This window comes from Burkholderia savannae, from assembly GCF_001524445.2.
GTDB lineage: Bacteria > Pseudomonadota > Gammaproteobacteria > Burkholderiales > Burkholderiaceae > Burkholderia > Burkholderia savannae.
This window is the reverse complement of record NZ_CP013418.1, coordinates 2,299,226-2,356,896: the sequence shown is the minus strand read 5'-3', so window position 1 is coordinate 2,356,896 and position 57,671 is coordinate 2,299,226. Positions and strand designations below refer to the sequence as shown.

The following is a 57,671-nucleotide window of genomic DNA, read 5'->3' as shown; positions in this document are numbered from 1 at the left end:
GCCCTCCAGCGCGGCGAGCCGCTTGCCGGCATGCTTCGCCAGCGCGCCGTCGCGGGCCGCGCGCGCATCGATCGCATCGAACATCACGAGCTCCAGATACGACGTCTTCGCGGTCAGCAACTGCGGCCACTCGTGCGCGAGCTGCGACTGCATCGCCTCGATCTGGCCGACGCCCGCCTCCGGGTCCGCATCGACGCCGCTCAGGCGGCACACGATCGCCGCATGCGCGACGCGCACGTCGATGCCGAGCCGGTCGGCCCATGCTTCGAGCTCGGCGGACGCGGCCGTGCGCCTCAGAAGCTGGAGAACGAACTCTTCCCGATGGCGCGCGTTGCGGCGCAATTCGACCGTCAACTGCTCGCGCTCGAGGATCAATTCCGCCGTGACGCGCAGCAGCTCGCCGAAGCCGCGCACCGCGTCCGGCTCGCCGGTGACGCCGATCACGCCGCACACCTTGCCGCGCACGCTGAGCGGCAGATTGATGCCGGGCCGCACGCCGCTCAGGTTCGCGGCCATCGCGTCGTCGATCTCGACTGCGCGCGCGCGGGCCAGCGCGAGCTGCGCGCCCGCGTGGATCTCGCCCACGCGCGCCGCGTCGCTGCTCGCCAGGATCAGGCCGTGCGCGTCCATCACGTTCACGTCGAACGGCATCACTTCGACGGTGCGTGCGACGATTTCAGTCGCGAGCCGGGCATCGATCATCATGGCGGTCAGGTCGGGTTGCGGGAACGGCGGCAAAGCCGGCGGCCAGGCGGGCCGCGGGCCGGCGCCCGGCCCGACGCCTATTGTCGCGTCATTTCGGTCGGCCAGACGATGCGCATCAGGTTCGTCGAGCCGGGATGCCCGAACGGCACGCCCGCGGCGACGACGATCGGGCATTCGTCCGTCGGGAATCCTTCCGCGTGCGCGGCCTCGATCGCGATCTCGACGATGTTCTCGATGCCCGTCGCCTCGACCGCGACGCGCGAGCGCACGCCCCACGCGAGCGTGAGCCGCCGCGCGACGTCGGCGCGCGGCGTGAGGCTCAGGATCGCGGTGCTCGGCCGCAGGCGGGACAGGCGTATCGCGGTGGCGCCCGACGCCGTGTACGTGACGGCGGCGCCGAGCCGCAGTGTATCCGATACCACCTCGATCGCCGCGCCGATCGCGTCGGTGGCGTTCGGCGCGTGCGCGGTGACGATCGCCTTCATCAACTGCGGCTGGATCGGGTCCGCCTCGGTCGTCGCGATGATCTTGCGCATGAAGTCCACCGCCTCGACCGGATACTCGCCCGACGCCGATTCGGCCGACAGCATCACCGCGTCCGCGCCGTCGTAGACGGCCGCGGCGACGTCGGACGCCTCCGCGCGCGTCGGCGTCGGCGCGAGCGTCATCGATTCGAGCATCTGCGTCGCGACGATCACCGGCTTGCCCGCCGCGCGCGCGAGCCGGATGATCCGCTTCTGCACGCTCGGCACGTCCTCGAGCGACATCTCCACGCCGAGATCGCCGCGCGCGACCATCACCGCATCGGCGGCCTCGACGATGTCGACGATGTTCGTCACCGCCTGCGGCTTCTCGATCTTCGCGACGATCGCGGCGCGCGAGCCGATCAGCGCGCGCGCGTCGTGCACGTCCTGCGCGGTCTGCACGAACGACAGCGCGACCCAGTCGACGCCGAGCGACAGCCCGAATTCGAGATCGTCGCGATCCTTCGCGGACAGCGCCGGGATCGCGAGTGTCGCGTCGGGCACGCTGACGCCCTTGCGATCGGACACGATCCCGTCGAGCAGCGCGACCGCCTCGATGCGTCCCGCCGACACCGCCTCCACGCGAAACCGCAGCTTGCCGTCGTCGACGAGAAGCAGATGGCCCGGCCGGGCCGCGTCGAAAATCTCGGGGTGCGGCAGCGACACGCGCTGCGCGTCGCCGGGCGCGGGGTTCAGGTCGAACACGAACGGCTGGCCCTTCGCGATCCGCGCGCGAGCGCCCGCGAACTGCCCGACGCGCAGCTTCGGGCCCTGCAGATCGAGCAGGATGCCGATCGGATGCCCGATGCGCGCCTCGATCGCGCGCACGGCCGCGTGGCGCGACGCGTGATCGGCATGCGTGCCGTGGCTGAAATTCAGGCGGAAGACGTCGGCGCCCGCGCGCGCGAGCGCTTCGATCGTGGGCTCCGTGGAGCTCGACGGGCCGAGCGTCGCGACGATCTTCGTCGAACGGCGGCGCTCGCGGTCGGTGTGGCTTTCGTTTCGCATATCCGTGTGCAGAGCTGAGAAGTGGATCGGATGCATGCGGCCGGCCGGCGAACGGGCGGCCGATGCGGGTGCGCTACGCGGCGTGCCGCGCCGGCGCGCGCCGGCCGAGCTGCCAGCCGACGCGAATCGCCGCCGCGACGTTGCGCGCGGCGAAGCGCACGTTCGTCGCCGCGTCGCGAAGGGCCTCGTCGATCGTACACGCGCGCCTGACGGACGCGAAGAGCGCGTCGAAGCCGTGCCGGTACAGCGCGTCGGCCTGGCCCGTCACCGCGCCGCCGATCGCGACGACCGGCACCCCGCATTCCGCCGCGATCCGCGCGACGCCGATGGGCGCCTTGCCGCGCAGCGTCTGGCCGTCGATGCAGCCTTCGCCCGTCACGACGAGGCTCGCGCCGCGAATCGCGTCGCGCAGCCGCAGCGCGTCGGACACGATCTCGACGCCCGGGCGCAGCGTCGCGTTCAGGAACGCGGACATCGCCGCGCCGAGGCCGCCCGCCGCGCCGCCGCCCGGCAGCCGCGCGACGTCCGGGCCGACGTCGCGCGCGACGATCGCCGCGAAATGCGCGAGGTTGCGATCGAGATGCGCGATCATCTCGGGCGTCGCGCCCTTTTGCGGGCCGAACACCGCGGATGCGCCGTTCGGCCCGACGAGCGGATTGTCGACATCGCACGCCACTTCGAACGCGCACGCCGCGAGCCGGCCGTCGAGACCGGCGACGTCGATGCGCGCGAGCCGCTCGAGCGGCGCGCCGCCCGGGCCGATCGGCCGGCCGTCGGCGTCGGCGAGATGCGCGCCGAGCGCCTGCAGCATGCCCGCGCCGCCGTCGTTCGTCGCGCTGCCGCCGAGACCGACGATGAAACGGCGCGCGCCGGCGTCGAGCGCCGCGCGGATCAGCTCGCCCGTGCCCCGGCTCGACGTGACGCGCGGATCGCGCGACTCGGGCGGCACCCGATGCAGACCGCTCGCCTCGGCCATCTCGATGACCGCGGTGCCGCCGGGCAGGATGCCGAACGCGGCGCGCGCCGGCCGGCCGAGCGGATCGGCGACGATTGCCGCGCGACGCTCGCCGCCCGCCGCCGTGACGAGCGCGTCGACCGTGCCTTCGCCGCCGTCGGCGATCGGCAGGCACCGGTAGTCGGCGTCGGCGAACACTTCGCGGAACCCGGCCTCGATCTGCCGCGCCGTTTCGACCGCGCTCAGGCTTTCCTTGAACGAGTCGGGAGCAATCACGATCTTCATCAACGAACCTCTTCGGTGGCGCGCGCGGCTCGCGCGCGAATGCAGGAACGAAAGGCGCGGCGTGGCCCGCGTCAGCGGCCGGCGCGGCGCGCGTGCGTGCGCATCACGAGCACGATGCCGACCACCATCGTGCTCGACAGGATGTAGAGCGCGAAATCGGTGCGCTGCGTCGCGTCCTTGATCCAGCCGACGATGTAAGGGCTCACGAACCCGGCGATCTGCCCGAGCGAATTGATGAGCGCGACGCCGCCCGCCGCGGCGGTGCCCGTCAGCACGAGCGTCGGCAGCGGCCAGAACATCGCGAGCGCGGTGAGCGCGCCCGCCGTCGCGAGCACGAGGCCGATCATCGCCGGCACGATCGCGTTGCCGGCCTGCGCGGCCATCAGCAGCCCCGCGACGCCGACCGCCATCGGCACGCTCAGATGCCAGCGGCGCTCCTGGCGCGCATCGGCGGATTTGCCGACGGCGATCATCGCGATGCTCGCGAACAGATACGGGATCGCGCTCAGCCAGCCGATCGCGCCGCTGCCGCCGACGCCGAGCGAGCGGATGATCGACGGCAGCCAGAAGTTGATCGCGTACACCCCCATCTGGATGCAGAAATAGACGATGCCGAATTTCCAGACGGCGGCGTTCAGCAGGATGTCGCGCAACGTGTGCGGCTGGCCGGACGACGCGCGGGCGGCGTCGGCCGCCGTCGTCGCGATCGCGCGGTTGAGTGCGGCTTTCTCGTCGCCCGACAGCCAGCGTGCGTCTTCGATCCGGTCCTGCAGAAACACGAACACCGCGACGCCGAGCACGATCGTCGGCGCGCCCTGCAGCAGGAACAGCCACTGCCAGCCCGCGAGCCCGCCTTGGCCCGCCGAGAAGTGGTCGAGCATCCAGCCCGACAGCGGGCCGCCGATCACGCCGGAGATCGGGATCGCCGACATGAAGAGCGCGATCGCGCGGCCGCGATGCTCGGCGCTGAACCATTGCGTCAGATAGAGCACCATGCCGGGAAAGAACCCGGCTTCCGCGATGCCGGTGAAAAAGCGCAGCGTATAGAACGACGCCGGCGTCTTCACGAACAACAGCGCCGACGACAGCGCGCCCCACACGATCATGATGATCGCGATCCACACGCGCGCGCCTGCGCGCCGCAGGATCAGATTGCTCGGCACACCCGCGAGCACGTAGCCGACGAAGAAAATGCCCGCGCCGAGACCGTAGACGGTTTCGCTCATTTGCAGGTCGCTCAGCATCTGCAGCTTCGCGAAGCCGACGTTCACGCGATCGAGATAGTTGAACAGGTAGCAGACGAAGATCAGCGGGATCAGCCGGAACGCGACCTTGCGATAGCCGTCGTTCAGCGGGTCCGATGCGGGCCGCGCCGCGACGGAGGAGGGAGGGGTCATGCGCGTCTCCGGATCGTTTTATATCGTGTGAGCCGTATGGTAGGGACGTCGCGCCGGGGATTCATCGGGCGAATGCACTATAGACGTGACATTCAGGCGAGATTTATAGTGCAAATGTACATGCGGGGCGATCTGCCCATCCGCCTCTGTGCGCGCCGGCGTTGCCCGCGGTGTGCGCGAATCGCTCGTCCTCTGGTCCGGTCTTGCGTTTTTCCGCTTTTCCGCTTTTCCGCTTTTCGCTTCTCCGTTCATCGGAATGGACGACGCGTTGCTCCATGCCGAAAGTCTCGAGCGTCGGCGGCGCTGCTTTTGCGCGCGGCGCAGCCATTGCGTCGGCGTCGACGGTGGACGGCGCACACGTGCCCCGCTTCTCGTGCCGTTCGTTCAATCACCGCGACGCTTCCCCTCAGCGACCTCCGACGGCCAATGACCGCTATCGCGGCCCGCTCCGCCCACGATCCGCACATCGCGGAGCCTCCAAGCCGCTTGCGCCTCGTCGCGGCATTTTCGGCAAGTGGCCGCGGCCGGCCGGAATCAGCTCGGCGTTCCCGCTGCCGGCCGCACCACGAACATCATCGCCATTGCGCGACGCCCGAGGAAGGACGGAGGCCGGCGATTGAATTTCGGCAATCGCGATTTAAAGCGCCATTAATCCATACTTGTCCCATTACAAATGATCAATCTTTAAATTACCATCCAACAATATCGAGTTTATTCAACGGCATACCTCACCAATCGAATATCGTATTCGATCGAAAGAATTCAGGCATGAACAGTTATCAAGAGTACAAACAACACGTCAAATCGCTTCAGGCATCCCTGGACCGGGAACGCAAGGCGATTTCAGCCAAAGTGCTCCAGGAGATTCGCGAATGCGTCGCGGAATTCGGCTTTACGCCTCAAGAAGTATTTTCTTCGAAGAAGAAGCGCGAACCCAAGTACTACGACCCGGTCAGCGGCTCGACGTGGACCGGGCTCGGGCGAGAACCGGCATGGATACGCGGAAAGGACAGGAAGGTTTTCGAATTGTCGAGCCACCAGGACAACGATCATTTGGGATGAAATCGCGGCGCCGAACCGCGCGGTGCCGTCGAGCGTGATGGCCGGCACAAAGGCGCGATTGCGTCGCTCGGCGAATTCGGTCGGAGATTCCACCGGAGATTCGGCCGGAGTCGCGCGCCGATCCGGCTGCCGCTCTCCGGGCAGTTCGGCATCCGGCCAAGCCGAGCGTCGGCCAGCATTGCAGCCGTCGAAAAAAGAGGCACGCGGCGATACGTGACGAGGCGACGGAAACCGCCTTCCGGTTGAGCGGGTGCCGGTGATCGCGGGCCTGTCATGTTGCCGCGCACGCATTCGCGCACGGCTCGCAGCGCAAGGCGCAACATGGCTGCTCCATGCAAGCGCCGGCGCATTAAGCGATTCGTTGCCCGATAGCGCTTTGCTTACCCGAACCGCGCATGTTGCGTCGCGACCGCGAGCTCCGCGTGTCGTTGTGCGAAACAGGACGCCTGCCGCATGAGAATAGCGTGACGAGCGGAACGATCCGGCGTCGCGGCGAAGCGGCAATCAATACGCCGCCGCCTGCACCCCGACCGGAGCGCCGGACGGCACGCCGGCCGCCATGAGGCCGGTTTCATACGCAAAGCGGAACAGGCTCGCATCGCGTTCGATGCCGAGCTTTCGCATCGCATTCATCTTTTGCGTGCTGACCGCTTGCTTGCTGCGATGAAGATAGGCAGCGATTTCGTTGACGGAAAGCCCGGATACGTAAAGACGCACGATTTCCAATTCCCGGGCCGAGAGCTGCCGCTCGATCGACAGCGCTTGCCCGTCGTCGGCAATTCGCGACGACACGAATGCATCGACGTCCGCCGGAATGTACGTTGCTCCCGCGTAGACGGCCTGGACCGACGCAATCAGGTTGTCGATATGGTCCATCTTGTTCACGATCGCACGCACGCCCAGCCGTGCCATCGACGCGATGAGCGCGGGATTGTCGATCGCCGTGAATACGATGATCTTCAAATCGGGGTAATGGCGCCTCAGGAACGAAAGCAGCCCAAGGCCGTCACCGTGGCTGCCGCCAGGCATGGCGTAATCGGTAATCAGGATGTCGCATCGCTCGCACGCGAGCAGATCGACCAATTCAGTGGAATTGCTTGCCGTGCCTGCGACTCTGATCGCACTGGATCTGCTCAGCGCATGCTCTATTCCGGCTATCAGTGCGGGATGGTCGTCAGCGACAATCAAATCGATTTTCATTTCACCCCCAAATTTGTATCAACGTCATATCGACCACGCGCCTCATTCGATCCCGAATCAATCGATCAACTGTTCAGAACGAATAGGGTTTATATAACGTCGATCTCCATTTTTGCCGCTAGACAAGCAACGTGGCGCGCGGCAAACAATCTTCGCTCACCACTTCATTGAAAACTCAATAAGTTGATGCATTTTATAATTTTCAATTCACGACAACATGAATCTAGCGGCCTACTGCCTACATGTTTACATTATAATTACAAAACACTCGGCAATTTCATTACAAACAATATTTAACAATTACTGCGCGCCGCGTAAGTTTTACCTGTCTCGTCGAATTGATTAAGCTCGATGTGGCGCCGCGCAAGAACAGTCGAATTGACCGATCGTCCTGCTGCACTATGCACAAGAGGCGCACACGGCTGCGAGCCACGTCCAAACAGCATCCGGATACAGCCCACCAGGATCGTGTATCGACGCATCCATTCCGAAATTACCCGACCGAAATCACGCTCCGGAATCGCCCCCTATAGCGTGAGTCACACCCACATTAAGGGTCACATAATAATTTCCATCGGCGCGCGGCGACCGTACAGACGCTTTTGGCACGCCTTCGAAGCGCTCTTCCGATTTACGGGGCTCGTGAGTTGAGTACGGCGTCCACGCTCGAACTAAGCGACGGGATCGCAAAGCGAGCGATGTTCGACGGTACGACGCTCTCACGCGCATGCATTGCCCTGCCTATCGCCTCCTTCTTGCAACGCTTGTGCGACAAGCATCCAAACGACAATCCCGGACGGCATGCACTGCAATCCCGCACCGGCAAAAGCTGCGTTCATGCCGCATGGCGGCTGCCGCTGCGATCCTCTCCGCTCGCTCTGCACTCCGTACAGTCGCCTCGACGGCATTCCTGCGCGTGGCGCCAGGCTGCCAACCGCGCACCGGACGCGCGGCTCGTGTCCACAGGTATTTTTCGCGGTGTTGCGCGCCCGCGGGTTAGGACGAGTTCGATCCAAAACAGGACCTGTCCCAGTGTTAGGACAAACCTCGTTGATTAGCATCTCAGTCACGGATTTCCGCAACGACCGTCTGGTTTATCGGGAATATGCCGGCCTCCGGGCTTTTTTCTACTTGGGAACTCGAATCCATGAAACTGAAAACCTCTCTTCTCGCGCTGTCCATCGCCATGCTCGGCACGACGGCAGCTCATGCTGCAGCACCGGCTCAAGACCTTATCGTCAAGGGCACGATTGACGTGCCGGCCTGTACCGTCGCCGCGGCCGACAATGGCGTATACGACTACGGGAAAATTTCGCCGACGCTGATCAAGAGCGGTACGGCGACTACGGCGCTTACCAAGATGGAAAAGGCGTGGACCGTGAACTGCGATGCCAAAACGTATATGAGCTTCAAAGTGACGGACAATCGCAGCGCTTCGTCGAGTTCGACGGACAACACCGCATTTGGCCTGGGTATGGTCAACGACAACGGCAAATTGGGCTACTACACGGTGACGATGCAAGATGCGCAGGTCGATGGCCAAAAGGCACGAGTGTATGCAACGCCGAACACGTCTCTCGGTGGTACGGGCGTTATCGCCGCATCTCAAAAACTGAACAAGCTCGCCAACTACACGCACGGGTGGGCAAGCGAAAGCGCCGCATCGCAGATGGCCGGAACGACTTTCACCGCGAACATGGTGGTCGAAGCGGTTCTCGCCGGCACCGAAACGATGGGTGGCGCGCTGAAGGACGCAGTCGATCTGGACGGCTCCGCAACGCTGACTTTCGCGTTCGGCCTCTAAGAGGCTGTTTCATAAAGGCTGCTGAGTGCGCTGCAAGGTGTTTCAGCAGATCACGCAGCAGCCGAGTTGTAGAACGCTTCGTGGATGTCAGCAAGTTACCCAAGGCAAATGCGCCGGCGACGGAAATGGCGCAACCAACGTTCACGACATCAACGTAGCCGAGGCGCCAGTGCATGGCGAAGAGACGGCCGTGTACGCCGATGCCGGATGTCCGAGCATCGAGAAGCGCCGCGAACGCTGCTTGTTGCGCCGGCACATCGCGATGAGGCCCGGCGGGCGCAGGTAATTGGTCTCCAGCGACCGCCTGGATGCGATGTCCGACCAGATCGAGCGCCCGAAAGCCGGCATCCATGCCAGGGCCGAGCATTTGCTTCGAGTCTCGAAGCGCCAGTTCTGCCATACAACGACGCGATACCGCGGCCTGACGAAGAACATTGCCGAAATCACCACCTTGTTTGCACTGGGCAACCGATGGATGGCGCGAAAGGCTATACGTAAAGCATAGAAGGTGCATGGGTCGCTACCGGGCACTTTGGCATATTCACCGCCGGCTGGACGGTCGAGCATTTGCGAGCGCCTCTAACCTTGATAATCAACGGGCGGAACGAGATGCCCGACACTCGGAAAATGATCCGCACATACCTTCCTTAACGACAGCCACGCATCAGCTTAATCCCCACATCCCTGCATCACAACGCCCCTAATTTCCTTGATACAAATACATCACACAGAAATTTTTGCAAATTCCAATCACGTTTAAATATGAAAGCAATCCTTCTTACATTATCGGCCGCGTCTACATTTTCCCTCATGACGAGCGCACATGCCGACAAGCCGACGATCGATCTATCCGTCAAAGGAAAAATAGACGTTCCAAGTTGCATCATTGGCTCTCCAGGAGAAGGAGTTTACGACTTTGGTCACCTTCCATCGACGCTCATCAAACCTGGAAATGAAAAGACCACACTTTCCTCAATGACAAAAACTTGGGTCGTAAAATGCGATGCCACGACATTTTTGAATTTCACTGTGACGGATAATCGTTCCGATTCAACCTCCGAAGCAAATCCAAGCAACTTCGGTTTAGGAAAGGTCAATTCAGATGGAAAGCTTGGCTACTACACAGTATTGATGGAGAACGGCACCGTGGACGGGAAAAACTCTACCGTATTCTCAGCCTGGCCAAACGGTGGAGGCATGATGGGGAGCAGCGACGTGTATCTCCAAAATCCAAGTGGCCAAAACAGACACGGCTGGTCAACTGGCCAGGGGAGCAGTGCAAAGCAGGCAACCGGCCAAACATTTACAGCCGATCTGGTGGTCACGCCGACGTTGGCCGGCAGCGGATCGATGAATGGCGCACTTACTGATACAGTCGATCTGGACGGTTCCATAACGCTCACGTTCGCATTTGGCATTTAAAAAATATTTATAACCTCCCACAACACCCAGCAGGATATTACTCAAAATAAACATGATGCCAAATTTCCCCAATGACGCAACCCGTAAAGCATAAGAAATCATTGCATCATAACCAGGCAGTCGCCCTCACAATCGGAAGTGCATGACTGCTCGCTCTCATATTGGCGTCGCTCACGAGGCGGCGCTTTTACTCATTTTCAATAGCACTGCGTAAGCCGGACCTTGGCGATTCAGAAAATAAATGGTTTATGACGCTTCTCCTCATACCATGATCACGCGGCAGCTTCCAAGTCGAGACATCGATCGAGATATACCACATCAAAGATGTCATCTGGCCTAATGTCATTCGATTTCATCTCGCACCTTCCGTAACAACAGCTACATCTCATCACGCAATGATCACGCGGCCATGCGTTAGCCATGCCTGAATATCTTCAAAATTCAGTCGCCTCACCATCCCCATCCCATCTTATACATGCATTTAACAACGTAGTACTTGTCCTACCGAACAACAAGACTCGTCCCATCCCTTACCCGCGGCACAAAAGATAACATTCCACATATCGAAACAACGGCATAGCATCACGTCTACATTATTTATCAATATTTGATATTTCTTAAAAACCAATCTCATGCCCCACTTTCTCAATTCTCGAATTACTCTCATGAAAACACTCTTGCTCCTCATTTTTTCAGCATTCTGCCTGAAGACCCAAGCAGCTACTTTTACCCTAGAGAGCCCAACCATCATCTTCAACGAAACGGATCAACGCGTCGCCTTCAACGTCAAAAACGACGGCGAAAGCCCCATGCTGCTCGTCAGCAAGCTCGAAGATCTTGGCGAAGACAAACTCAGTCAACGCATTCTGATTGCGCCGCCAATCGCACGCATCGATCCCGGCCAAAGTCAGCAGATCAAATTTTCGCTCAAGAAGGGGGCCAAACTCGAGCACGAGTACATGCTCAAGGCATCGTTCGAAGGGGTATCGCAAACCGGCCGCGGCTCGCTCGTGATGCCGGTACGCCAGGAAATCGGCTTTTTGGTTCAAGCCGGCGCGGTTCCCGTTTCCAAAACCCCTTGGGATAACTTGAAGCTCAGCCTTGCGGATCGACATTTGACGCTCAGCAATCCGAGCACGCACGTGATCCGCCTCGCGCCAAGCGTCAAGCTGTTGCCCGCGAACAAGACGGTCGCGCTCCCGCATGCCTACCTGATGCCTGGCGAGTCTCGAACTGTTGAAATAGACGATGCCGCCGACAAAATCGAGATCGTTCCGCTCAGCCGCTACGGCCTCGTATTGCCCGCAGTCACGATGCCGGTCCAGCGTTAATTTGGCGGAGCGAAAGTCGGCAACATCACCTCGCCGACGTCAACCAGCCAACTCTCGTCTCTCGCCCCAGTCCGCTGCATTCGCGCCGCCGGGCGATTTCGCCTCGCGACGCGACGATCATTCACATTAATGGCCACCCGCGCGCTCGTCGCGGAACGAACGCTCTTGTTCGAGCGATGCCGGCCATTGACCCTGCGCCCGCATCGCCGCCACGCACGCGGCTCATGTGTCGATGCGGCTCGCGCCATTTCCGTCCGGCGCGCACGGCCAGTTGCGCCTTTCACCTGTAGAGGGCTTGCGAATCAACGCGGCCCCCTTCCCTCGCCAACTCAAACAGCACCGCTGCCGGGAGATACGTTGTGCACGCAAGACGGTCGATCCTGTCGCTTAGCTTGCTCCTCTTCATTGGATGGGGAAGCAGCGACGCGCTCGCCGTCTCGTCGCCTTCGTCCAGCGCGGCTGTTGAATTCGACACACAAACGCTGATCGCGCGAGGCTATTCCGCCGACATCGCAAAATTCTTCAGCGGCGATTCGCGCTTTCTCCCCGGCAGACAGGAAGTCACGATCGCACTCAACGCCCATCAGACTTACACGACGAACGTTCAATTTGATGACGACGGCGATCCGTGCTTCGACGCCGCATTGTTGGGCACGCTGCGATTGCGTAAACCGTCCGACCTGGCCGGTTGCGTCGACCCCGAGCAAATGTGGCCGGAATTTCACATGAAACTCCATCCGGGGCAGTTCCGAATCGACATGACCGTGCCGGAGAAAGCGTTCGATCCGAAGCGGCGCGACGACGGACTGCACTCCGGCGGTAAGGCGATGTTGCTGAATTACGATGTCTTCGCGCAGCGCTTCGATACCCGTTTCGGCAACAATCATTATTTTCAGGCGCGAATTGAGCCCGGCTTCAATATCGGAAACTGGTCTTTCCGCAATCGAGGATCGCTGACAAATTCCAGCAATGGATTCTCGTATCAATTGCAGGACACCTACCTCTCGCGTACCGTCGACGCGTGGGGCGCCATCGCGCAGATCGGCCAGTTCACTTCCGCAGGCGAAAGTCTGGGCGGCCTGCCGATGCTCGGCGTTCAAATCGGTTCGGACAGCCTGCAAAGCGGAGGACAACTGACTGTTCCCATTCAGGGCATCGCGGAAAGCAACGCGACCGTCGAAGTACGTCAGCGCGGCCGTGTCGTCTATCGCACGATCGTCCCGCCTGGGCCGTTCATGCTGTCAGACATCGGCAACGTCGCGCAGAACGCCGATCTCCAGATCGAAATCACCGAACAGGACGGGCGAAAGCGACGCTTCGAGATGCCCGTCGGCATGAGCTATGCCGACGCGAAGCAGCCGATGACCTGGCAGGCAGCCATCGGCCGCTATCAGGACGCGGGCCATTCCGACGGAAGGCGCACGCCCGCGATCTTCGCCACGGGCGAAGTCTCCTTCTCGGCGTTCAACAATCTTCGCGTGTCGACCGCCGCGCTTGCCGCCCCCGGCTATGTTCATGCGAGCGCCCAAGGAACACTCTCGGTGGAATCCGGGGCATGGCTTGCAAGTGGAGTGCGCTATTCACGAGCCGCCGGCGTGGGTCAAGGATATCAATTCGAGTTGCAAGGCTCGACCCGGATCGGAGGGAACGTGTTCGCGTCCGCCTCGTGGCTTTCGCGCTCGAATCGCTATACCACGCCCGATGTTGCACTCGGATCGCTTCGCGACGCCACCGGAGCGGGCCAAACCAAGCATTCGGCGAACGCGTCGGTAAACTGGGCGCATCCTCGCTGGGGCAGTTTTACGTATGGACTTTCGTACAACAGTTTCTTCGGCGCTTCGAGCACCCTGTCTCACACGCTGAGCATCGGCCGCAAGATCGGCCGTGCGAACGTCAGCCTTGCCGCACAAATCAGCCCCAAATACGGCAGCAGCGTATACGCCAACGTGTCGATTCCGCTTGGCGGCGGCTCCTTGAGCGCACGAAGCGCCCGGTCGCAGCGCGGCGATCTCACGTTCGGCACGTCCTACAGCAATCGGCTGGGACGAAACGGCTCCTATTCCATTGGCGCATCGGGCGACAAGAACGGCCAGACCGCGAACGCATCCTTCAGCATGAACACCGGTCTTGCTCAGATCGGTGCAGGCGTCGCTCAGAGCACGACCAATTCACGGTCTACTTACGTGTCCGTAAGTGGAGGCATCGCATACGCCAACGGACTATTCGGAACGGCCTCCAGTCGAATCGGAGATACGTTCGCCATCGTATCGGTTCCAAACCAGAAGGGGCTGCGAATCAGCGCTCCCGGCGGCACCTCCATCACCAATCCGCTCGGCACCGCGATCATTCCTTCAGTGACGCCCTACACGAAAGCCCAGCTTCGGCTCGATACGCAAAGCCTCCCCATGAATGTGCGCCTAGACACGACGACCGTAGACATCGGACTCAGACGAGGAAGCGTGCTCACACGCACGATCAACGCAACCGAAACGCGACAACTCATGTTGACGATACGAGATTCGACAGGGGCCACCGCACCGGTCGGCACCACCGTGCTCGACGAGCAAGGGCAATTCCTCGGCACGATCGTCGGAGACGGAAATTTCATCCTATCCGATGACGACATCGGCAAGCCGATCAGGTTGTCAGGCGTCAATCGAAGCGAATGCCGCGTTACTTATGACGCGCCCGAACTGTTCGATCCGGATCAACCTTATGAAGAAGCCGAAGGATCATGCGGCTGATCAGCGATCGTCCGCAACCAGCCTCGCATCGCGCGTCACGCTACCCGACGCCAAGGCGCACATGCCAAGTATGCGCCTTCTTAATTCGCATATCCTTCACAGGCAGAATTGCACAATCCATCTTCACCTTCATGAACAAAACGAGATCCACAACTCTTCCCGCGATTGAATTTGTAAAATATTGACAAATTCAACCCTTTAATACATGTCCGATGGCACTGCCGGCATTTGTAATTTAATCTGCATCTTACACGTCGATTAATCATCGATGATGATGGCCTCATCGGCTTCGAAGTGTGATTTTATTGAAGCTCCATATCCATCGCATCAAACCGCGATGCGCCGATTTTCGGGCTTCGCCTTACGATTTTCGACATGAATTTTCAACACCCGATCCGCCAATGCCAAATGAATCTCAAATTATCGAATTGATAAAGATCGATAGAAAAAGCCAAATATCGAGATGGAATTTCAGCCAATCTCAAAAATGTCACGCGCTTTCACAAAACTTCGCAAACCATGTAACTTAAAATCAAGATGACTGTTTTTTCCATCAAGGTCATCATCGCGGATGACCATCCCGCTGTACTGACCGGCCTGCTTCACGCGCTGGCTCCTGTCAGCTCGATAGAAGTGGTGAGCGCTTGCCGAAATTCCACTGAACTGCTGTCTGCGCTCAATGAATATCCTTGCGATGTTGTCATTTCGGATTACAACATGCCGGACGACAACTTCGGAGACGGCATTTCTCTGTTCTCGTATATCCAAAGGCGATATCCGAGCACCCGCTTGATTGCGCTCACGATGATCAGCAACCCCGCGATCATCCACAATCTGATTTCACACGGCATTTCCACGGTTCTCAGCAAATCGGACGAGGTCGGACACATCATTGCAGCAATTCACGCCAGCTATGCGAAGGGTTCCTACCTTTCTCCGACCATGGAGACGATCGTCAACAGCGGTCATGGCAAGTCGCCGGACGGAAGCGTTCCGTTATCGCCGAGGGAAATGGAAGTCGTGCGCCTGTTCACGTCCGGCTTGTCGGTCAACGAAATTGCCAACCGCCTGAAGCGAAGCAAACAAACCATCAGCTCTCAAAAAGCCAATGCCATGCGAAAGCTTGGCCTCAACAGCGACATTGATCTTCTCAAATATGCGCTGAAGGTGAAACTGGTCGAAGACACGACCAGTCATTGATCGGTTGCTGTTGTGATGAACGGCCTTATGACGTTCGCTGACGTCGCTCATGAGCGTTCGCCGCCGCAAAATCACGGTAGCGCGCGTTGCATGTCTTCGTCGCTCGTTCGAACTTCGGCCTCGACAGCGCCGCGCTTTTCTTCTTCGACATTGCATCGAATTCCTGCGAGGAGCCGGATATCGGACAACTCACGACACACTTCGCGCCCTTGCACAGCCATGCCCGCCATCCGCATGGTCATCAATTTGCGATATTCGGAATGCCGACGACGAATGACCGATGCCGTCGTCATCGATCGACAACACGTCGTGATTGGCCGCGGCCTCTCAATAGAAATCAAATTCCGGCCGCTTTCTCGCCGCACTCGACTTACATGGCCTCGCACGCGCATGAGATTAATACAAATACGCCTCGCTTCACACTCATTTTTTGTTTTGTCCAATACACCCTCGGATATCGGGTCCGTATATTTCGATCATTCAACTCGATCGATTCACACCATGCCCGGTCGTGCCCAACCCGATTCCATTCGACAAAACTCGAATCATAACCAATCATTTGCGCACGCCAACGCACCTCGACCGGAGCTGATTGAGTCAATCTTCCGAGGTCTATCCGATGTCAAACTCACAAAAGGTTGCATCCATAATGCTCGATTTTTCAGCTCTACCGGAGGAGGAGAGGCGAGAATTCCTGGTGCTTCTCAACAATTTCATATTCCTCTCACCTTCCGCGCGACGCAAGGCACAGGCCGAATGGAAGGAGATTGTCAAAACCGGAACGGTGTTGCGCGCCGGCAGCGCCAAATGCTGAATTTCGTCCTCGTCGCACTTGCGGCGAAATATGCGGTTCGCGCTTTACGTCAACGATGCCGGTAGCACGCGAATGGTCGAGCAATCCAAGTCCGGCCCGAGCGACGTAACATGAACGCGTCGAGAACGTCGGCCGAATTTCAGGGGTTTGCGCGATAATCCATGTCGGCACCGACCTCCCATGAAGGCTCCAGGAGACGCGAACGCGCAACACCGAGCGCGACGGACCGTTGCGTGGCCGCCGCCATTCGAGCAAAGCCGACCGACGGATCATCCCGCCTCCGCATAGCCTCCCCGCCGAACGACACGCTTCGGCGAACGCTCCACGCGCCCGCCGGATCTTTGCGCCGCGTTGCCTGCGTGAGACTCGATCGCTGGCCAGACAGCTCGAAAGGCAGGAGAGCGCCGGTCGGCATCAGCTCATAAAATTCGACACGCCGAGTAGCCTCGCCATCACGGCAGGCATCACAGCAGCCTATTCATCATACTTTTGCTCTTTCGTCATTTCTCGCGTCGACCGCCGAATATTTCAAATTTCTTTCATTTCGGAAATACGAATTACAAAAGATCGATGCCGTGAAAGGGAATAGTATACGGAGAGATTCTATTGTTTATCCGGGAACGCTAGCGAACGGAATATTCGCAAAAAATCTCAATCGAGTATCCGCATTCCCGATCTCGTCTCGCACGCCCAAGTCAACGCCTCGATATGCCAGGAAAACTGAAGAAACTGCTGATCCAGCCATTCAAGCTGAGTCACCGCAAAGCGCTGTTCGACCCGCGAAAGATGCTGACGTATCAACGTCTACTCACCTATGGCGGCGCGCTCGGAGTATCTGTTTTCATCCTGTTTTGCCTGCTGCTCGCGATCCGAATGGAGGCGATGGACTACGTGTCGAACGCACGCTACGAATTTCTGATCCAGCAATCTAAACTTACAATAAAATTACAAATTCGACGTACGGCGCTCATGCGTGCGGTGATGCATGCCGAAGGCCTGTGGAACAGACACATCGAACCGTCGCCGGAATTGCTCTCGAGCTTCGACGCGCACCAAGGCCATGCCGTCCTGTACACGCCGCAAGGCGCGCCGGCTGCGCTCGCCCTCGGCATACCGGCGCCGGATCGCCCGGCGAGCACGTTTGCGCCGTACCTCGCGCTCCTGGAAACGCAACTGCTGATGGGAGACGGTCAATCGCCGCTGCCGGACGACCGGGTCGAAGGCTACTCGTTCTCGCCCGACGGCACCTACCTCTCGCTTCTGTGGTCCCGCGAAGATCAGTCACCCGAAGCATTTCTGGAATCGCATTCGGCGTCCATGGTGATAGGCGACGCGATGCGCGACATCCGCTATCTTCGCGACGCAAGCGCCATCATCCCGCTGCGCGCGGATCGACGCACCGTCTGGCTGCCGCCGCACCCCGATCCGCTCACCGGCAAGTCCATGATCCGCATCGTCCAGCCAGCCATCGACGCGACCGGGAAACTATTCGCAATCTATGTGCGCAGCCTGCCGCTCGACATGTTTTACAGCAACCTGAACGACGCGTCGGCCGGCAGCACGTTCACCATCGTCGATCGCAAAGGCAACGTCATCATCGGTTCGTCGAACCAGTCCGGCGCAAACGGCGGCGTGACGGATTCCGCGTTGAGCATCCGGTCGCTCGGCGATGGATTCGACGGTCTCGTCGAACGTTACCAAGACGGCATGTTCGTGACCAGCGATCAGTTGCCCGGCACCGACTGGGTGCTCGTCCACGCCTATTCGTGGAAGACGATCGCGGCCGCAATGATGCCCCGCTTCGCGCTCATGACAGGGCTCGTAGCCGGCATCATCGGCATGCTGTGGCTCTTCGCGATCCAGTTCGATCGCAAAGGCCTCGTTCCCAATTACCGCCGCGCCCAGCGACTGCTGGAAAGCGAAGTGCTCAATCGTACGATCCTGCGCACCGCGCCCGTCGGGCTCGGCCTGCTTTCCGCCCAGGACGGCAGCGTTCTGCTGCAGAACAACGCGATGCTCGAACTTTCGGCGCGCACGAGCGGCGAACCGCTGCATATTCGGCTCTGGAAGGCCTATCGATACGCGACCGGCCGCCCCGACAGCGAGGACGGCGCGCTGCTGCAACACGATCTCGCCATCGAGCGCGACGAAATCAATCCGATCTACCTGCAAGCCAATGTCGTCGCCGCCCGTTATCGCGGCGCGAACGTTCAGCTCTGCACGCTGCTGGACATCTCCCTGCGCAAAGAAAGCGAGCTGAAGCTGGAGGAAGCACGCATCGCGGCCGACCAGGCGAACAAGGCCAAGTCCACGTTCCTGGCCACGATGAGCCACGAAATCAGAACGCCGCTCAATGCGATCATCGGCAATCTGGAATTGCTGCGCAGGTCGCAGCTTTCCATGCAGCAGAGCGAGCGCCTTCAGGTGGTCGAATCGTGCTCGAACGCCTTGCTGCACATCATCAACGACATACTCGATCTTTCCAAGGTCGAATCCGGCCAGATGACGCTCGAGAACATTCCGTTCGATATCCACGCGCTCCTGCAGGATATCGTCGACGCATATGCGCCGCTCGCCGAGTCGAAGGGCCTTGAACTGCTTTCGAGCGTCGGCGAGGGCGTCGCGAACTACTACTCCGGCGACCCGACGCGCATCCGCCAGATACTGTCGAATTTGATCGGGAATGCGATCAAATTCACGGATAGCGGACATATTTCCATCGATGTCCATCGTGCGAAGGCCGGGCCGGGCAATTCCGCCATCGAGATCTGGGTCAGCGACACCGGCATCGGAATCCAGCCGGACCGCATCGCAACGTTGTTCGACGTTTATACGCAGGCCGATGCGTCGATTCATCGTCGCTTCGGCGGGTCGGGCCTCGGATTGCCGCTATGCCAGCGACTTGCAACGATCATGGGCGGCTCGATCGAAATCGATAGCCTGCCGGAGTTCGGCACCACGGCCACGGTGATTCTGCCCTTGCACGAGGCCCGCCAAGCGGCGGCCATGCCGAATATGCCGACCGCGCCGCGCCGCAATGCGTCAACGCACGCTCGCGCGTCGCTGCACGTCCTGGTCGCCGAGGACCATCCGGCCAATCGCGCGCTATTGCGCGATCAGCTCGAGGCGCTCGACCATCGGGTGGACGTGGTCGAAAACGGACGCGACGCTTTGCGCGCGTTCAGCGAGCATCAGTACGACGCCGTGTTGACCGATCTCGGCATGCCCGAGCTCGACGGCTTCGGATTCGCGATGTTCGCCAACAAGATGCGCGCCGACGTTCCGATCATCGCGATGACCGCTCACGCGACCGCCGAAGATTATCAGCGGTCGAAGAAAGTCGGCATCGCGGAAATCGTCCTGAAGCCTTTGTCCTTGAACACCCTGGACAAGGTACTGCAACGGCACGCCGCGCGCACGGCGGTAGCGGAAATCCGCGCCGACACCGCGTCCGCTCCGGTCAACGCCGAGCTGCGGATGCGCACATTGCCGCCGGCGGTCGCGGCGGCCTTGCGCACCGCAACGGTGCAGTCCATCGACAAGATCGGTCAAGCGCTCGCATCGCGCGATTTCAAAACGGTCCGAGAGCAACTTCACTCGATCAAGGGAGGGTTCGCGCTGACCGGAAACCGCTTTCTCATCGCCCGCTGTTCCGCCGCCGAGGAGATCGCAGAAATCGAGGATCTGGACACGCTGCGCGCGGCGTGGCGAACGCTGGAATCCTTGCTCTTGGATGCGTTGGAGCGCTTGTAGGACGATGGTTGCCCCGCATATGCGCCACGCCGGCCGCAACCGGCACGCACCGCGCGAGCATGATCGACCCGCGATCGACCCGGAGCGCGCGGCGCCGACGTTCGATTTCATTGCGCGCGACACCGAAAACGACCGGCTGAACGCACGACACCGCTGCCGACAGGATTGCGCGCGAACGCCCTCGACATGCTAGCCGTGCAACCCGCCGCGTACACGTCCTGTCGCACCGCTCCCCGCATCGACGGCGCAGCTTGGGCAATGAATCGTCAGCGGTGAGACACGGGTTGGCAGCCCCGCCAACCCGTCATTTTTTCTCCGGGTTCGATTCGTTCGACGAAGCAAGTGCTTGCAACCTAACGCCGAGCATCTCGCTCGGCGTGTGCCGCGCCGATCTACCGATCTACCGATCTTGCGCGTCGCCGTGAAGCGCGTGCACGGCAAACGCTTCCGCAGGAACCGCACCGGGATCGGTGATTCCGAGATCGATGCTCGCCAGCACGCGCTTGGACGACAGCGAATCCAGCCAGTGCTTGGCGAGCAGCGGCAACACATGTTGCTCGATGAAGCCGATCAGCAAGCGAGCACCCGTTTCTTGCACGAGGCAACGATCGACGATGTAATCGACGACGTTGTCCGAATAAGTCAGGCGGACCGCCTGATTCTCGACCATTCGCACCACTACGCGATCGAGATGCAGCCTGACGATGCGCGATAGCGTCTCCTGTGCAAGCGGACGGTAGGGCACCAGCGTCACGCGGCCCAGAAAGGCGGCGGGAAACGTCTTGAGCAATTCCGGAGCGAGTGCGGCGCAGAGCGCGTCCGCATCGGGAACGCAAGCCTCGTCCGAGCACAGTCCGGCCAAGAGTTCGGAACCCGCGTTGCTGGTGAGGAGAATCGTCGTGTTGCGGAAGTCGATATATCGGCCGTCGCCGTCCTCCATGTAGCCCTTGTCGAACACCTGAAAAAACATCTCGTGCACGTCCGGATGCGCCTTCTCGATTTCGTCGAGGAGAACGACCGAATAGGGACGCCGGCGCACGGCCTCGGTCAGCGCGCCGCCCTCGCCATATCCGACGTAACCCGGCGGCGCCCCCTTCAGTCCCGATACCGTATGCGCCTCCTGATATTCGCTCATGTTGATCGTGATGAGATTCTGCTCGCCGCCGTACAGCGCCTCGGCCAGCGCCAGCGCCGTCTCCGTCTTGCCGACGCCCGACGGCCCCGCGAGCAGAAACACGCCGAGCGGCTTCTTCGGGTCCGTCAATCCGGCGCGCGCCGTCTGCACCCGATCGCAAATCTGATGCAGCGCGTCCGGCTGACCAATCACGCGGGCAGCGAGCGTATCGGGCAACGCACGCACCGCGGACACTTCGTCCGTCACCATCCGGCCGACCGGAATGCCGGTCCAGTCGGACATGATCTCTGCGACGATCGCTTCGTTGACCTCGGGGAAAACGAACACGGAATCGCCCTGCAAATTCGAGAGCGCCCGCTCCAGCTCGCGCAGCGTGTCGATCGGCCGGTCCGCATCGTTGCCCGCCGCTTCGCGTGCGCTGAGCAGAGCCTGAGCCGCGCCGATCTGCTGCCGCCAGCAAGCATCGATCGCTTGCTCTCGCACTTCGAGCGCGGCGATTTCCTCGCGAGACGCTGCGAGCGCGATCTCGTCGCCAATGCCGATGCGCTGCTCGCCGTCGAGCAATTCGAGCCGCACCCTCGCCGCTTCCAATCTTCTACGGACGTCCTGCAGCTCACGCGGCGGCGCATGTTGCGACAGCGCGACGCGCGCGCATGCCGTATCAAGCAAGCTGATCGCCTTGTCCGGCAACTGACGGGACGGAATGTAGCGATGCGACAGCTTGACCGCCGCGCGAATCGCCTCGTCCAGCACGACAACGCCGTGATGACGCGAGAAGGTTCGCGTCAGTCCTCGAACCATGTCGACCGCAGCAGCCTCATCAGGCTCGGGAACCTGCAATACCTGGAAGCGGCGCGTAAGCGCCGGATCTTTTTCGATATGCCGCTTGTATTCCGCCCACGTCGTCGCGCCGATCGTTCGAAGCGTGCCGCGTGCTAGCGCGGGCTTGAGCAGGTTCGCGGCGTCTCCGGTGCCCGCCTGACCGCCCGCGCCAATCAAAGTGTGAATCTCGTCGACGAACAAAATGACGGGCTGCGTCGCCTTCGTTGCCGCTTCCAGCACGCCCTTCAGGCGCGCCTCGAATTCTCCCTTCATGCTCGCGCCTGCCAGAAGCGCGCCCACATCGAGACTCAGCAGACGCACATCGGCTAGCTTCGGCGGCACATCGCCATCGGCGATCGCGCGCGCGAGCCCTTCGACGACGGCCGTCTTGCCCACGCCCGCCTCGCCTGTCAGCAGCGGGTTGTTCTGGCGGCGGCGCAACAGGACGTCGATCATCGTTCGAATCTCCAGCTCGCGGCCGACAACGGGATCGATCTGCCCCGCTCGCGCCCGCGCGGTGAGGTCCATGCAATACTGCTCGAGCGGGGAACCGGCGCCCTTCTGCTGCAACGCGCCTGACGCCTCGCCAGGGGCCACCGCGCCGAAATCGCTGTTGTCGTACGGCGTCTCGCTCGCTTCCGGCGAACCGTCGATCCACGCAGGCAGCATCGCGTCGAGATCGTCCACACGAATCTTGCCGAACGTCGGCGAAATCGATAACAGCACGCGCCTCAACTCCGGCGTTTTCAACAAGGCAGCCAGCAGCCACGCGCCTCGAATCCGGCGATCACCGAAGTCCAGCGTCGCCAGCACCCATGCGCGCTCGATCGCCGTCTCGATATGGTGCGAGAAATCGCTAATCGAGCTCGCGCCCGCCGGCAACTCATCGAGCGCGCGCACCATGTCGCGATCCAGTGCGTCGATGTCGATGTCGCAGTGACGAGCGATTCGCTGAATATCGCCGTCAGCGGCCTGAAGAATCTGATGCAGCCAATGCACCAGTTCGACGTAGGGGTTGCCGCGAAGCTTGCAGAACGCCGTCGCCGACTCGATGCTGCGAAATAGCGAATGGCCGAGCTTGCCGAAAAGTGCCTGTCTTGAAACTGTCATGTCTCGATCGTGAATTCGTGAATATGCGAAGCCTGCATGCAAAACCGGAAGATTGCGTCCCGCGTTCGGTTCCGTCTCGTGCAAGCGCACTCGCCGGGAAAGGCACGACATTAATCGCGACAGACGATGAAGCTCAATGAGACGAGTATTAAATCTCGAGCTTCTTCTCACTCATTGAAGTCATGGCAACAGATGCGCCGGTGCCGGCGCGAGGCCCGCGGTGACCGCCCGTCACAAGCATCCGGACTTCAGCAGCGCGATCTCGCGCCGCGCATGCTTCGCTCCTTTTCAAACGTATGCAACGTCCGGGCAAATGCAATCTCGATAATCACCCGCTTTTAGAACTATTCTCATATGTTGAAAATTCGACCCACGATAAGATCGGCGTGTCTCGCTTGATACCCAGGACCGCGCATCCCGCATGAATCGGATGCGCGCCGACAAGCCGCCAATCGGGCAGCTCGCGCCCGCCGCTCAATCGTCATGTCGAAAAACGGCTCACCACTGGAATCGGATCGCTCGCGACACGCTTTTGCGCATCACGAAGAATCGGATATATCGACGCCTCTCGTCACGCTCGCACGCCACGACGGGCGCGATGTCTCGCCTTTGCAGCAACATGCGATTGGCGCAGCCGGCTGCGCCTATTTCGTGCAGACGAACCGATTCGCCGCGTCGGATGCATGCATCGGCATCCTGAACGACAGCATCGTATTCGCAGCCGATCCCGATGGCTCGCTCCGGATGGAAAACCGTTGCGCTCAAGTCGATTGTCGCGTCAATGGCGAGGCCGTCGCTTCCGGTGCCGGCCGGCATCTCGAGCATGGCGACGTCATCGCCGTCGCCGCCGCCGAATTGACCATTCAAGGCGGCGCACGCTCGAGCGAGCAGCCTGCGTCCCAGCCGCCGCCCGTCGATCTGATTGCGCTCGGCAACGCGTTGCCGCGAAGCGAACCGGCGCATTTCGCGGATCTCGCGGAATTGGCCAATTTGCCCGTAGCGCCACATCCGTATGGCCGCGCATCGGCGGGCGGCGCCGCGCCGCTTGTCATTCTCGACGAAGAAGCGCTCAGCGACCCGGCGCCGCCCGCGCTCGATTCGACGGACATCGATCCTTTGGCGCATTTGCTGGCTGAATACCGGCACGCGCTGATCCATCACGAGCGCTCATACGCCCATGAGCTCAAGTCGATCGAGCGTCCCCACATTGCCGCCCCCGTTCCCGACGACCCATTTCTGGACGCGCCGGGCCGCTACCGCCAGGGATCGTTGCTGGGCGATCTGCTGGGCAATCGGCAAAACATCGACTACGTGCTGGACGAGATGAATCCGTTTCGCGCCGAAGAGTTGTTTGCCGAAGAAAAGCGACACGACGTGCTGCTCCTGCTCGCGCCACTACGAAGGAAGAAAGCACATTTCCCGCAAGCGGCGCTGCTCGCCAGGCACGAGCATCACTTGATGAGCGTGGACAGTCACTTTCCGACGCTGACCGCCGAAACGGACATCCAACAGGAAGAACCGCATGACGAATCGATCCGAATCTCCGCATAACTCCGATCTGCACGACGAATTGCTGCACGACGCGCTGCGTACCCGGTCTTTCGAAGAAATCAAGGCGCGTACCGTCGAAGCGGTCCGAAAGCAGCCATCCGACACGCGGGAACGCTGGCTATTGTTTCAGTTGCTTTGCATCGACGGCGCATGGGATCGCGCGCTCAAGCAACTGCAAACCTGGGCTCAACTCGAACCGCAGGGCGAGGCGCGTGCGCAACTGCATCGCGGCTTGATCCGATGCGAAATGTTCCGGGCCGACGTGTTTGCGGGCAAGCGAACGCCGGGGTTCATCGACGCGCAGCCCGCCTGGGTCGATACGCTCCTCGAAGCCAATGCGAAGCTCGGCGCAGGCGACGTCGCAGCCGCCGATGCGCTGCGCGAGGCCGCGTTCGATTCCGCACCCGTCACCTGCGGGGAAAGCGCCGAAATGGGCCGCTTCGCATGGCTGACCGACAGCGACTCGCGTCTCGGTCCGATCTTCGAAATAGCGGTTGCGGGCGGCTATCGGTGGATTCCGTTCGAACAGCTGAAGTCGATCACGTTTGCGCCCGCCGGTACGCTGACCGACCTGGTCTGGCGTCCGGTCACGGCACTCATGCTCGATGCCACGGTTCTCCGCGGCTATGCGCCGACCCGCTATCCGGGATCGGAAAGCGGCACGACCGCAATCCGTCTGGCCAGCGAGACGACCTGGAGCGACATCGGCATCACCAACGTCGTCGCTCTCGGACAAAGAACGTGGACCACCGACCAGGGCGACTGGGGCATGCTCCAGATCGGCGGATGCCGCTTCACGGGCGAAGGCGACGATGCGGCATCCTGAAGGACGGCATCGGGCCGCATACCTTCCCTCGCTGCTCGACCGGCTACAAGACGACGCGCCGCATTCCTTCAGCGAATCGCCCGACGCCTATGCGCCGAGCGCCGACGAAATGCGTCGCATCGTCCAGCGAGATCTGAGCCTGTTGCTCAACACGAGCAATCTGGACGACGAGGTGGATGCCGGCCGCTATCCGCTCGTTTCGGCGTCTGTCGTCAACTACGGCGTGCCGCCGTTGTCGGGCAGCTACCTGCACGACCGGAACCGGGAAGCGATCGATCGCCTCGTGCGCGCCGCGATCGTCCATTTCGAGCCGCGCCTCATCGCGGACTCCCTGGCGATCAGGCCGCTCGCAGCGCGACAGGGTGCCAGCTACAACAAATTGACGTTCGAAATCAGCGCGCTCGTGCAATGGTCGCCGTATCCGCTGGAGTTGCGCATCCAGAGCACATTCGACCTCGAGTCGAATCGAGTCACGCTCGACAAGACCACGCTCAACGGAAAATGATATGGACCCGCAGTTTCTCGATCATTACAACCGCGAATTGACCTACATGCGGGAGTTGTCCGCGGAATTCGCGGCGCAACACCCGAAGATCGCACGCCGGCTCGGCATGCAAGGCATCGAAGTGGCGGACCCATACGTGGAACGACTCATCGAGGCGTTCTGCTTCATGTCCGCACGCACGCAACTCAAGCTCGAGGCCGAGTTTCCTCGCTTCACGCAACGCCTGCTCGAAGTCACCTATCCGAATTACGTTGCGCCGACGCCGTCGATGGCTGTCGCGCGCCTGCGTCCAAGCTTGCGGGAGGGCGATTTCAGCAAGGGGTTCAAGGTTCCGCGTCACAGCATGCTGCGCTCGTCGATCCCGCCCGGCGAGCAGACCGCATGCGAATTCCGCACCGGCCAGGACATCACGCTCTGGCCTATCGAGATCGCCGGCGCGACGCTGACCGCCGTGCCGCCCGATCTTCCCGATCTTCAGCGCAGCCTGCTGCCGCACACGAGGCTGCGCGGCGCGCTCCGGCTGCGCGTGCGCACCGTCGGCGAAATCAAGTTTTCGCAAATTACGGGACTCGATCGCCTCTCGCTGTATATCGGCGGCGACGAACGCATCGCCTCCCATCTCTTTGAATTGATTCACGCGAGCAGCGTCGCGTCGGTCGTGCGCGCGCAGGGCGCCGCGCGCGGCGAAGGCGTCGTCGTTGCGAAGAACGCGGTCGATTTCGAGGGCTTGTCGCCCGATCAAAGCTTGTTGCCGCTCGTATGGAACACGTTCCATGGGCACAATCTGCTGCACGAATACTTCACCTGCCGTCAGCGCTTCTATTTCTTCGCGCTGACGCAATTGAACGCCGGCTTGTCGCGCGTCGACGGAAAGGAAGCCGAAATCGTGCTGTTGCTCGATCGCTTGCCTGACGAGCTCGTCACGCACGTCGAGGCCGCGCGCTTTCTCCTATTCTGCGCACCCATCGTCAATCTGTTCCCGAAGCGAACCGACCGTGTGGAAATCAATCGCGCCCAAACGGCTTTCCACCTGATACCGGACCGCACCCGCCCGCTCGATTATGAAGTGTTCTCGGTATCGCGCGTGTTCGGGCAAAAAGCCGAAACGTCGACGGAAGTCACCTTCAATCCGCTCTATCAGACGCTGCATAGCGACATCGGCAATTACGGCCGGTATTTCTCGATTCTGCGCGAACCCAGAACGACGTCGACCAACGCGCGCAAGTATGGAACGCGCACGCCATACGTCGGAACGGAAGTCTACGTGTCGCTCGTCGACCAAGCCGAAGCGCCGTACGCCGACGACATTCGTTACCTGTCCGTCGACGCATGGGTCACCAACCGCGACCTTCCCCGATTGATCCCGCGCAATGGCGTCAACGATCTGACGATGCAAGACTCCGTACCGATCGAAGGCGTGAGCCTGGTTCACCCGCCGAGCGCGCCGCGCGAGCCATACGCGACAGGTGAAACCGCATGGCGCCTGATTCGCCAGCTCAGCTTCAACTACATGCCGCTTGCCGAGCTCGACCACCGCGACGGCGGGCAAGCGTTGCGCAACATGTTGCGCCTCTTCGTCGGCACGAGCGAACGCGAGCAGGCCACGCAGATCGACAGTCTGGTCGGCGCGCGCACGGAGCCGGTCGTCCGGCGTCTGCCCGGTCACGGATTACTGGTTTACGGGCGCGGCGTCCGATGCGAACTGACCGTCGACGAAAGCGGCTTCTCGGGGTTGAGCCCATACCTGTTCGGTCTCGTGCTCGAGCAGTACCTCACGCGCCACGTCTCGATCAATGTTTTCACCGAGACTGAGCTTCGCTCGATGCAACGTGGTCTTGTCACGCGATGGAAACCGCGAATGGGCGGAAGGGGCGCGGTATGACGGCTCAGCCGCCCGCCACCCAGCCCGTCGACGCCCGCTCGCCGCTGCATCCGGATGCACTGCGGGCATGGTTCGATCCGCAAGCGCCGTGGCGCGCCGGCTTCCTGAGCCTGTTGCGCGCAATCGCCGCGCGCGATGCGCGAATGCCTCTGCCCGGAACCGCGTGTCTTCCGAGGGAAGAGCCGTTTCGCATCGGACAACGTCCGTCGATGGCCTTCGCGCCGCGCGAGATCGCATCGCTCGACGTGCAGCGCGGTCGTCTCGACATTCAGCTGTTCGGTCTCGGCCTGTGGGGGCCGCAAGGGCCGTTGCCGCTTCACATGACCGAGCTCGCGTACAACCGCGCCGAGAGCTATCAGGATCACGCGATCGCGCATTTCTCCAATCTCTTTCACCACCGCGCGCTCGCGTTGTTCTATCGCGCGTGGGCGTCGTCACAAGCAACCGTATCGCTCGATCGCGCCGAGCGCGAAACGTTCTCGTTCTATATCGGCAGCCTGATGGGCACCGATCCCGAAGAAGCCGCGCGCACGCACCCGCCCACGCACGCGCGATACGCCGCATGCGCGCATCTCGTCCGCGAGGCGCGCAATCCGGACGGAGTGGCCGCTACGCTGTCGCATTACTTCGGCGTGCCGATCGTCGTCGACGAGTACGTCTTCCACTGGATCCGGATTGCGGAGCCTGAGCGTTGCCTGCTTGGCGCGCGCGCCGCATCGACCGTCATGGGCGAGGGCGCGCTGCTCGGCGACATGGTTCCCGATTGTCAGCACAAGTTCCGGCTGGTCATCGGTCCGCTCGATCTCGACCAATATCTTCGCCTGACGCCGCACGGCAACGATCTGCCTACCCTGGTCGATTGGGTGCGCGCCTTCATCGGCCACGAATACGACTGGGAGATCAAGCTGCTCGTCAAGCCGCGCGCCGCACCGCCCGCCCGCACGGACACCACGCACCGTCTCGGCTATTCGACCTGGCTCGGCGAATCGAGGGACGGCAAGCCGGTCGTGGGCATGGTGTTCGAGCCGGAAAAATACTGTTCCTGATCTGGAGATTGCTCCTCGATGAATGCCACCATATCCGCTGCAACGCTGCGCTACGCAGATCTTCTCGCGCCCGTTTCGCAGGACGCGCCCTGCGGGCCGGACCTCGAATACGATCCGGCGTTCGTGATGCTGCAATCCGCGATCGCACCGAAGAAAGACGCGCAATATGGCGAGTTCGTCGAAGCGCCTCAGCCCGCAAACTGGGCGGAGGCCGAACGCGATTGCCGCGCGCTGCTGCTGCGCACGAAGGACATTCGGCTCGTCGTGATCCTGACGCGATGCAGAATCCGGCAGAGCGGCGCGGAGGGGCTGCGCGACGGCCTCGCGCTACTCAACGAGATGCTCGCACGTTACGGCGAAGCGCTACACCCTGTCCCGTTCTTCGAAGGCGAACGCGATCCCGTGGTCTATGCGAATGCGATCGCAACGTTCGCTGACCCCGATGCAACGCTTGCGGATATCCGGGAAATTCAGTTGCCCAAGGCAAGCGGCCTGCAGTTGCAGCTGCGCGACATCGAGAAGGCGCTCGCGGTGACGCGCGTGAAAGACGCACTCGCGCCCGAATCGGCCAGCCGGCTACTCAAGGAATGGTGGAACCGGCGCGACAAGACGATCGTCGCGCTCGCCGAAGCCCAGCGCATCGTGGCTGATTTGAGCGCCTCGACCCGTGAATCGCTCGGCGAGGACGCGCCCGACCTGTCCGGTATCGCGAAACTGCTGTATCCGTTTGCACAGGCGCAACTGGAATCGCCGTATTCGGCGAACGCCGCTCAACCGCAAGGCGATGCGAAGCCGGCGAACGGCGACGCCGCGCATTCGCGCGCCGCCGATACGTTCGGCCCGGCAGGCGATGCCGGCACGCAAGCGCCCACTGCATCGCCGATCGCAAGCCCGCAACCGCCAATGGATCGCTGGGGCGCGCTGGCGGCCATTCAGGCGACGCGCCTTTGGTTCGAGCAGAACGAGCCGAGCAGCCCGGTGATCGTGCTGCTGCGCCAGTCGGAGCGGATGGTCGGCAAGCGCTTTTCGGAAATCGCCAATGCGATTCCCGCCGAACTGCTCGCGCGGTGGGATGCGGTCGACGTGTAAGTCGGCAGCCAGACCTGTCGGCTTTGCTTCCCCCTCTTCCAGGCTTGTTCTCGTTCACTGCATGAAAACATCACTCTCGGCACTTTTTCTCTTCGTCACGATTCTTGCCTCCTCTTCCGGGGCATTCGCAACTTGCCGCGTTCTCAGCGATAAAAATATCGAAGACATCCAGAACAACGGAAGAGACGCAAGAAAACACACGACGTACAACGTCTCCTTTGGTTCAACGACTATCGACGTCGATCCCGATCTTGCGATCGGCGAGATCATCGCCGAAGGCAAGAGCGAATCCTACAACGCGTTCGCGTTCATCTGGTGCACGGTACCGTCCGGCACGATCAACTTCGATCTGACATCGTCGTCTACGGAAATAGCGGATCACGTTTTTCAAACCAATGTTCCGGGAGTCGGGTTCCGTCTCACTCAAGTTCGCGTAGTCGGCAGCCTGCCCGAATCGCATTTGCCCTATAAGAACCCTTGGAGCGATGTAAAGGACAACTATATCTCGATGCCGCCGGGAGCCATATTTCGAGTTCAACTGATCAAGACGAGCAACGATATTCCGAGTTTCTCGGAAGTTCAACTCAGCGGGAATATCGGCCGCGTCTCGGGCGACGATGGTCAAGCGGTCATCAGCATCATGGGCCGTAACGTATTCCTTCGGGTGCTCCCTAGCTGCCAAGTCGACAGCAGGACGCTCAACGTCGACTTCGGCCAATTCGGCCCGCGTGACATCAAAGATGGGGAGGGCCCGACGAAACCGGTGCAATTCAAAGTGCTTTGTTCCGGGCCGACGCCTCCCGAGTCGATCGTCGCCACATTGCAGGCGACCCCGGACAGCGACGACCCGAGCCTGATCCAGAACACGGGCGCGCAGCACCTGGGAATCCGTCTGCGCGACAGGGCGACCCGATACATCCTGAAGCCGAACGATCCCAACAGCGGGTTCCCAGTCAAGCCCGATGCTCCAATGGAACACAGTTTCGATCTCGAGGCGACCGTGCTGCGCACCGGTACTCAAGCACCCACTGCGGGGAAGATCGACGCAACCTCCGTTATCACGCTCACCATTCTCTGACATCAGCAATAAGCAGACACGACACCATGGACCAGTCAATTTTTGTCCAAATGGCGAGCTATCGAGATCCTCAACTGATCCCGACGCTGGTCGATTTGATCGAACGAGCGGTTCGCCCGGAAGCATTGCGTATCGTCGTGTGCCGACAATACACGTTGCATGAAACCGTCGGAGAATTTTTTGCGCACGGCTTTTCGCAATGGCGCACCGACACGAGCGGTCGATATCCGATCCACACACTGACTTATGCCGGCGCATCGATCGAACTCATCGACGTACCTCACCACGAATCACAAGGCGCCTGTTGGGCGCGCAACCTGATTCAGCAACATTACAACGACGAGCGCTACACGCTGCAGCTGGACTCGCATCATTGTTTCGTGGACGGATGGGATGACCAAGTGATCGAGATGATCGAATCGCTCCGTCCGTTCAGCCGAAAGCCGGTTCTCACCGCCTATCTGCCGGGTTACCAGCCCGACAAACCGCGCGAAACGGTCGTCACCCCTCACGAGGCGCCGCGGATCATGTATTTGCACCGTTTCACCCCGGAAGGCATCGTGTTGTTTCGCTCGAAAGCCATTCCGAACTGGGAGAAGAGGCGACATCCCGTTCCGGCGCGCTTCTACAGCGCGCATTTCGCATTCGCCGACGGGCATTTCTCGACGGCGGTGCAACACGATCCCCACCTGTTCTTCCTCGGCGAGGAAATCTCCATTGCGGCACGCGCGTTTACGCATGGATACGACCTGTATCACCCGCATCGCGTGATCGCATGGCATGAGTACTCGCGCAAGGAACGCCCAAGGTTCTGGCAAGACCATACTGCCGAAACCATGGCCAATGGAACGGTCAAGCAGAACTGGGAGGAACTGGATTTTCGCTCGCTCGCGCGCACCCGCGCGCTACTCGGCGTCGACGGCACACCGCGCAACGGCATCGAATTCGAACCGTACGACTTCGGCACGGCACGCACGCTCCGCGATTACGAAGCTTACGCCGGCGTCAGCTTCGCGCATCGCGGCGTTCAGCAAGCGCTCATCGATGGACTCATACCCGAGCACGGCGCGACCGCTTACGCATCCGAGGAGGAATGGAAAGCGACGCTCAAACGGGCACACGACATTCGTACTTGGGCGCACCAAAGCCGGTTCAGCGACGTCTTGCCACGACTCCATCGCTGTGAAATATCCGCACGCGATACGGACGAATTCCCCTTGCATACCGAGACGATTGATGCAGGCGAATTCCGCCGACATCAATCGCATGAATGGTTCGATCGGCACCTAGTATTCACGACCGAACTGAATCGGCTCCCGGCGGATTACTTGATCGACTTCTTCGATGCCTCCGGTCAGTTGCTTCGACGGATCAAGCGATCGATCCGAGCATGACGCCGTGTGCCGACCCGCCGGCGGGCGGGTCAGCGGCACCGCGCGCCCCGTCGGATTGCACGCGATCAGCGGATTGGACACGTAACGATACGGGCTCGTCCCAGCTTCCGCGGCACGATCGGGGCTCAAATAGCGGCCGGCGTCGGGATCGTAGTATCGTGTCCCGTTCAGATGCAAACCGATTTCGTCATCCGCGTAATGTCCTGCGAACCGTAGCGGCTGGCGAACCTGGGGCTGCAGCGCGGTCGGCGGAGCCAACGTACCCCACGCCTTATAGCGGCCGCTCCACGCGAGCACGCCCGCTTCGTCGGTCAGCGTAACGGCGGTACCTGCAGAATCCGTCTGATAGTGGTACACGCGCATCGGTTCAAGCGTGCCGTCTTCGTTGCGCTTCTGGTCCGCGCACGCCAGCGGCGCATAGCCGACGAGGCCGTCGTCGGCCGGCTGATACAGATAGGTCCGGACCGCTGCCTGCGTCGATTCCTGCAACAGGCGCTCGCCTTCCCAAACATAACGCGTGTCGACCGTACGCGGCTCCGAGCGGAGCGGATCTGTCCGCAAGTGCTCGACGCACTTGCGGACACGGCGCCCCAGCGCGTCATATCGCAACCGCACGCACACCTGCCGCCCACGGACTTCCATCAGCCTGCCGTCGGCGTCCCACGTGAATGACTGCTCGTCCGCCGCGCCCTGCTTGCCGGTCACGTTGCCCCACGCATCGTATTCGTAGCGATAGCCGCGGCATTCGCGCAGACGGTGATCGGGATAGACGACGGCCTCCCATCCGACACGCGGCGTTTCGAGCAGATTCCCTGCTGCGTCCCACGTAAAATATTCGATACCGAGCTCGTCCGACACCGACCTGAGCAAGCAGCCGCGACGGTCATAGTCGTAGTACGTCCGTCCGTCGAAGCGATCGTCCACCTGAACGAGATTGCCGGCGACGCTGTACCGGAATTCGCGCCAACGTTCGACTTCGCCCGCCCGCATTTCGTTGTCGGGCGTCCGGATAACCGTCATCGCGAACCAGCGCTCGAGCGAGGACGTCGGCGTGAAAACCGAACGCAAGTACAGCTCGCCCTGAGAACGCAATACTTGTCTCCCCAGCTCGTCATAACGTAACGCGGCAATCCCGCGATTCTCGCTGCCGCTCGCCAAACCAATCAACACGACGCGCCCGGCATCGTCGCGCTCGAGCTTCACGACATGCCCGTGCGCCAGAATCACTGCGCCGGGCCTGCCCGCCTCGTCGCGTTCATGGCGAAGCGTACCGCTCGCTCCGTGCTCCGCCGTCAGTCGTCCTGACTGATCGTATTCGAAACGGATCGTATCCGGCTCGACGCCGATCGCTTCGCCCGCGTCGGTCGGCAGGCAGCCGACGGTCTCGAGCCACCCCTTGCTGGTATAAGCGTAGCGATAGCGCGCATGCTCGGTCTCGCGGCCGATCAGGCGACCCGCCGAGTCATGTGCAAACGATTCGAGACGAGTCGACGAACCGGCATTGGTCGTGATCTGCTGGAGGCAGCCGGCCATCGTATAGTCGAACGTGCGTGTTACGCCATCCGCATCGATGATCGACGTCAACCGGCCGATCGGGTCCCACGCCAGCATCTGCACCGCGCCGTTCCCGCTCACGGTCCGGATTCTGCGGCCGTGCGCATCGTATTCGTGTGCAGTCACGTTCCCCTCCTCGTCGGTCGCGCGCACAACGCAGCCGTGCTGGTCGCGATGCCAATATCTGGTCTGGCCGTCGGGCCCCGTCAACAGGGTCGCTTGCCCGCCTGCGTTCCAGACCAGGCGCTCGCAGCGGCCATCGGGCAAAGTCACGGTCAGCGGACGCCCGAGCAAGTCGGGCTCGATCTTCGTCGTTCCACCGAGCGGATCGACGATTTCGACGACATGGCCATTTTCGTCGCGGCGGTAGATCGTCGCGCCACCGTGCGCTTCAACCTGGCGGATCACGCACGCCCATCGGTCGTATTCGACGGTGACCGCGCCATGCTGCCCGGATGCATATGTGTGAATCTCGCCGTCTTCGTGCTCCGCGTAAGCGATTTGCGTGGCCCCTCGCGACGGTGATTGCCGATAAACGGGGCGCAGCAGATCGTCATACCGCCACAGCCACAGCTGACCATTACTCGTGCGAATCGTGATCGGCTCGCGCGTCGCGAACGCATAGATCGTCGAGCGCTCGCGATCGAGCGAATCGATTTCTCGCGTGATGCGGCCGAGGTTGTCGAATGTCATGCGAACTCGACGATCGCCCGGCAATTCAAGCTCGGTCGGCCACCCGGCGCCGTCATAGCCGAACGCATGGCGTCGGCCGTCGAAATCGACATATGCCAGCACGAGCCCATGATCTCCGAACTGCCAATGAGCCGTGTGACCAAACACGTCGGTTGCCTGGCTGTCAGGCTCGTCGAAATTGTATGTGCAGCGCTCATGGGCGCCGCGGCATGTCATTCGCTCGACCACTCGTGGCGTGCCGTCGATCGTCTGCCATGCATAACGGGTGGTTTGTCCGAGCGAGCCAACCTCTTCGACGATCCGATCGTTCTCGTATGCGAAGCGGCGCACGACGTCGCCGATACGATTACGCACGCTGGTCAAGCGGCCATCGTCGTCGTAGCCGTACCGGACAAGAAAACCGGTCGGGCCTCCGTCGATACACTCGATGCCGGTCAGTCGGGAGCCGTTGCGATCATAGTGCATCTTCAGCTCGTGACCGCATGTACCTCGCATGCGCTGCAGGCGGCCGTGCGTATCCCAGATGCAGCCGATCCGCTCCTTGCGAAGATTTTCCATGTACTTCAACCGCGCGACGCCCTCCTCGTCGAATTCACCGAACACGCGGTAGTGCGGCGTGAGGTCGGCAACGACCATTCGCCCATCGGACAAATGCGCGAAGTGCAGTTGCTCGGACGACACGATGATCTGTGCGCCGCAGCGCGGCATCGGCAGCGTCAAAACGCGGCCCTGATCGTCGGTATAGATCAGCCGCTCTCCGTCTCGGCGCAGCGTGGCCTCCCATCCGGTGCGCCAGCCGCAACCTAGCGGCCCCGATTCCTTCAGTGCGCTCGAGTAAAAGCGCGCCCATGAGATGGGCAACCGGCCGGGCAAAGTGAAGTCGATTTCATCGTCCGCGAGGCAAACCTTGTTGCCCGACTTCATGTCGACGGAGCGGCACAGCAGCCCGGACAGCGCACGCTCGACGCCATGGCGCGCCCCCCAGTTCCCCGGCTGATGCCGATAGCGATCGATTGCCGGAGCGACGCCCACCGATTCCATCAAGTTGCCTTCGAGACCAGCCAGCACGCCGGCCAACCCTCCAATACCACTCATGTCAGCGCCCCCTTCACGAGCCGATAAAGACGTCGCCCGATCCCGAGACGACTGGCGCGCCACATGAGGTCACGCTGGCGACGAATGCCGCAGGCAGGTTGTTGATGAATACCGTTCCCGATCCCGCAGCAATCGCCTGCGCGGACGCGTGCAGCGCGCATACGGCAACGCTGCCCGCTACGTACGCGGCCGAAATCCCGTTCGTGAAGACGTCGCCGGAACCGGTGACGATCGCGCCGCCGTGGCCGATCGCGTCGCCTACTCGGGCAGCTGGATTGCTCATATTCGTAAATCTCCTGCAGGAATGAGAATGACAAGTGCATTCGTGCGCTGCGCTTGCATGAAGCGCAGCCATAACTCGATTACGCCCACGACTCGCCCGGTTCCTCGGTCGGAGGCGGTTCTTCGGTTGGAGGCGGTTCCTCGGTCGGAGGCGGCTCTTCGGTCGGAGGCGGCTCCTCAGTCGGAGGCGGCTCTTCGGTCGGAGGCGGTTCCTCGGTCGGAGGCGGCTCTTCAGTCGGAGGCGGCTCTTCGGTTGGAGGCGGCTCTTCAGTCGGAGGCGGTTCCTCAGTCGGAGGCGGTTCCTCGGTCGGAGGCGGCTCTTCGGTCGGAGGCGGTTCCTCAGTTGGAGGCGGCTCTTCGGTCGGAGGCGGTTCCTCAGTTGGAGGCGGTTCCTCGGTCGGAGGCGGCTCTTCGGTCGGAGGCGGCTCCTCAGTCGGAGGCGGCTCTTCGGTCGGAGGCGGTTCCTCAGTCGGAGGCGGCTCTTCAGTCGGCGGGGGCGCTTCGCTTGGCGGCGGCACCTCCGTCGGCGGCGGTGGCGGCGGCGGAAGAATCGGCTTCGTGATATCGAGGAAAAACGACGGCACCGGAATCGGCGGAATCGCGCCGCCGCCACCGCCTCCTCCGCCTCCGCCGCAGCAATCCGAATCGCCCGGATTCAGTTGCAGCGGCGCGCCTTGCACGACGACTTCATCGCTACCGATGATGCGAATCTTCGTGCCGACGAGCTTGATGGTGCCATCGGCCGTCATGGTGAGCGAAGACGCGCCGCAGACGATCGACAACACGCCGCCGACTGCCAGCGCATACGCGCCGCCGACGTTGCGCGCGTATGCGCCCCCAACGGAAACGGACGATGCGCCGCCCACCGCGACCGCATGCGCCCCACCGACGTTCAACGCATACGCACCGCCGATCATCGTCGATTCCGCGCCGCCCACCGCGTAGCTCGCGGCTCCGCCGACGATGCTGCTGAACATGGCGCCCACCGCTCGCGTATGGGTCAGCCCGACGCCGATCGAAAAATTCTTGCCGATCGTGTGCGACTCGTCATTCTTCGTCAGGCGGTTCATGTCCTTTTCCGCCTGCATGTGGAATTCCTCGGCGCCCAGCTTGTCCTCGAAACGGATGCCGTTGTAGTTCTCGCGGCCACCCGTGATCGACTTGCTCTTGAACCCGCTCTTCGTCGCGTCGCCGGGCAGATCCCAAGGCGGCGGCGTAATGGTGTTGTAGAGACTGCCGAGAATCAGCGGCCGGTCAGGATCGCCGTTCATGAATCCGACGATCACTTCCTGACCGATCCGCGGAATGTAGATGCCGCCGAAATTCACGCCCGCCCACGCCTGACTCACGCGCACCCAGCAGGAATCCGTTGCGTCGTTGCGTGCGTAGCGATCCCACAGAAATCGGATCTTCACGCGGCCGAATTCGTCGGTCCATAGCTCATGGCCGGGCGGTCCGACCACGATCGCGGACTGCGGCCCGCTCGTCGTCGGCTTCGGCGTTTCGCGCGGCATCCGAAACACCTCGTTCGACGGCTGCACGACCAATTCGTTGTCGCATTCGTAGCGGTAACCGCTGCCCGTTTCGTCCGCAACCTCGGTCAACATCAATGCCGATTCGATGACGAGATACTCGCGGTTCGCGTCGTCGTGCTTGTGCTTCGACAACACGAACGTATGGCCGCATGCGAGACCGCGCACATTGCCCCGGCCGTATGCGCGCGACCCGGTAGCGCGGCGCTCCTCCATGCGCACGCGGCTAATGAGGTCACCATGTTTGCTATCGGTGTAGTCGCCCGGCCATTCGAACAGCTCGCCTTCCCCCCAGTTCGTTTCCCGCGGCTGGTGATTGGACGTCACGAGGCTCGCGAGCGGACGCGTGAAATCGAAGTCGTCGATCACGACGCGGCCCGGCCGCAACGCTTCGTCCGTCGAAAAATAGTTGATGTACTCGATGTCGATCTTCCCGCCTTCGGGATGATGCGCGATCTCGTGATAGGCCTCGCTCGGCGCTTTGCGATGCCCGCCGATGTGATCGCACAAGACGAGGCGATGCTTGTTGTCCGAATGCTCGAAGAACCAATAGATCCCCCACTCCTCCATCAATCGCTGGATGAAGTCGAAATCGGTTTCACCGTATTGCACCTGGAACGCACGCGGCTCGTTTCGGGCGCTCTCGCCCGCCACCGAATACTTGTCGATGTCGAGCCGCTTCTCGACCGGGTAAGGGTAGTCGTGCAAGACCATGTCGATGATCTCGACGGCGCTCTTGTCCTGAAAAATCTTGTAGTCGCTCGTCAACGTCGCGAGCCACAGCCAGGGCCGCAGCTCGATACGATAGACGTTGTAGCGCCCTTCGCCGCGAAGGAAGCCCGCCTTGACCACGAGACCGCTGATTTCGCGCGCTCCCGCGCCAACGCCCCCTTGCGCGCCCGTTCCGATTCCGTCGAGCTGAATGCCGACGGTCATCTCCGTGCCGATCATCGCCTTCAGGTCGAGATTCGCGCTCGTGGCCAGCGGAACGTGGAAATCGTCAGGCGTTCGCAGGAGCAGTTCGTACGTGTAGAGCTTTCCGAGGTGCTCTTCACCGCGCAACGACAGGAACTCGAGCGCCGGCTGACCGAGCAGCCGCGGCATTGCGCCGCTGCGGATCATCACCGTGCGGTTCTGATTCGTCCGTCCCTTCGAAAGATGGTTTGACATGCAGTCTTCTAGCTCCCACTTACCTAAAAACAAATGTCCGGACCGAGGCGCGCGTCCGCACCGATGCGTCGCCCGCTGCCGAACCGATTCGATGCACCGTTCAAGATTCGATTCCGCCTACGCTCGACGGATGTCTGATGCGCACACGAGCGCGTCTGAGCAGCACGTCGACGAGCAGATTCGCGCCGATGCTCAACGCGGCGTCGACCAGATGGTCCGCAGCCAGATCGAGATCGATCGACACGCGGGCGTCGACCACCTTCCGTCCGAACTCGACCACGCATCGCATGCAGTAGACCGCCCGCGGCCCGGGTATCTCGTCACCCGCTCCGGGCGGATCGATCGCGGCCACCCGCCCGACGGGCGTCGCGTGGGCGCCGAGCCATTCGCCAAGGACGCCGGCGATCGTCGCGAGGTTGCCGCAGCTGCTCAACGCGGCCACCATTTCGCCGTCGACGTCCGGCATGCGCCACGCGGCGATCCATAACGCTCGCGCAAGCTTTCTCGAATGGGGCTGCCGACGAAACGCGACGATCTCGCGATACTCGCGAATTCGCGTGCGCAGTGTCGTGCAGTTCGACGCGATTGCCCGCTCGAGCGCCTGCGTGGAGAATTCGTGGCGGCTCGGGAGCTTGTCAAACGTGTAGGTGTAGATGTCGGCGTTTCGTATGTTCATGAATGTGTGCAAACGTCATGAAAACCCTGCTCTGCTTCACGGCGGAATGCTCCGTGCATCCCGCTTTCGCGCCGCATCGGCTCAACTGATGCTCCCCGGGCAGCGGAAATTCGTCAGCAAGCCGCTCGTCAACGGATTCATCTGAGCGTTCGTTCTGAGTTCGAGGGCCGCGCGCCGGCCGTCGAAATCAAAATCCAGCATCAACCGGCTCGCCGATGTGGTACCCGTCAACCGTCCGCGCTCGATCAGGCGAAACAGCGCCCAGGGCCCCGTCGTTGCGATCGTCGACGTATCGGGCCGAATCCGCGGCTTCGCGGTGATTTCCGCAATCGCGCCGCCGCGCGGGCCGGGCCAGCCCACCGAGAACGGCAGGACCGGACCGTGCACATAGCGCTGCGACTGGCCGTCGACGTCGACGATCAGCTCTGTGATCTCGGGGTCGATCGACGCCACCTTCGCGTCCATCTTCCACGCCATCCGCTTTGCGCCTTGTTCGCGAAAGAACACGTCGCGAATCGCGGCGGCACGCTCAAACGGCTCGAGGCTCGGCCCCCGAATCGGCGGCATGCCGGGATTCAGCGCCTTATAGCGCCACGGCTTGGAGTTGGTGTCGACGTGCGCCGCAAGCGCCTTCTGAAAAAACTCGTCGAACAGGCCGCCCGCGGCGAAGAGGCGGTTGAAATCCTCGATGTCGACTTCCTGATTGCTCCGCGCGAACGGATACTTGCCTTCGACGGTGGCGCGGCACGCCTTGCCGACGCTCGAATCCACCTGCATCGCAAGCAGCGAACCCGCTTCGCGCCCGACTTTGTCGGCCGCTTGCGCCGCGATGCCGCCCAGCACCGTTCGCAGCGGCGCGGGCAGCTTCTCCGCCTCCATTTGCAACGTGGTGCCGATGTCCAGCGCGGGCGGCATGCTCTGCGAGGAGAGCGCGTTGTCGGCCACGACGAGGCGCGTGTACTGTTCGTTGATCAGCGTGAGGATTGCGTCGAGCTGCAGCGCCTTGCCGCCCGGCGAAATCGGCGCGTCCGTCATGGTCGGGCCGCTTCCCGTATCCGCCTGCCCCGTCACCACCTCGCGCAGCGCCGCGAAGCGGTTGTCCACCAGTTCCTTCTCGAGGCGCTGTTCCGGCCGCCGCGCCGCGAGTTTCCGCGCGCCGTCGGCAACTTCCTTCGCCGCGCCGGATCGTCGCCCGAGGGCCGAAAGCGCCGTGTCGGCCAGCGACGCATCTTCCCGTGCATCGACGACCGACAACGATGTTTCGCGAACGACGGCGCGCGCCAGTCTCACGAGCGGCGAATCGGGCGCGGCGAGCGCGCGCAGCGTCGCCAAATCGAATGCGAGCGTGCCGCCCGCGCCGTCTTCGCCGAACGAGGCGGGCCGAATGTCCGCCAGATACTGCTGCCAATAGTTGCCGTAATCCGTCAGGTACTGGCGGCGAATGTCGTCGGCCAGCGACGACCGCCCTGCGACGACCTTCGCGTTGCGGATCGCGTCGCCCCACCGCGCGGCGGAGCCGGCGCTCCCCATCACCCATGCATCGTCGCTTTGCGCTTGGGCGAGAAATTCGGGCAGCCGGGCGCTGAACACCTGATGGTAGCCATCGTACGTGTACAAGCCGGGCACGCCACGCTGGAATCGCGAGCCGTCGACGAGCCTGAAGATCCCCGCACCCTGAAGCCCGACCGCGCGCGCGAGCGTGAAGTTCTCCGGCGCCTCGTTCTCGATCGCGGCCATCGCGCGCTCGTATAGCCGCCTCGGCGCCGGATTCGCGTTGAGAAAAAGCCGGGCGCGCTGAACGAGCGCCGCGTTCTGGCGTCCGCTCGGCTCGAACGGCTTGCCGTCGACGAACAGCGCATCCAGGTGCCGCGCCATCAAATTGCGTCCGCCCATCTCGGCCGCGCTGTCCGACCGCTCCCAGTCGCGCATGACCCAATCCTTCACCGCCTTCGCGTCATGGCGCGCGGCGTCGTCGAGCATCAAGTAGATCGTCAGCGTGCGATAGACCTCGTCCGCATTCTTCGCATCGATCTGCGCACTCAGCACATTCTCGACGCGCCGCACGATCTGCGGCAGGAGAATCCGGCGCAACAGGCTCCGATAGGTCGCGTCGGACGCGTCGACGATGCCGGGCGCGACGTACAGGCCGTAGCGGAAACTCGCGCCGGGCGCATCGAGATCGAGATCCCGGTATCGCGGAAGATCGCGGGAACCGTCCAGCACCCCCGCAACCGCTGCCGGCTTCGGCACCTTGTTGTAGGCGTCGACTCGTGCGGCGAGGGCGGTCGTCTTCTCCGAAATCGCGTCGAGATAACCGCGATTGTTGTCGTAGCTCACCGCAAGCGAACTCGCCAGCCAAACGAACAGCGCCACGGCGAGCAAATGTCCCGCCCAGCGCATCAGGCGAAAGCGCACCTCCCACGTTACGTTCGGCCGAACCAGATGCGCCTCCGGCACGATCACGTGCTGGAACACATCGCGCAGAAAGTAGCTGCGGCTGCCGGTCATCGCTCCATGGCCGCGGGCCTGCCCGCCTGCGTCGCCGCCGAGCATTCTGCCGAGCTGGCGCTTCAAGCGCTGCAGGACGGTTTCGCGATCGGCGGCCATCACCTGGTCCGTCTGCTCGGCGCTCGTGAAATAGACGCCGCGCAGCGTATTCTGCAACTGGGCGTCGTCGTAACGCGAATCGAGAAACACGAGGCCGAGCATTTCCGTCAACGCCGCCGACAAGCTCCTGAATTCCTGCGGCAACGCATACAGCCTCTTGCGGCGATCGTTTTCGTATTCCTCGAGCAGCCGGTTATTCAGCCCGGCGTCGATACGCCTCTCCAGTCGTTTCATTTCATCGACGCAATGCTCGCGCAGAACGCCGGTCGCGCTCTTCCCGCTGTCCGCGTCGTAGGGCAGCGTGAACCCCCAGATCTGCGTTCGCCCCTCGGCCGTCAACGACTGGAAATACTCGGGAAAGCCCGGCAGCAAATCGAGCTTCGTGACGATCACGTATACGGGAAAGCGAATGCCCAGTTCCTGATGCAACTCGCCGAGGCGGGTGCGCAGCGCGGCCGCATGCGCGGTGCGCTCGGCCTGCGTCCGTGCGACGAGATCCTCGACGCTGACCGACAGGACCACGCCGTTGACGGGCGCACGCGGCCGATGTTTGCGAAGCAAACCGAGAAAGCTCTTCCACTCTGCTTCGTTGGCGGCCGTCGCCTGCTCGTCGCCGGGCACGTCGTGCCGGACGTAACGGCCCGCCGTGTCGATCAGCACGGCCTCGTTGGCGAACCACCATTCGCAATTGACGGTGCCGCCGCGCGCGCGTTCTGACGACGCCTCCATTTGATCCGCGAGCGGAAATTTCAGACCGGAACGCGCGATCGCCGCGGTCTTGCCCGCACCCGGCGCGCCGACCACCATGTACCACGGCAATTCATACAGATAGCGCCCGCTTTCGAGCAAGCGCCGCCAGCCGAGCGCGCCGCCGCGCAGGCGCTTCAACTGACCGATCGCCTTCGACACCGCCACGTTCACGGCACGGATTTCCGCTCGCCCCGCCGTGTCGGCCTTGCCCGCCGCCGGATCGAGAATGCGCTTGAGCAACGCGTCGTTCGTCCGCACCGCCAGCCACAGGCGGTAGAGGCCATACGCGGCGTAACAGAAAAGAATCACGGCGACGATCAGCACGCGCACCCATACCGGGGCGAACGGGTGACGATCGCCGAACGCGAAGAGCGGCCCGGCGTGCCAGATCAACAGGCACACCGCGGCGACGCCGACGGGGCTGAGCGGCCACCGCATCAGCCGGAACGCCAGGAGCGCCGCCAGCAGGACGATGACGGCGACGCGCACCACGACGCCCGCAAGGGGCCGCAACTCGTCGAACGCGAGCAAAGGGCCGACGAACCATACGGCGGCGGAGACGAACAGCACCGCGATGCATGCGAGCATCTGCCACGAAAAGACGAACTTAAAAAAACGTTTCAGGTAAGACATGCCGGACTCCTGCGTTACAGCGTGACCGCGATTTCAACGCGCCGGTTGCGGGATCGGCCGGCAGGCGTCGCGTTATCCGCAACGGGCTGCGCGTCGCCCCGGCCTTCCGAGCGGATACGATCGGTCGGCGTGCCTCGCTGAACCAGGATTCGCGCAACGTAAGCCGCGCGCTTTTCCGACAGCACGAGATTGTTCGGGACATCGGCGCGCCGAATCGGCTGGTTGTCGGTGTGCCCCGTGACCGTGACCTTGCCGCCGACGCGCGCGACTTCCTGCGCAACCTTGTCGAGAATCGGCTCGATCTCGGGAAGCACGCGGCTCTCGCCGGAACGGAACATCGAGTCCCCCCTGAAGATCACGACGCTGCGCCTATCGTCTTCGTCGACGGTCAATAGACCGCGCGCGATCTCGTTCTTGAGCAACACCGACAGGCGCAAGCGCTGCGCGGGCGCCGTTGGCTCGCCCTTCGCGATCGCCAGAATGCGGGCTTCGAGCGCGTTGCGTTCGGTGAGCAGCCGATATTGATAGAACGCGAAGAAACCGAACAGCAACAGAAACACGAACGCACTCGTCGCCCACGCAGGCACGCTGCGCAACAGCGCAAGCTTGCCGGGCTCGGCGCCGCGCCAATGCGGCGACAATTCCGGCTGAAGCGCGTCGCGCGCGCCGGTAATGAGCGTCCACAGACGCTGGCGAATCTGTTCGAGATGCCGCCGGCCGTCCGCGACGACGCTGTAGCGCCCCTCGAACCCGAGACCTAGCACGCGATAGAGAATTTCCAGAATGTCGACGTACTCCTGAGGATCGGTCGCCATGCGCCCGATCAGCAGGAAGAACTTCTCGCCGCCGTCGACCTCGCCTTCGTACGTGATGAGCAAGCTTTGCGAAGCCCACACGCCGCCGCCGCCCCAGCGCGTGCGATTGGCCGCCTCATCCAGCGCCGTGCACAGGCAATAACGCACGACCGCCATGTGCTTCCAGGGCAGATCGGCCTTTTCGCACAAGTTCTGGAACAAGGCCACCTCGCGCACGAGAAGCGTGCGAAGGCTCGCGACGGCTTCGGACGTGTCGAGCGTCGCCGGCATGTCGGCCAGCATCCTCAGCAAGGGATTCCCTGCTTCGAGGAGCGGATTCGCGGCCGCGCGAACTTCGTCGAGACGATGTTGAACGTTGACCGACGCAGCCGTCCCGTCGCGCACCGGCTCCGCAGCAGCCGCCTTCGGCGCGGATCGCGCGCGATCCGCGGCGGCGCTCGCACCGCCTTCGTCCGACGTGAGGAAATCGAACGCGGCTTCGTCAAAGGCGCCCGAGCTCATTTGTGACGCACTCCCCAAAGTTCGAGCTTGAGTTCAGGGAAATGGCCCGCGATGTGCATCGCGAGTCCGCCTTGCTGCGCAATTTGTTCCCAGAACGGCCCCGTGCGGGAAAGCTCGTAATAGATATAGCTGGAGTTGAATGGAATCTGCCGCGGAGGCACCGGCAACGGAATCATCGTCATGCCCGGCAGATGAGAGCGGATAAGCTCCGGCAGCCGCTGCGGATGGCTGATCTTCGTTTGAGATGCGAACTGTTGCTGCAATACGTCCGGAGACATTTGCGCGCCGACCGCGAGCACGAGACTCGAATAGCCCGCAAGCTCGGACGGCAGCATCGTGGCCACGCGAATGCCGTGCGGCTGCTCGGTGAGCGGAATCGGCTGAGCGCCGCGAATCAGAACCTGGTTCAACAGGTAATGCACTTCGTCGACCAGCGGACGAATGCTCGCGTACAGCTGCGCATGATCGTAGCCGGGCGTCGGCCGCGGCCGGCGCGTTTGCGGACGCACGAACGTCGACAGTTCGCCCGCCAGCATCGACAGCTCGCGATAGAGCGTCACGGGCGGCATCTCGCGAATCCTGCAGATGTGTTCGAGCAGCGGCTCATACCGGTTCAGCACCTGCAGCAACAGGTAATCCGCCACTTCAGCCGCCGCGCCCGCGCGGCCGTCGCTGCCGGACAGACGTGTCGCGAGCGCGTCGGCGCGCAGTTTCGCGAGGCCGTGCAACTGGGTCGCCCATTCGCGCAGCAGCGGGCTGGCCCCATACTGGCTGACGGGCGGGATGTGATCGCCGTCGTAGAGCGCGACCGAACCGTCCGCGTGCAGCGTCTTCACGCGCGTCAACGCGATGCCGATCCAGGATTGGGTCAGCTCCTTTTCAGGCATCAGCCGAAGCCGCATGTTCGCGAGCTGCACGGGCTTGGGCCCCTGGCCGATCGCATTGCTGTCGCGCAATTCGATCTCGAACGCCGAATAGCGCGCAAGCGATCCCGCCTGTTCACCGAACGCGGTTTCCTCCGTATTCGGCAAACGCAGCGGCACCGCGAGATAGATCACCTGGTCCTGATGCTCGGGAGCGATCGTCAAGGGCGGCGGCGGCGGCGTGTGCCCCGGCACATCGAACGGCGTTCCGTCGGGAAATATTCCCGTCCCGCTCTTGAAGACGAGCTTGCCGAACGATAGCGACTCCTGATCGATTTCATAGCGGCTGAATCCCCAGAAAAACGGGCTGAGGGCCGCGGCTCGCTTGTGTGCGAAGTATTCGAAGTAACGTTCCTGTTGCTGAAACAGCTGGGGAAGAAGAAATAGCCCCTCGTTCCACACCACCTTGTTATGCCAACTCATCGCAATCATTCCAATTCTGTAATCGATACGGTCCGCTGCCCGACATCGACGTTCAACTTGACCTTCGCTCTCGGCATGAATGCCCGGTACCATGCGTCCTCCGGAACCGGCCGTAGCTTATGAACCGCCCGCCACACCGATTTGCCGAGTTCTCGATAACCGACCAGCACGCCGATCGACGTCGCTGCGGAATTGGCGCGTCGATGAACGTCTCGGGTGTCGCCCGGGCGCATCACGAATTCATCCACGGCGATCGCGTCGTCGCCCAACACTTTCCGGCTGTCGCTCTGCAGCGTAAAGAAATCGGCGTTTTCAAATGCACCGGCCGATTTCAGTTCGTACAGCCGCACCATCACGGGTGCCGGGCGTTCGTACTCATCCGGGTTTGATCCGTCGCTCACCTTGATCTTCACGGTCAGATCGGCTGATTCCTTGTGTGCCGGCCCGCTGGCACAAGCCGCGAGCGACACGCACACAGCTGCCGCCGCAATCCGCCTGACAGCGGTTCGCCTGGCCGCTTCGCGGCGAAAGAAAAATTGGGAAACCATCTGGATGATCCTGTCGCACCGGGGCAAGCCGCTGTTCGTGGCGCCCGTATCGCGAGCGCCATGGACAGCAGCCTCCGGGCCTCGCCGGTTGCCGACGAGGCCCGTTCCGGATAACCGGCGTTGAGGGTTAAGCCGCGTTCTTCTTGATGTCGAAAGTCGCGGTGATTGCGCCGCCGCTGCCGCCCTGCGCATTCTGAACGACGTACTCCTGCTTCAGGCGGGAGAACGACAACCGAACGACCTCGCGCGGGCGCGACTCGTCCTTAGCCACGCCGGATGGGCTCACCTGGGTAACGAGCACATCGTTCATCGTGAGCTTGACGTACTCGAGCGGGCTGCCGCCCGCCTTGCGCACCACGAGCCGAGCCTCGTCGATATGCTTGCCGAGCAAGCAGTACTGAACGAGATTCGGGCTCGCGCGATCGATGTAATGTTCGAAGTGCAGATCATCGATCGTCGCCTTGCCCGCGCCGCCCCCCGAACCCAGGTGCATGTTCGATTGCTGACTGACGTTCCACGACCAGCTCAAGACCTCGATTTCACCCTTGTGGGTTGTGTCTTCCGCCTCACCGTCGATACCGTTGATCTTGAGGAAAATGTCGTGCGACATGGCATACTCCTTCTTATTGCGTTAATTTTCAGTACTACTGAGCCAGAGAGATTTAACGAGCGCCTGCCCACCGCTCCGCCGAACAACGGTCATCGCCGATCGGCTTGCTCTTGCGCCGCCCGGTGGCGTACGCCCGCGACAATGGCGTGCATGACGCGGCCGCGTACGCCCGCCGTCACGATCGTCCGGACGGCATCCGTTACGCCGCTTCCTTGACCGAGGGCAGCTTCGCGACTAGACGCAGCGATACGGTCAACCCTTCCAGCTGGAAGTGCGGACGCAGGAAGAACTTCGCCTGGTAGTAGCCCGGATTGCCTTCCACGTCCTCGACGACCACTTCGGCCGCAGCCAGAGGACGGCGCGCCTTGGTCTCCTGCGACGAATTCGCCGGATCGGCGTCGACATAGTTCATGATCCATTCGTTGAGCCACTGCTGCATGTCCTCTCGCTCCTTGAACGAACCGATCTTGTCGCGCACGATGCACTTCAGATAATGCGCAAAGCGCGAGCATGCGAACAGGTACGGCAGGCGAGCGGACAAGTTCGCGTTCGCCGTCGCATCCGGGTCGTAGTACTCGGCGGGCTTCTGCAGCGATTGCGCGCCGATGAAGGCCGCGTAGTCCGTGTTCTTGCGATGGATCAGCGGAATGAAACCGTTCTTCGCGAGCTCCGCTTCGCGACGATCCGAAATCGCGATTTCGGTCGGGCACTTCATGTCGATGCCGCCGTCGTCTGTCGGGAACGTATGGCAAGGCAGGTTCTCGACGACGCCGCCGCTTTCGACGCCGCGAATCAGCGTGCACCAGCCGTAATGCTTGAACGAGCGGTTGATGTTGACCGCCATTGCGTACGCGGCATTCGCCCATACGTACTTGCGATGATCGGACCCGTCCGTCGATTCCTCGAAATCGAATTCGTCGACGGGATTCGTGCCGATTCCGTACGGCAAACGCGCAAGAAAACGCGGCATCGCCAAACCGACGTAACGCGCATCCTCGGAATTTCGCAGCGAATTCCAGGGCGCATATTCGAGGTTCTGCGTAAAGATCTTGGTCAGGTCGCGCGGATTGGCCAGCTCTTGCCACGAATCCATCTGGAGTACCGACGGCGATGCGCCGGTAATGAACGGCGCATGCGCGGCGGCCGCCACCTTGCCGATCGACGAAAGCAGATCGACGTCCGGCGGCGTGTGATCGAAGTAGTAATCGGCCACGAGACACCCATACGGCTCACCGCCGAGCTGGCCGTATTCTTCTTCGTAGATCTGCTTGAAGAACGGGCTCTGGTCCCAGGCCACGCCTTTGTATCGCTTCATCGTGCGGCGCAGATCGTCCTTCGAGACGTCCATGAAGCGGATCTTGAGTTTCTCGTCCGTCTCGGTGTTCGTCACCAAGTGATGAAGACCGCGCCACGCGCTTTCCAGTTTCTGGAAATCGTCGTGATGCAGGATCAGATTGATCTGCTCGGACAGTTTTCGATCGATCTCGCCGATGATCGCTTCAATGCTCTTGTACGCGTCGTCCGACAACGTCGCCGAATTGGCGAGCGCCTGCTCGGCCAGCGTCTTGACGGCGTGTTCCACCGCCTCGCGCGCCTGCTCGGTCTTCGGTTTGAACTCGCGCGACAGCAGCGCATTGAAGTCCGATTGCGTAGCGATCTGCGCATCGGCGGAGCGCGCCTGAGATTCACGTGCAGCCATTTTCTCTCCTATGAATCGATTCCGGTTTCGGGAATCAGTGCTTTTCCTTCGATTCCCTGCTTTCCGCCTTGTCCGCCGCGGGCTTCGGCGCCTTCGCGAGCGCGCTCAGCAGCGCGGGGTCCTTGAGCACCTTGCTCACGAGGTTCTCCGCGCCCGACTTGCCGTCCATGTAGGTCTGCAGATTCGCAAGCTGCGTGCGCGCGTCCAGCAGTTGCGACAGCGCGTCCACCTTCTTGGCGATCGCCGCGGGGGAAAAGTCGTCCATGCTTTCGAACGTGATGTCGACCATCAACTGGCCGTCGCCCGAAAGCGTATTCGGCACCGAGAACGCCACGCGCGGCTTCATCGCCTTCATGCGCTCGTCAAAATTGTCGATATCGATGTTGAAGAACTTGCGATCGCCGACTGCCGGCAAAGGCTCGATCGGCTTGCCGGACAGGTCTGCAAGCACGCCCATCACGAAAGGAAGCTCGACCTTCTTTTCGGAACCGTAGATCTCGACGTCGTACTCGATCTGGACGCGAGGCGCGCGATTGCGCGCGATAAATTTCTGTGAACTATTGGATATAGCCATATCTTCTCCAGCTTGAAGTCGGAATGAAAATCAACGAACAAGTATTCCTCTGCATTGCCCGCGCAATAGAAATTCGCCGAACGTCACGCCTTCAATTTCCCCTCTTAATGGCGTTGACGTCGTATCAAATTCTCCTTTAGCGGAAGGCGGTTCAAAATCAGACAAGTTTGAAAGTTTCCGAATCGATTCGTGAATGCGCGCGCCGAGCCGCGCTTGCAAAGCGCGTGCGACGCCGAGGCGGGCTCTCGTCAGCCGCCTTTTTCGGACCTCGTCACTATTCGATTGAGCGATCGGCGCGCATCCGGCCGTCGCGGCGTTCCCGCGCCGCCCGCATCGCGCGGCCGCGCCTACAGTTCCGTGTCTATCGCTTTCTTGTCCGACGCGACATCCGGAATCAGCAAGATCTCGACACGTCGGTTCTGTGCGCGCCCCCAGGGGCTTTCGTTTCCGGCAATCGGGTGCGTGTCGCCCGCCCCTTGCACGATGAAGCGCGTCTTCAGCACGCCTTGATCGACGAACCAGTCGCGAATCACGCGCGCACGCGCTTTGGACAACTGAAAATTGTTCGCTTCCGATCCGGCACTATCGGAATGACCCACGATCAGAACGCGCTGCTCCGGATTGGCGAGAATCAACCGCAATGCATGTTGTAACTCACGCCGCGCGGCGCCCGGAGAAAACTTCGCCTCACCGGTCGCGAACAGCGACACCGTGTCGATGCGCATCGCGACCGACTCCGCGCGCCGCGAAACCAGCGCCGTATCGAGCTTGACCAGCAACTCCTGTCCTCGATAGAGCCCCCAGCCGACCCCGACCGGCACCCCATTGAGCAACGTATGCACGATTGTCGAGCGATCGTGCTCGAGGCGAGCCTGCACGAAACGCTTTTTCCCGATCCACTCGTCGGGTGCGCTCCGATATTCGGCCATGTCGCTCGCCACGCGCTGGATCATGCGGCAATTCATCCAGGCCGATACCGCAACGGCAATGCCAAGCGTCGAAACGGTCGAAAACACGAGAGCCGGCACCAAGCTTGCGCGACAGGAAACGATATCGCGCGCACCGCTCCATCCCTCCCGAATACCGCTTTCGGCGACCTTCGCCACACGCGGCATGGGAAGCGGCGAAGCCGACGATTTGGTCGTGCGGATATGAAGCCCGGTTCGAATGGTCAGCCACCGCGTCCATGCTCCCGGACGTATCGGCTGCCTGCCGACGTCCGCGAGCGTCAGTCCTTTCAGCATGAACGGCGGCGTGTTCGCCAGCGTGGACATCGACGACAGCAACGCCGTGGCGTCGAGCCAGTCGAACACCGCAAGCCCCAGCGCGCTGTGCGCCGACGAGCCGGCTCGCGACGGCCGAAGCAGCTGTTGTCGGACCGTCGCGAGCAGCTCGCCTGCTTTCGACGCGGCATTCGCCTGCCTCACGCCAATTTCTATCGCATCGCCCACCCACTTCGGGCGCGCGCCGTCGGCGCCCTTGAATCCGAGACACGTGTAGACGGCGAGATAGCACGGCAGAACGTATTCCGAATCGGGGTAGCAAAGCGATTCGCGAAGCTCGGCTCGCCACTTCGCGAATGTCTGCCTCATTTCGCTTTCGTCATCGCTTTCCGATACGAGCGGCAGCACCGCCGCGTCAGGAAAGCGACCTCGCGACGCCTTGATGCGCGCCATCGCGTCTCGCAGTTGCTCGACGGTATCGGCGCGCAGCCACAGTGCACCGGCTTCGCGTCGCAGCATCGCATCGTCTCCTTTGCTGTCGAAAAGCGACGAGGCGTGAGGGCCGGCCACGACGATCACCGCCAGTTCGTGATCGTCGATGTCGGCTTCGACCGTTCGATCTTCTCCCGTCGCACGCATGCGTTCGAATATCTCGATCGCCAGCACGACGGCGGCAATGATCAGAACGATGGTCAGCACATGAGGCCACTCAGGCTGCATGTTCAACGGCAGGCAAAGGCTCGCGAACACCACGACAGGAATGGCGCCCCATACGAGCCAAAATCGAATCTGATGCGACATGCTCAATCTCCCGATTCCCGATGAATCGTTGCTTCATCCGCCAACGTGACTCCCACCTGCTCCACCTCATGACTCAAGCGCTCGTCGATGACGAGCCACATCGTCATGAGCGCGGCGAACGCGAGCAAACTGCCTACGATTCGCCAAGACCGCCCGCGCGCTGCCTCGTGCGATACCCCCCCCTCAATCCAAACCTCGCCCGCTCCCGGCGTTTTCTTGCCGAACATCGGCTTCGCTTCGGATGCCGGATCGTCCGCAAGCACGATCCCTTTCTTGTCTTCCAGAAGGCCGAGCTCATAGAAGAGCGAATACATCTCCAGCAGTTCGGCGTTCGCCGAATGCATCTTCAGCAGACGATCGACTCGCGCACGCACTTTGCTTAGCCCATCCCGAGTGGAATGGAAGCGGAACTGGAGGAGCTCGCGCAGCCACTCGTCCTGTTGTTCGGACGACAGACTGCGCATCGTGATTTCATCGAGCAACACGCATTGCGCGAGTCCCAATTCGTTCGCGACGCCGCCACGATAGCCGCCATCCTGCATGGCCTGCTCGAACTGCTTGACGAGCGCGATGCAGCGCGCGCGCCAATCATGCACGCGTGAAATGCGCGCACCCTCCGTCAATAGCGCGATGTGGAGCATCGTGTCCTGCAGCAGCGTGCGCAACGATTGCGCGGGCATTTCAATCGACATGTCTCGACTCGAATAAACGGATCTCGAATGCTCAGTGCATCTGGATCACGAAGGTCACATAGGTGCGCACCTTGCCCGCACCTGTCTTTCCGGTTGCGTAGTAGCGCGCAAAGAAGGGGATCGGCGTTGGCGTCGACGCTTGGACAGACACCCCCTTCATCGTCGACACGTCGCCGACCTTGATCGGCGAGCCGTCGCCGTTCACGAGCTGAATCTGCACGCCGGTGGCGCTCTGTCCGTCGCTCGGGTCTTCCACGTCGAGATTGCCGTTCTCGCTCGTCGTGGGTCCATTCTCAAAAAAGGTCACTACGTTTCCCGCATATCCGTCGCAAAGCACGGAAATATCGAACGCGGTCGCGCCGGCGGTTTGTCCCGCGTTCGTCAGCGCCGACGTCGAGATGGTCGGCAATGTCACCGTTTTGTTCTCGTTGCCGTCCACGACCGTGCACGCCACCGGGTTGTAGCGCCCGTTGAACTTGATCGTCACGGTCGGGGACGGTGGCGCGGCGCAGGCCGCCGAGCAGGCGAACGTTGCGGCGGCCGCGATCGCCGACCATCGGCGCGTCGCGCTTCTCATGAATTTCCGGGCGGTCATTTCAGTCATTCCGTGCTCCGTTGTCGTCGGATGACGCCTGGCTCGTCTCGTCATGCAACCGCGGCTCGCAACGCAAACGGATGCGAACGATCGCCCGGGACTTTTTTGTTTCCATTTGGGCTGCCGGCACCATGTAAGGCATCGTGCATCGCTCGGAGGAACCCGCCCCCCACTTCGCGACCAGATTGCCGGCACCCTCGATACCGCGCAGGAACGCCATCCCGCCTTGACCGACACCGCCGAGCGACTTGCCGTCGAGGTCGAACAGTTCGCTGCCCATCGGCAACGGCTTCCCGTCTTCGGTTTCCGTCGCCGCGAATACCGGCCTGCCGCGCTTGGTTTCCATCTTCACGAACACGATCGAATTATTGCGAGGCACGACCTCCTCGCTCGTATTCGCGAGCTCGACGTCGTCCGGCAGTTCGGACGGATCGATGGCGACCGTGTTGGCCCGATAGGGCATCAACGAGGGAATCACCGCGTAGCCGAAGCGATCGATCGACGCGCCTTGCCCGTTGATCAGCTTGCCGCCTCTCGCGCCTTTCGCTTCGACTAGCGCTGCCGCCGCCCCGAGCGGCGGACTCAAAGTCACGCCGCCGCGATGCAGGACGACCGCGCCGTTCGCACCGAACGATGCCTGGCGCGTGCGATTGTCGACCGACGCGTTACCGTTGTACGTGCCGAACGGCGAGCGATATGTGCCGTACACCCCGAGCGACGCGAAATTGCTGTCGCTGCTGACCGAACGCGACACGTTGACGCCGTAGTCGATCGGCACCGCGTGCGCCGTGCTGCCCGACAGATTCGCCTGAACCGAACTGTCGCCGTTGGACGCGCGAGACAGCGAAGTCATCAGCGAACTGAACGCATTTCTCTTCGTATAAGCGTTGCTGCCGAGCGGAACCGACAGATTCACGCCGACCTGGGTCACGTCGCGATCGTCGCTCGAGCGGCTGCGCTGCGCGTAGACCGTATACGAGACGCGTTTGAAGGTGCTCGAAAATCCCGCCTGAAACTGCAGATCCCTTCCTCGGCCGTTCCAGTAGTTCAGCAGGCTGCTGGAAACATAGGCGGAACTTCGATCGCCGATTCTCTGGTTGACGTTCAGCTGCAAGCGGGTGCGCGCCCGATAATCGCTTCGCCACGAGCGCTCTTGCGCGTCGTAGCCATTGCGCGCCATGACGGCGTCGGCAAGGCTGTAGTAATTCGACGTCGAATATCGATAAGCTGCCACGGAAAAATTGGTCCCGGTGGACGGCACCATCTTGCCGTACGACACATGCGAGCTGAAGCCGCTGCGCGCGCCTTGTCCAGGCAAGTTCGTGCGCGCAGACGTGACATCGAAAGCGAAAGCGCCAATCGGCGTGTTCAGCGCGACGCCGATCAAGCCCGACGCATAACCCGTCGACGACAGCAGCCCCGCATAGCCGGTCAGCAGATTCGTCATGCCGCGCTGATAGGTCAGCTGCGCGACCCACGGCTTGCCGTTCGACAGCGCGTCTCGATACTGGCCGACGGTAACGTTGAAACGTTGCATGCCCGGCCGCAAAAGTTGGCTCACCGATGCGAACGGCACGGTGAAATGCTTCGTCCTGCCATCCGATTCGGTGATCGTCACGTCGAGATCGCCGCCGTATCCGGTCGGCGGCAAATCGTCGAATTCGAACGGCCCGGGCGGGACGCTGGCCTCATAGATCACGCTGCCGCGCTGCCGCACGGCCACGCGCGCATTCGTGTCCGCGACGCCGCGAACCGTCGGCGCGTAGGATTGAAGCGACACCGGCAACATCCGATCATCGCTTGCCAGCTGCACGCCGCGCACGCCGAACGATTCAAAGATCTCGCCAGTCGTGTAGCTGTCGCCCAGCGTGATCTGGCTGCGCAGCGCCGTGAGGTCCCGTTGAACGTAGGTTTCGAGACTGCGCCAGCTCATGCCGGCACTGCGGTTTCCCCACATCAAGTTCGAACGTTGGCGAACGCGCCAGGCCCCGATGTTCACGCCGGCTTGCAGGCCGAGAAAAAGGCTGCTCGTATTGCTCCCGAAAAATTTGTTTTCGCTCGCATAGCCGCTGAGGTTGTACTGCAGCAGGCCGGCATTGATGCCGTTGTCCCAACGGGACGGGTCCACGTAGCCTCGTGCGGTCTTGCGCATGTCCACTTGCGGAATGGTCAGATCGAGCGTGAGCTCGGCGCCGTCGAACGTATACGTCGCGTCGGGCAGCGCATCGCGCAAGCCGATGCACGCGTTCTCCTCGATCGCCGGTTGCCGGCCCGGTTCCGCATCCGTCGCGACGCGCGCGGCATCGAGACGTTTCGCGACGAGGTCGCTGTCCACGCCGAGCCGATCCAGCGTCGCGCGCGTAAAGCATGGCGCCGCGCTGTCGCTGCCGTGCACGTTGCGGAACTCGACGTCCAGCCTCCCGCGTCTTTCTCCGTTGACCGTCAAGTCGACCGGGTAGATGCCGGCCACCACCGGATTGCCCCGCTCGAAGCGCGACAGATCGATTCCGCCGCCCATGAGCAGGCGCGAATTGAAAGTCACGGCCGCGGCGGTTGAAGCGGACGCATGCGAAGCGACCAGCAATGCCTTCCGGTCGTTCGTCAGCGGCGCTCGGTCGGGCGACGCCGCGCTCGCCGCATCCGGCCGCAAATGGTCGCCAGCACGCATGCCGTCGAATTCCGCCGCGTTGGCCTGAATACACAGCGATCCAACGCCGCATGCAACAGCCCCGGCGGCGATCATCATTTGGCGGCGACATGACAGTCGCGACTCGCCGCCGCGATCATCCGCCGACGTTCCTCCACTTGCTGCTCGGACCACTCGTTCCCCCTTGTCGAACCTTGTTCGTCCGGCCGCTTATTCCGCGGTTGCCGTACCCGCCACTTCCGCTCCGTAGTCATTGAGCAGCTTGTAGGAAATCTCGGCATGCGCGGACAGCCTCGAGATGTCCTGCTTGCTCACGAATTCCCTGCTGCCGAACGGAGCGACCATGCCCGGATCGAGCCGCACGCTCCTGTCGCCGCTTTTCACGGTCGCCTGACTAATCGAGATGTAGTAAGGAGAACGATTCTCCGCACGCAGCACGCTGACGCCCTTGTCGTTGCGCACCACCTTCCACGTAAGCTGCTCGCGCGCCTGCGCTGCGTTTCCGTCTTCCAGCGCCGACGGACGGAAGAACAATTTGATGCGCGTGCGAAACGCGAGCTGCAACAGGTTTTGGTCGGCCGCTTCGGTCGGCTTCGGAGGAATTTCCAGAACGTTCAGCCAATACACAGATTCACGATCTTTCGGCAAATCGTCGCCCGTATACATGACGCGCAATGTTTGCCCCTTCTTGGGCTCAACGCGAAACACGGGCGGCATGAGGACGAACGGCACCTTGATTTCGTTCGGACTCGCGCCCGCATTTCCGTCGTCGATCCACGCCTGCACCAACACCGGCGACTGCTCGACGTTGGTGAGCCGAACGTTGACCTCGCGGCTGCTTTCCGGATAAACGACGCGTGTTCCGGTGATGACAATTGCAGCGTGGGACAATGTCGAAGCGAGGCAGCACGCCATGGTCGCCACGGCGACGCTCATTTTCCATAACCGCACGCATACCTCCCGTGATTGATTGCATTTCCAGGGAACGCCTGGTTCCCTGGATCTCCGTTCGTTTTATTTATTCGTAGGCGAGCGTGAAGAGCGCGTGCGACTCGACCTTACCGGCAGTGGTTTTATCCAATGCGTAGTACTGGCCGCCATAGATCATGGTCGCCCCACGAGCGTCTTCCGTTCCGGAGACATCGAAGAAACGACCAGTCGAACCCACCGGCAGCGCGGTGCCGTCGGAATTGACCAGTTGAACCGACACATTCGTAGCCGCGCCATCTCCCGCGGCCTCGTTTTTCAGCGTGAGCGTGTCGGGATCTACGTTTTCCATTTCGAAGTGAGCGGCGACCTTGTTGACCTCTGCAGCACACTTCGAAACCTTGATTTCAAAGGACGTCGAACCAGCAACATTTCCTCGCGCCGCGAGTGCGCTCGTAGAAACTCTCGGCAGTTGCACGATTTGGTCTTTGCTGTCGGCGTCGATTGTGCACGTGTTGGTGGTCAGTTCACCTTTGAAATTGACCTTCCCCTGATCGATCGACTGCGCAAACTCCGCAAATGCGCTCTGCGCCGCGACAAAACCCAACAATGCCGCAGCAGCGAAACTTACGACCTTCTTCTTCACTCAATACTCCTGCTCAAGTAATGAAAGTACGCCGACCTCGTCGGCTCAATCCATGAGATGGCACGTCGAATGACGACGGAATCTCATCGGGACCCAACAGAATCCCCGACGATGTTAGCGATCGCCTCCTCAATGCGGTATCTGACAAGTCTCAAAACGGGATAAATAGCGAAATTTCCATTCTCGGAATGGAACTTTTTTAACATTCGATGTCGAAATTGGCTCACCACCACACGCCATGCAAGTCATCAATGATTTCGTTTTTCCTGACTTGTCCCATTCGATTCGCTCTGTGCTGGAGCAGAGGGCGGACGAGACGCCATCGTCCTTGCGGCTGCGAGCGCGCGCGCCACGAGGCTCCCGTCTGCCGCCCCTCGTTACAGAGCTTCAGCCCGGATTGCGCTCCGTTCGTT

General features: G+C 61.9%; 41 protein-coding genes and 1 pseudogene (2 of these 42 running past the window's edge). 18 read left to right on the top strand and 24 right to left on the bottom strand.

What is annotated here, in order from left to right; translation table 11 throughout:
- From WS78_RS31435 to WS78_RS31420, 4 genes are all read right to left on the bottom strand, one after another.
- Nucleotides 1–705, bottom strand: the 5' portion of a protein-coding gene (locus tag WS78_RS31435; RefSeq protein WP_038745916.1) for a sugar diacid recognition domain-containing protein. 498 nt of this gene lie to the left of the window's left edge; the window shows 705 of its 1,203 coding nt (coding positions 1–705); its start codon is at nt 703–705; its stop codon lies off the left edge, out of view.
- Between the two features lie 77 nt (nt 706–782).
- Entirely contained in the window at nt 783–2,237 is a 1,455-nt protein-coding gene (pyk, locus tag WS78_RS31430; RefSeq protein WP_059576816.1) for a pyruvate kinase, read from the bottom strand.
- A gap of 73 nt (nt 2,238–2,310) precedes the next feature.
- A complete protein-coding gene (locus WS78_RS31425; protein ID WP_059577028.1) occupies nt 2,311–3,477 on the bottom strand; it encodes a glycerate kinase in 1,167 nt (388 codons plus the stop codon).
- 71 nt (nt 3,478–3,548) lie between these two features.
- Nucleotides 3,549–4,874 carry an MFS transporter gene (locus tag WS78_RS31420; RefSeq protein ID WP_059576819.1) on the bottom strand — a complete coding sequence of 442 codons (1,326 nt, stop codon included), beginning with the start codon at nt 4,872–4,874 and terminating at the stop codon, nt 3,549–3,551.
- 768 nt (nt 4,875–5,642) lie between these two features.
- Between WS78_RS31420 and WS78_RS31415 the strand changes: the two genes are divergently transcribed.
- Entirely contained in the window at nt 5,643–5,936 is a 294-nt protein-coding gene (locus WS78_RS31415) for an H-NS histone family protein (protein WP_038745908.1), read from the top strand.
- A gap of 504 nt (nt 5,937–6,440) precedes the next feature.
- On the opposite strand, the gene WS78_RS31410 is transcribed toward WS78_RS31415, so the two are convergent.
- Entirely contained in the window at nt 6,441–7,136 is a 696-nt protein-coding gene (locus WS78_RS31410) for a response regulator transcription factor (protein WP_038745906.1), read from the bottom strand.
- Nucleotides 7,137–8,283: 1,147 nt separating this feature from the next.
- On the opposite strand from WS78_RS31410, the gene WS78_RS31405 reads away from it, so the two are divergent.
- The 6 genes and pseudogenes from WS78_RS31405 to WS78_RS31380 all read left to right on the top strand — a co-directional run bounded on the left by WS78_RS31405 (nt 8,284) and on the right by WS78_RS31380 (nt 15,637).
- Nucleotides 8,284–8,940 carry a DUF1120 domain-containing protein gene (locus WS78_RS31405; RefSeq protein ID WP_059576821.1) on the top strand — a complete coding sequence of 219 codons (657 nt, stop codon included), beginning with the start codon at nt 8,284–8,286 and terminating at the stop codon, nt 8,938–8,940.
- Nucleotides 8,941–9,070: 130 nt separating this feature from the next.
- Nucleotides 9,071–9,445 (top strand): annotated as a pseudogene (locus tag WS78_RS37865) (transposase); the annotation flags it as partial.
- Nucleotides 9,446–9,702: 257 nt separating this feature from the next.
- Nucleotides 9,703–10,362, top strand: a complete 660-nt coding sequence (locus WS78_RS31395; RefSeq protein WP_082717459.1) for a DUF1120 domain-containing protein — start codon at nt 9,703–9,705, stop codon at nt 10,360–10,362.
- A gap of 665 nt (nt 10,363–11,027) precedes the next feature.
- Complete coding sequence (locus WS78_RS31390; protein WP_231752720.1) at nt 11,028–11,693, top strand: fimbria/pilus chaperone family protein; 666 nt, start codon at nt 11,028–11,030, stop codon at nt 11,691–11,693.
- A gap of 359 nt (nt 11,694–12,052) precedes the next feature.
- Complete coding sequence (locus WS78_RS31385; RefSeq protein WP_059576827.1) at nt 12,053–14,437, top strand: fimbria/pilus outer membrane usher protein; 2,385 nt, start codon at nt 12,053–12,055, stop codon at nt 14,435–14,437.
- Nucleotides 14,438–14,974: 537 nt separating this feature from the next.
- Nucleotides 14,975–15,637, top strand: a complete 663-nt coding sequence (locus WS78_RS31380; RefSeq protein WP_038745896.1) for a response regulator transcription factor — start codon at nt 14,975–14,977, stop codon at nt 15,635–15,637.
- Between the two features lie 71 nt (nt 15,638–15,708).
- Here WS78_RS31380 and WS78_RS36665 read toward each other — a convergent pair whose 3' ends face one another.
- On the bottom strand, nt 15,709–15,930 hold the full coding sequence (locus tag WS78_RS36665; protein ID WP_156437372.1) for a hypothetical protein: 222 nt from the start codon (nt 15,928–15,930) through the stop codon (nt 15,709–15,711).
- A 299-nt stretch (nt 15,931–16,229) separates the two neighbouring features.
- Here WS78_RS36665 and WS78_RS31370 point away from each other — a divergent pair, with 299 nt between their 5' ends.
- Nucleotides 16,230–16,451, top strand: coding sequence for a hypothetical protein (locus tag WS78_RS31370; RefSeq protein ID WP_226377267.1), 222 nt, complete (start codon nt 16,230–16,232; stop codon nt 16,449–16,451).
- 708 nt (nt 16,452–17,159) lie between these two features.
- The gene (locus tag WS78_RS31365) at nt 17,160–20,204 is read left to right on the top strand and encodes an ATP-binding protein (RefSeq protein WP_059576832.1); all 3,045 of its coding nucleotides are present in this window, start codon (nt 17,160–17,162) and stop codon (nt 20,202–20,204) included.
- A gap of 400 nt (nt 20,205–20,604) precedes the next feature.
- Here WS78_RS31365 and tssH read toward each other — a convergent pair whose 3' ends face one another.
- The gene (gene tssH / locus WS78_RS31360) at nt 20,605–23,271 is read right to left on the bottom strand and encodes a type VI secretion system ATPase TssH (RefSeq protein WP_059576835.1); all 2,667 of its coding nucleotides are present in this window, start codon (nt 23,269–23,271) and stop codon (nt 20,605–20,607) included.
- A 483-nt stretch (nt 23,272–23,754) separates the two neighbouring features.
- On the opposite strand from tssH, the gene WS78_RS31355 reads away from it, so the two are divergent.
- From WS78_RS31355 to WS78_RS31320, 8 genes are all read left to right on the top strand, one after another.
- Complete coding sequence (locus WS78_RS31355) at nt 23,755–24,822, top strand: TagK domain-containing protein (protein ID WP_059576838.1); 1,068 nt, start codon at nt 23,755–23,757, stop codon at nt 24,820–24,822.
- A gap of 19 nt (nt 24,823–24,841) precedes the next feature.
- The gene (locus tag WS78_RS31350) at nt 24,842–25,648 is read left to right on the top strand and encodes a type VI secretion system accessory protein TagJ (protein ID WP_059576841.1); all 807 of its coding nucleotides are present in this window, start codon (nt 24,842–24,844) and stop codon (nt 25,646–25,648) included.
- Nucleotides 25,635–26,153, top strand: coding sequence for a type VI secretion system baseplate subunit TssE (gene tssE, locus WS78_RS31345; protein ID WP_038745886.1), 519 nt, complete (start codon nt 25,635–25,637; stop codon nt 26,151–26,153). The genes WS78_RS31350 and tssE overlap by 14 nt, the downstream gene beginning before the upstream one ends.
- A gap of 1 nt (nt 26,154) precedes the next feature.
- Entirely contained in the window at nt 26,155–28,035 is a 1,881-nt protein-coding gene (tssF, locus tag WS78_RS31340) for a type VI secretion system baseplate subunit TssF (protein WP_038745884.1), read from the top strand.
- Complete coding sequence (tssG, locus tag WS78_RS31335) at nt 28,032–29,081, top strand: type VI secretion system baseplate subunit TssG (protein ID WP_038746270.1); 1,050 nt, start codon at nt 28,032–28,034, stop codon at nt 29,079–29,081. The genes tssF and tssG overlap by 4 nt, the downstream gene beginning before the upstream one ends.
- 18 nt (nt 29,082–29,099) lie before the next feature.
- Nucleotides 29,100–30,170 (top strand): type VI secretion system protein TssA, encoded by a 1,071-nt coding sequence (locus WS78_RS31330; protein ID WP_038745882.1) that lies wholly within the window; start codon nt 29,100–29,102, stop codon nt 30,168–30,170.
- A 61-nt stretch (nt 30,171–30,231) separates the two neighbouring features.
- Complete coding sequence (locus WS78_RS31325) at nt 30,232–31,248, top strand: fimbrial protein (protein ID WP_059576845.1); 1,017 nt, start codon at nt 30,232–30,234, stop codon at nt 31,246–31,248.
- Nucleotides 31,249–31,274: 26 nt separating this feature from the next.
- Nucleotides 31,275–32,642, top strand: coding sequence for a GlcNAc-transferase family protein (locus WS78_RS31320; protein WP_038745878.1), 1,368 nt, complete (start codon nt 31,275–31,277; stop codon nt 32,640–32,642).
- Here the strand turns inward: WS78_RS31320 and WS78_RS31315 are convergent.
- From WS78_RS31315 to WS78_RS31230, 17 genes are all read right to left on the bottom strand, one after another.
- Nucleotides 32,535–35,984, bottom strand: coding sequence for an RHS repeat-associated core domain-containing protein (locus tag WS78_RS31315; RefSeq protein WP_059576852.1), 3,450 nt, complete (start codon nt 35,982–35,984; stop codon nt 32,535–32,537). The two genes, WS78_RS31320 and WS78_RS31315, sit on opposite strands and share 108 nt — an antisense overlap.
- Before the next feature lie 13 nt (nt 35,985–35,997).
- Nucleotides 35,998–36,267: a PAAR domain-containing protein gene (locus WS78_RS31310; RefSeq protein ID WP_038745875.1), complete on the bottom strand. Its 270-nt coding sequence runs from the start codon at nt 36,265–36,267 to the stop codon at nt 35,998–36,000.
- A gap of 79 nt (nt 36,268–36,346) precedes the next feature.
- Nucleotides 36,347–38,968, bottom strand: coding sequence for a type VI secretion system Vgr family protein (locus WS78_RS31305; protein ID WP_059576855.1), 2,622 nt, complete (start codon nt 38,966–38,968; stop codon nt 36,347–36,349).
- Nucleotides 38,969–39,068: 100 nt separating this feature from the next.
- Entirely contained in the window at nt 39,069–39,644 is a 576-nt protein-coding gene (locus WS78_RS31300; protein WP_038745871.1) for a hypothetical protein, read from the bottom strand.
- An 81-nt stretch (nt 39,645–39,725) separates the two neighbouring features.
- On the bottom strand, nt 39,726–43,634 hold the full coding sequence (gene tssM, locus WS78_RS31295) for a type VI secretion system membrane subunit TssM (protein WP_059576857.1): 3,909 nt from the start codon (nt 43,632–43,634) through the stop codon (nt 39,726–39,728).
- 14 nt (nt 43,635–43,648) lie between these two features.
- Entirely contained in the window at nt 43,649–44,950 is a 1,302-nt protein-coding gene (gene tssL / locus WS78_RS31290; protein ID WP_059576861.1) for a type VI secretion system protein TssL, long form, read from the bottom strand.
- Nucleotides 44,947–46,296 (bottom strand): type VI secretion system baseplate subunit TssK, encoded by a 1,350-nt coding sequence (gene tssK / locus WS78_RS31285; protein WP_038746267.1) that lies wholly within the window; start codon nt 46,294–46,296, stop codon nt 44,947–44,949. Before tssK ends, tssL begins: the two co-directional genes overlap by 4 nt.
- Before the next feature lie 5 nt (nt 46,297–46,301).
- On the bottom strand, nt 46,302–46,844 hold the full coding sequence (gene tssJ, locus WS78_RS31280; RefSeq protein WP_081989447.1) for a type VI secretion system lipoprotein TssJ: 543 nt from the start codon (nt 46,842–46,844) through the stop codon (nt 46,302–46,304).
- A gap of 127 nt (nt 46,845–46,971) precedes the next feature.
- Entirely contained in the window at nt 46,972–47,454 is a 483-nt protein-coding gene (locus WS78_RS31275; protein ID WP_038745865.1) for an Hcp family type VI secretion system effector, read from the bottom strand.
- A gap of 199 nt (nt 47,455–47,653) precedes the next feature.
- Complete coding sequence (gene tssC, locus WS78_RS31270) at nt 47,654–49,153, bottom strand: type VI secretion system contractile sheath large subunit (RefSeq protein WP_038745863.1); 1,500 nt, start codon at nt 49,151–49,153, stop codon at nt 47,654–47,656.
- Nucleotides 49,154–49,187: 34 nt separating this feature from the next.
- Nucleotides 49,188–49,727, bottom strand: a complete 540-nt coding sequence (gene tssB, locus WS78_RS31265) for a type VI secretion system contractile sheath small subunit (protein ID WP_038745861.1) — start codon at nt 49,725–49,727, stop codon at nt 49,188–49,190.
- A 347-nt stretch (nt 49,728–50,074) separates the two neighbouring features.
- Nucleotides 50,075–51,751, bottom strand: coding sequence for an OmpA family protein (locus tag WS78_RS31255; protein WP_059576864.1), 1,677 nt, complete (start codon nt 51,749–51,751; stop codon nt 50,075–50,077).
- A 2-nt stretch (nt 51,752–51,753) separates the two neighbouring features.
- Entirely contained in the window at nt 51,754–52,443 is a 690-nt protein-coding gene (locus WS78_RS31250) for a DotU family type IV/VI secretion system protein (RefSeq protein ID WP_038745857.1), read from the bottom strand.
- A 31-nt stretch (nt 52,444–52,474) separates the two neighbouring features.
- Nucleotides 52,475–53,047, bottom strand: coding sequence for a fimbrial protein (locus tag WS78_RS31245; protein WP_082717463.1), 573 nt, complete (start codon nt 53,045–53,047; stop codon nt 52,475–52,477).
- Nucleotides 53,040–55,784, bottom strand: coding sequence for a fimbria/pilus outer membrane usher protein (locus WS78_RS31240; protein WP_059576867.1), 2,745 nt, complete (start codon nt 55,782–55,784; stop codon nt 53,040–53,042). The genes WS78_RS31245 and WS78_RS31240 overlap by 8 nt, the downstream gene beginning before the upstream one ends.
- Before the next feature lie 111 nt (nt 55,785–55,895).
- Nucleotides 55,896–56,636: a fimbria/pilus periplasmic chaperone gene (locus WS78_RS31235; protein ID WP_082717465.1), complete on the bottom strand. Its 741-nt coding sequence runs from the start codon at nt 56,634–56,636 to the stop codon at nt 55,896–55,898.
- Nucleotides 56,637–56,703: 67 nt separating this feature from the next.
- Nucleotides 56,704–57,258, bottom strand: coding sequence for a fimbrial protein (locus tag WS78_RS31230; protein WP_038745851.1), 555 nt, complete (start codon nt 57,256–57,258; stop codon nt 56,704–56,706).
- A 238-nt stretch (nt 57,259–57,496) separates the two neighbouring features.
- Between WS78_RS31230 and WS78_RS36660 the strand changes: the two genes are divergently transcribed.
- A protein-coding gene (locus WS78_RS36660; protein ID WP_156437374.1) for a hypothetical protein crosses the window boundary here: on the top strand, nt 57,497–57,671 show its 5' portion. Its footprint extends 161 nt past the window's final position; 175 of the gene's 336 nt are visible here — the first part of the coding sequence; it begins with the start codon at nt 57,497–57,499; its stop codon lies off the right edge, out of view.

Coding starts and splice junctions, on each gene's coding strand:
- WS78_RS31310 (WP_038745875.1), bottom strand. CDS start 36,267: ATGAGCAATCCAGCTGCCCGAGTAGGCGACGCGATCGGCCACGGCGGC.
- WS78_RS31425 (WP_059577028.1), bottom strand. CDS start 3,477: ATGAAGATCGTGATTGCTCCCGACTCGTTCAAGGAAAGCCTGAGCGCG.
- WS78_RS31380 (WP_038745896.1), top strand. CDS start 14,975: ATGACTGTTTTTTCCATCAAGGTCATCATCGCGGATGACCATCCCGCT.
- WS78_RS31420 (WP_059576819.1), bottom strand. CDS start 4,874: ATGACCCCTCCCTCCTCCGTCGCGGCGCGGCCCGCATCGGACCCGCTG.
- tssF (WP_038745884.1), top strand. CDS start 26,155: ATGGACCCGCAGTTTCTCGATCATTACAACCGCGAATTGACCTACATG.
- WS78_RS31365 (WP_059576832.1), top strand. CDS start 17,160: ATGCCAGGAAAACTGAAGAAACTGCTGATCCAGCCATTCAAGCTGAGT.
- tssL (WP_059576861.1), bottom strand. CDS start 44,950: ATGAGCTCGGGCGCCTTTGACGAAGCCGCGTTCGATTTCCTCACGTCG.
- WS78_RS31410 (WP_038745906.1), bottom strand. CDS start 7,136: ATGAAAATCGATTTGATTGTCGCTGACGACCATCCCGCACTGATAGCC.
- WS78_RS31325 (WP_059576845.1), top strand. CDS start 30,232: ATGAAAACATCACTCTCGGCACTTTTTCTCTTCGTCACGATTCTTGCC.
- WS78_RS31405 (WP_059576821.1), top strand. CDS start 8,284: ATGAAACTGAAAACCTCTCTTCTCGCGCTGTCCATCGCCATGCTCGGC.
- WS78_RS31305 (WP_059576855.1), bottom strand. CDS start 38,968: ATGTCAAACCATCTTTCGAAGGGACGGACGAATCAGAACCGCACGGTG.
- tssE (WP_038745886.1), top strand. CDS start 25,635: ATGCGGCATCCTGAAGGACGGCATCGGGCCGCATACCTTCCCTCGCTG.
- tssJ (WP_081989447.1), bottom strand. CDS start 46,844: ATGGTTTCCCAATTTTTCTTTCGCCGCGAAGCGGCCAGGCGAACCGCT.
- WS78_RS31315 (WP_059576852.1), bottom strand. CDS start 35,984: ATGAGTGGTATTGGAGGGTTGGCCGGCGTGCTGGCTGGTCTCGAAGGC.
- tssC (WP_038745863.1), bottom strand. CDS start 49,153: ATGGCTGCACGTGAATCTCAGGCGCGCTCCGCCGATGCGCAGATCGCT.
- WS78_RS31355 (WP_059576838.1), top strand. CDS start 23,755: ATGTCGAAAAACGGCTCACCACTGGAATCGGATCGCTCGCGACACGCT.
- tssH (WP_059576835.1), bottom strand. CDS start 23,271: ATGACAGTTTCAAGACAGGCACTTTTCGGCAAGCTCGGCCATTCGCTA.
- tssG (WP_038746270.1), top strand. CDS start 28,032: ATGACGGCTCAGCCGCCCGCCACCCAGCCCGTCGACGCCCGCTCGCCG.
- WS78_RS31320 (WP_038745878.1), top strand. CDS start 31,275: ATGGACCAGTCAATTTTTGTCCAAATGGCGAGCTATCGAGATCCTCAA.
- WS78_RS31245 (WP_082717463.1), bottom strand. CDS start 53,047: ATGACTGAAATGACCGCCCGGAAATTCATGAGAAGCGCGACGCGCCGA.
- WS78_RS31275 (WP_038745865.1), bottom strand. CDS start 47,454: ATGTCGCACGACATTTTCCTCAAGATCAACGGTATCGACGGTGAGGCG.
- WS78_RS31250 (WP_038745857.1), bottom strand. CDS start 52,443: ATGTCGATTGAAATGCCCGCGCAATCGTTGCGCACGCTGCTGCAGGAC.
- WS78_RS31395 (WP_082717459.1), top strand. CDS start 9,703: ATGAAAGCAATCCTTCTTACATTATCGGCCGCGTCTACATTTTCCCTC.
- WS78_RS31255 (WP_059576864.1), bottom strand. CDS start 51,751: ATGTCGCATCAGATTCGATTTTGGCTCGTATGGGGCGCCATTCCTGTC.
- pyk (WP_059576816.1), bottom strand. CDS start 2,237: ATGCGAAACGAAAGCCACACCGACCGCGAGCGCCGCCGTTCGACGAAG.
- WS78_RS31390 (WP_231752720.1), top strand. CDS start 11,028: ATGAAAACACTCTTGCTCCTCATTTTTTCAGCATTCTGCCTGAAGACC.
- WS78_RS31415 (WP_038745908.1), top strand. CDS start 5,643: ATGAACAGTTATCAAGAGTACAAACAACACGTCAAATCGCTTCAGGCA.
- WS78_RS31300 (WP_038745871.1), bottom strand. CDS start 39,644: ATGAACATACGAAACGCCGACATCTACACCTACACGTTTGACAAGCTC.
- WS78_RS31240 (WP_059576867.1), bottom strand. CDS start 55,784: ATGATGATCGCCGCCGGGGCTGTTGCATGCGGCGTTGGATCGCTGTGT.
- tssM (WP_059576857.1), bottom strand. CDS start 43,634: ATGTCTTACCTGAAACGTTTTTTTAAGTTCGTCTTTTCGTGGCAGATG.
- tssB (WP_038745861.1), bottom strand. CDS start 49,727: ATGGCTATATCCAATAGTTCACAGAAATTTATCGCGCGCAATCGCGCG.
- tssK (WP_038746267.1), bottom strand. CDS start 46,296: ATGAGTTGGCATAACAAGGTGGTGTGGAACGAGGGGCTATTTCTTCTT.
- WS78_RS31330 (WP_038745882.1), top strand. CDS start 29,100: ATGAATGCCACCATATCCGCTGCAACGCTGCGCTACGCAGATCTTCTC.
- WS78_RS36665 (WP_156437372.1), bottom strand. CDS start 15,930: ATGACGACGGCATCGGTCATTCGTCGTCGGCATTCCGAATATCGCAAA.